Below are 55,702 nucleotides of genomic sequence, written 5' to 3' on the forward strand. Positions count from 1 at the left end.
CGGGGGGGGGGGGGGGGGGGGGGGGGGCGCCCCCCCCCCCCCCCCCCCGAACGGGGCTTCGACTCAGTGCACCGTGAGCGGGAAGTACGCGCCCAGCCAGCGGTCGAGTTCGGCGAACACCTGGGTGCGGGCGGTCTCGCCGGACAGCACCAGGTCGTGCATCCCGCCCTCGATCCGGACGATCGTCACATGGCGGCCCAGGTGCGGCCCGGCGGCCGAGATGTCGTCGGCGCGCAGCACGGCGTCCGCGTGGTGCAGCGCGGTGTGCCAGCGGGTGGTGGCGATCGAGGCGGTGGAGGCCATCAGCAGCACCGGCACGTCGATGCCCAGCCCGCGCCGGACCTCGCGGTGGCCGCGCTGGATCGCGGCCAGCCAGCCGGCGAACAGCGGCACGCCCTCGGCCGGCTTGAGCTTCAGGTCGAAGTCCCACTCGCCGCGGAAGTCCCGGTGCAGGCTGTGCACGTAGTGCGGGTTGAGCGCGGACGGCAGGACCCGGGTCGGCGCGAAGCGGGCGATCGCCTCCAGGGCCGGGGCGCCGAGGGTGCGCACGGCGGGGGAGGCCGGCATGGTCAGGAACGGGCTGTTGAGGAACAGCCCGTCGACCAGCCCCCGCCCGGCCCGGCGGCCCGCCCACAGGGCGGCGATCAGCCCGCCGGTGGAGTGCCCGTTGACCAGCAGCCGGCGGTGGCCGTCCTGCTCGCGGATGATCCGCACCGCCTGGTCCAGCTCCTCGTCGTAGGCGGCGAGGTCGCGGACGAAGTTCGGCGAGTGGTGCGCGCGCAGCGAGCGGCCGTACTTGCGCAGGTCGATCGCGTAGAAGGAGAAGCCGGCGGCCACGTAGTGGTCGGCAAGGTGGGTCTGGAACCAGTAGTCGTTGTAGCCGTGGATGTAGAGGACGGCCTGGTCCGAACCGGGAACCAGCCGGCGGACCAGTGTCGCCGTGACCTCGCCCTCCTCGTCCGGACGCAGCGGCAGCTCGGCCGCCTCGTAGGGGGTACCCAGGATGTCTTCGCGGAACTCCATGGCCACTCGCACCCAATCTCTGGTCGGACTCCGGTCAGGCTCCGGTCGTCATACGGTCGGAACACGGTCGGAATCGCGGGACGCCGGGACCTCGGCGCCCGGACGCCCCGACGATACCGGCCGGTAGCCTCGGGCGTGACGGCGACTCGGGCCCGGCGCCTATGCTGCGGACATGCCCGAGATGCCCGACCCGACCGCCCCGCCCCAGGACTCCCCGGCCGACGAACGCCTGCCCGTGCTGCGGCAGACCGACCTCGGGCGGGCGAAGCTGCTCCCCGACGTCGACCACGACGGCGGCTGGCTGCTGACCCTGGACGACACCCCGCAGTCCTACGTCGACCTCGGCGACCCGACCCACCTGGAGTTCGAGTACACCCGGCGCCTCGGCCACCTCGTCGACGCGCTCGGCGGCCCCGAGGACGAGCAGGGCCGGCAGGAGGGCGAGCAGGGCGGGCCCGGGCGCCCGGTGGACGCCCTCCACCTCGGCGGCGGCGCGCTGACCCTGCCCCGCTACCTCGCCGCCACCCGCCCCGGCTCGCGCCAGCGCGTGGTCGAGGTGGACGGCCCGCTGCTCGACCTGGTCGAACAGCACCTCCCGTGGCAGGGACCCGGCGTCGACATCACCGCCGAGGTCGGCGACGCCCGCGAGGCCCTCGCCACCCTGGCGCGGACCGCGCCCGGCAGCCTGGACCTCGTCGTCGCGGACGTGTTCCACGGCTCGCGCACCCCCGGCCACCTCACCTCGGTGGAGTTCCTGCGCCTGGCCGCCGCCGTGCTGCGCCCCGGCGGCCTCTACGCGGCCAACCTCGCCGACGGCGCCCCGCTCGCCTTCGCCCGCGCCCAGACGGCGACGCTGCGCGCGGTGTTCCCGCAGACCTGCCTGATCGCCGAACCGCCCGTACTGCGCGGGCGCCGGTACGGCAACATCCTGCTGGTCGGCTCCGCCGGACCGCTGCCGGTCGCGGACCTCGTCCGGCGGCTGGCCGGGGACATCTTCCCGGCCCGGCTGACCGACGGCGCGGACCTCGCGGCCTTCGCCGGCCGCACGGTCCCGGTCACCGACGCCACCGCCACCGACTCCCCGCCGCCGCCGGACGGTGCGTTCAGCGTCGGCTGACCGGCTCGCGGGAGCGCGGCCCGGCGCGCCGGGTGGCCGCACCCCGGGTTCACGCCCCCGGCGGTGTCAGAATCGGCGGGTCGTAGCGGCCCGGTCGTAGTGGACCTGGTCGAAGGCGACCCGGTCGTAGCGGCCGGTCGACGGCGACCCGGTCGAAGATGACCCGATCAAAGGTGACCCGGTCGTAGGGGACACCCACCACCCGAGGGAGCGAGCGAGAGATGAGCGGCGCGGAGCGTCCGGAACTGGCGGCGGTGCCCGAGACGGCACTGTGGACCCTCTGGCAGCGGGCCGTCGAGGCCCGCCGGCCGGACGCGCTGCTGCACGACCCCGAGGCCGTTGAACTCGTCGACCGGATCGACTTCCCGTTCGCGGAGCGCTTCGGCACCAGCGGGCTGCAGTCCCGCCTCCAGGCGCTGCGGGTGGGCTGCTTCGACCGCGAGGTGGCCGACTTCCTGGCCCGCGAGCCGCGCGGCACGGTCGTCTGCCTGGGGGAGGGCCTGGAGACCCAGTACTGGCGGGTCGACAACGGCCGGGCGCAGTGGCTCTCCGTCGACCTCCCGGAGGCGGTGGAACTGCGCGAACGGCTCCTGCCGCCCGGCCCACGACAGCGTTACCTGGCCGCCGACGCCACCGACCTCACCTGGGCCGGGGCGGTGGACCGCGACCGCGCCGTCCTGATCACCGCCCAGGGCTTGCTGATGTACCTGCCCCCGGCCCGCGTCCGCGAACTCATCGCCGCCTGCGCCGAGCGCTTTCCCGGCGGCTCCCTGGTGCTGGACGCCGTCCCGCGCTGGTTCGCCCGGCTCACCCGGACCGGAAAGATGCGCACCCCCGGCTACCAGGCACCGCCGATGCCGTGGGCGATGGACGCCCGCGAGCGCGACAAGCTCCGCACCGCGAGCCCGGCGATCACCACTGTCCGCGACGTCCGCCCCACCGCCGACCACGGCCCCCTGGCCACCCTGCTGCCGCTGACCCTCGCCGTCCCCCCGCTGTCCACCCACCGCCCCACCGTCACCGTCCTGGACTTCGCCGCCCGGACCTGACGGATCGGAGGGCCGGGACCGGAGGCCGACCCGCGGCCACCCCCGGCGCCGGCGGCCCGGCGCGCGGCCCAAGGCGTGGAACCGCCGGGCGTGCCCGCACGTCGTACGCAGGGGTGATCGGCCGAGGGGACGGGCCGCCCGGCACGTTAGGCTGCCCTCTCGGGGAGCGGCCTGGTGCCGCCATTCGGACGACTGTCGAGACCGGCGCGCGAGCCGCGGGGACCTGATCGGGACCTGGGCGGGCCTGCCGCGGGTCTCGTCCTGCCACGGAGGTACTGGCCTTGCTGCACATCGACGCCTGGATCGAAGGCGTACCACCGGGCGCGGTGTACGCCCTCGTTGCGCTGATCATCGGACTGGAGTCGCTGGGCATCCCGCTCCCCGGGGAGATCGCCCTGGTCTCCGCCGCCCTGCTGTCCGCGCGCGGCGTGGTCAGCCCGGTCTGGGTGGCGGGCTGCGCGATCGCCGGTGCGATCATCGGTGACTCGATCGGCTACTCGATCGGCCGCAAGGGCGGCAAGCCGCTGTTCGAGAAGCTCGGCCGCAAGTTCCCCAAGCACTTCGGACCCAGCCACCTGGCCAGCGCCGAGCGCTCCTTCCAGAAGTGGGGCATGTGGGCGGTCTTCTTCGGCCGCTTCATCGCCCTGCTGCGCATCTTCGCCGGCCCGCTGGCAGGGGCCCTGAAGATGCCGTACTGGAAGTTCCTGATCGCCAACGTCCTCGGCGGCGTGGTCTGGGCCGGCGGCACGACGTGGCTGGTCTACCAGGTCGGCAAGGTCGCCGAGCAGTGGTTGTCGAAGTTCTCCTGGATCGGCCTGCTCCTCGCCGTCGCCATCGGCGCCTTCTCCGCCTGGTTCATGAAGCGCCGCGCCGCCAAGGCCGCGCACGCCCTCGAGGCCGAGGACGCGGCGAAGGCCGTGGACGCCGCCCCGGCGGTCACCGCGCCCGCCACGGACTGACGGCCCGGGTCCGCCCGGAGCGCCCGCTCCGGGCGGCGGCGTCCGCGCCGGACGACCGCAGTACCGCACGACTGCACCCACCGCAGTACCGCACGACTGCACCCACCGCAGTACCGCACCACCGCAGTACCGCACCACCGCAGTACCGCATCACCGCAGTACCGCATCACCGAACAGCACGCGAGGAAAGAAGTAGGCGCACCATGCGGATCGGACTCCTGGGCACCGGCACCTGGGCGGAGCGGGTGCACGCGCCCGGCCTCGCGGAGCACCCCGGCGTCGAGTTCGCGGGCGTCTGGGGCCGTCGCCCCGAGGCGGCTGCCACGCTCGGCGAGAAGTACGGCGTCCCCGGCCACGCCGACCTCGACCGGCTGCTCGCCGAGGTCGACGCCGTCTCGATCGCCCTGCCGCCGACCGTGCAGCCGGACCTCGCGGTGCGTGCCGCCGAGGCCGGCTGCCACCTGCTGCTCGACAAGCCCGTCGCGCTCACCGTCCCCGACGCCCGCCGGGTGGTCGAGGCGGCCGAGGCGCACCGGGTGGCCTCGGTGGTGTTCTTCACCGTCCGCTTCGGCGGCGAGCAGCTGCCGTGGATCGAGGAGCAGGCCGCCGTCGGCGGCTGGTTCACCGGCCGCTCGGACTGGCTCGGCTCGGTCTTCGCCCCCGACTCCACCAGCGCGTACGCGGCCTCGCCGTGGCGCCGGGACAAGGGCGCGCTCTGGGACGTCGGCCCGCACGCGCTCTCCGTGCTGCTGCCCGTGCTCGGCGACGCGACCGCCGTCACCGCCGTGCCCGGCCCGCTGGACACCGTGCACGTGGTGCTGCGCCACGTCGGCGGCGCCTCCAGCACCCTCGCGCTGAGCCTGACCGCGCCGGTCGCCGGCGGCGGCACCGTGATGGAACTGCGCGGCGAGGCCGGCACCGTCCGGCTGCCGGAGCGCGGGGAGGGCCCGCACGCGGCGTTCCACCGCGCGCTGGACGCCCTCACGACCGCCGCCCGCACCGGCGGGGCCCACCCCTGCTCGGCCGCGTTCGGCCTGCGTACCGTGGAGATCCTCGCCGCCGCGGAGCGTTCGCTCGCGGCAGGCGCCACGGTCCAGGTCTGAGGCAGCGGCCGAGGCGCCGCCGAGCGCCTCAGCCGCCCGGCAACTGGTCCGCGAACGCGCGCACCCGCTCCGCCGTGATGCCCTCGCGCTGCTCCACCGCCAACGGGTGGTCGGTCGGCTCCAGCTCGATCAGCGGACGCAGGCCGACGGCCCGGGTGCGCACATGCGTCTTGAGCAGCAGCGTGGACTCCGGGTAGACCGGCAGCTCGGTGACCAGCCGGCCGAAGTACGGGGGCTCCTGCTCCCGCGCCGGGTCCTCCCACAGGTCGTGGGCCCGGGCGAAGTTCGGTCCGCTCAGCGACACCCGGACGCCCCAGGAGAAGGTCTCGCCGGTGTCCCGTACCGGGATCCCGACCAGACCGTGGACGTAGAACTCCCGGCCCTTGATCACGCACCGGTCGGGGGTGAGCTCACTGTCCCTGCGCCGGGCGTAGCGGGGCTTCCAGCCCGTCGGGGCCGGGGAGCCGTAGGAGAGCGGCGGGCCGTCGTGCCGTTCGGCGCAGCAGGCGCAGGTGTGACCGTGGGCGGCGGCGTCAGGGGCGGCGTCAGGGGCGGCGTCAGGGGCGGCGGGGGTGTGCGCGGGGGACCTGGCGCAGAGCATAAAGGACCTGTTCGGAGCGGTTGTCGCCGCCCTGTGCGAGGGTTGGGGGGTGACGACGCTGGAGGATCTCGTCCGGCTGCGCCGGGCCCGTGACGCGATGGACCGCGACTACGCGCTGCCGTTGGACGTGCCGGCGCTGGCACGGGTGGCGCTGATGTCGCCGGGCCACTTCTCGCGCAGCTTCCGGGCGGCCTTCGGCGAGACGCCGTACAGCTACCTCATGACCCGGCGGATCGAGCGCGCCAAGGCCCTGCTGCGGCGCGGGGACCTCTCGGTGACGGAGGTGTGCTTCGCGGTGGGCTGCACCTCGCTGGGGTCGTTCAGTTCGCGCTTCACCGAGCTGGTCGGGGAGAGCCCCAGCGCCTACCGGGCCCGGGGCCACGAGGACGGCGCCGCGATCCCGGCCTGCTACGCGAAGCTGTACACCAGACCGGTCAGGAACGGAGAAGCGCATCGTCCGCCCCACCCGTAGCGTGAGGCGCATGGATATCAAGCTCTCGCAGTGTTTCATCGCCGTCGACGACCACGACAAGGCGCTCTCCTTCTACCGCGACGTGCTCGGCCTGGAGGTGCGCAACGATGTCGGGTTCGAGAACATGCGCTGGGTGACGGTCGGCGCACCCTCGCAGCCCGAGGTGGACATCGTGCTCGAACCGCCGCTGGCCGACCCGAACGCCTCCGCCGCCGATCGGCAGGCCATGGCGGAGCTGCTGGCCAAGGGGCTGCTGCGGGCGGTCATCTTCGCCACCGAGGACTGCGACGCGACCTTCGAGCGGATCCGCGCGGCGGGCGGCGAGGTGCTCCAGGAGCCGATCGACCAGCCGTACGGGGTGCGGGACTGCGCCTTCCGCGACCCGGCCGGCAACATGCTGCGGTTCACCCAGCGGAAGTCGAAGTAGGGCGTGTCCCTCTTCGTCCGTCGGGCGGCGCGCGCGTGGGTCAGTCCGCGTGGCCGCCCGGCGGTCGGCGGTCGGCGGGCCGGGCCGGAGGGATGACCGGGGCCCGGAAGTCGCGCGGGCCGCTCCACAGCGCCGGGACGGCGTCGCTGCGGCGGGCCAGCTCGTAGGCCAGCGGCTCGTAGTTCACCCGCCACCCCTGGAAGTGCGGCCAGGCCTCGTGGGCGGGCCGTTCGTGCGGGAACCCGGCGGCGGCGATCAGGGCGACGGCCGCGTCGAACTCGGTGTAGGTGAGGCGGATCGAGGTGTCCGGAGCCGGGTCGGCGTCGAAGTCGACCCGCATTGAGCGCCCGATGTCGCGCAGCGCGGTGAACCCGGCCCGGAGCACCAGCCGGGCCTCCGGCGGCGCGGTGCGCGGACAGATCGCCAGGTGGACGGCGGCGGCGTCCATGACGGCGATCAGTCCGACCACCCAGCTGCGGTTGGGCTGCGGGGAGCGGAAGGAGATCAGCACCGGGTAGTTGGAGTGGCTCTCGCCGAGGTCGGCGGCGAGGCGCTCCCAGTCCCGGTAGAGCTGGGGCAGGGCGGTCTCGGTGTCCACCAGGGACTGCCGGGCGAGCAGTTCGGGCCCCCAGGCGGGCTCGCCGGCCCGGGACTGGAGCAGGGTCACCTCCAGTTCGCGCCGGCCGTAGGCGGCGTAGAGGGTGGGCAGGTAGGCGATCTGCAGGGCGATCACCAGGGGGCCGCTGGCGGCGGCGATGAAGTCGATCACGGAGAGGTGGAGCCGGTCGCCGCTGGCGAAGCCGAGGGTGAAGAGGCTGGAACCGGCCTCGCGGAAGGACACCGACCAGTCCAGCTCCGAAGTGCCGTGCAGTATCAGCGTGTAGGAGACCAGCATCCCGCCGAGCCAGACGGCGAGCATGCCGGTCAGCATCAGCGGAGCCAGCCAGGTCTGGGCCCGGTCCTGCGCGCGGTAGGTGCCGAACGGCGCGGCGGCGAGCCGCAGCACGCTGCGCAGGGCCCGCCAGAGGCCGTGCACCAGGGAGCTGTACAGGCCGCGCGGGACGACGAGCGTGCGCAGGATGCTGCCGATGGTGAGCAGCAGGAGCAGGACGCCGACGACGGTGTGGATCAACCTCATGGCGATCATTGTGACGTCCCGCCGGGATTGACACGGCACCGCCGTCGGCTGAATGCTGAGCAAGCGCTTAGTCAGGGCTTGGCCGGGCTTGGCCGGGCTTGGTCAGGGCCTGTTCGGCGCCTGTTCGGCGCCTGGTCGGTGTCCGGTCGTCGACGAGGCGGTCGGCGGACGAAGGGAGAGTGCCCGTGCCGGAGAGCAGGCCGGAGCCCGGTTCGGAGCCCGGTTCGGAGGCCCCGCAGGGGCTGGACCTGGGGCGACTGCGCGACCACCTGGAGCGCGCGCTGCCCGGCGCGGTGGCCGGTCCGCTGCGGGCGAGGCTGATCGAGGGTGGCCGGTCGAACCTCAGCTACCGGCTCACCGACGGCGTCAACGACTGGGTGCTGCGGCGGCCACCGCTGGGGCACGTGCTCGCCACCGCGCACGACATGAGCCGCGAGTACCGGGTGATGACGGCGCTGCGCGGCACCGGGGTGCCGGTGCCGGAGACGGTCCACCTGGATCCGGGCGCGGAGGTGCTCGGCGCGCCCTGGTACCTGATGGCCTTCGTGCCCGGTGTCGTGCACCGGGACGCCGAGGCGTTCGCCGCGCTCGGCGAGGCGCGGGTGCGCGCGGTCGGCGAGACACTGGTGGACACCCTCGCGGCCCTGCACCGGATCGACCCGGCGGCGGTCGGGCTCGCCGGGTTCGGTCGCCCCGACGGCTATCTGGAGCGTCAACTTCGGCGCTGGTCGACGCAGTTGGAGGCATCACGGAGCCGTGACCTGCCCGGCGTCGACCGGCTGCACGAGCTGCTCACCGCGCGGCGGCCGACGTCCCCGGCCCCGGCGCTGGTGCACGGGGACTACCGGCTCGACAACGTACTGCTCCAGGAGCGCGACGGGCGGGACGTCATCGGCGCCGTCCTGGACTGGGAGATGTCCACCCTCGGCGACCCGCTCACCGACGTCGGACTGCTGGTGATGTACACCGACTTGGCCGGTGTCGGCGGTGGGCTCGTCCCGTCCGCCGCGACCGCGCCCGGCTTCCCGCGCAGCGCCGAACTGGTCGACCGCTACGCGCGGTCCACCGGGCGGGACGCCGCCGCCCTGGACTGGTACGTGGCGTTCGCCGCCTACAAGCTCGCCGTGGTCGCGGAGGGCATCCACTACCGGTTCCGCCAGGGCCGCACCCTCGGTGCCGGTTTCGAGCGGGCGGGCACGGCGGCGCCCGTCCTGATCGAGCACGGCCTGACCACGTTGAAGGGACACTGACCGATGGACTTCTCCTACGACCGCCGCACCCTCGAACTCCGCGAACGGTTGGAGGAGTTCATGGACCGGCACGTGTACCCGGCCGAACCGGTGCTGGCCGCCCAGCTCGCCGACCCGGCCCGGCCGCGCTGGGAGATCCCGTCGGTGGTCGCCGACCTGCGGGTGGAGGCGCGCAAGCAGGGCCTGTGGAACCTCTTCCTGCCCGGCGAGCACGGCGCCGGACTCACCAACCTCCAGTACGCGCCGCTCGCCGAGATCACCGGCCGCAGCCCGCACCTCGCCCCGCCCGCCCTCAACTGCGCCGCCCCCGACACCGGGAACATGGAGCTGCTGGCCGAGTTCGGCACCGCCGAGCAGCGCGAACGCTGGCTGGAACCGCTGCTGGACGCCCGGATCCGCTCCGCCTTCGCGATGACCGAACCCGAGGTCGCCTCCTCCGACGCCGCCAACATCGCCACCCGGATCGTGCGCGACGGCGACGAGTACGTGGTCGACGGCCGCAAGTGGTACATCAGCGGCGCGATGAACCCGGACTGCCGCCTCCTCATCGTGATGGGCAAGACCGACCCCGCCGCCGAGCCGCACCGGCAACAGAGCATGGTCCTGGTGCCGCGCGATACCCCCGGCGTCACCGTGCGGCGCGGCATGACCGTCTTCGGTTACGACGACGCCGACCACGGCGGACACGCCGAGGTCACCTTCGAGGACGTCCGGGTCCCGGCCGGCAACCTGATCGGCGAGGAGGGCGGCGGCTTCGCCATCGCCCAGGCCAGGCTCGGCCCCGGCCGGATCCACCACTGCATGCGTGCCATCGGCATCGCGGAGCGGGCCCTCGAGCTGACCTGCCGACGCGTCCTGGACCGCACCGCCTTCGGCGGACCGCTCGCCGACCAGGGCGTCATCCAGGACTGGATCGCCGAATCCCGGGTCCGCATCGAGCAGTTGAGGCTGCTGGTACTGAAGACCGCCTGGCTGATGGACACCGTCGGCAACCGTGGCGCGCACACCGAGATCCAGGCCATCAAGATCGCCACGCCGCGCACCGTCGAATGGATCCTGGACAAGGCCGTCCAGGCCCACGGCGCGGCCGGCGTCAGCCAGGACACCCCGCTCGCGGCACTGTGGGCCTTCAACCGGACGATCAGGATCGCCGACGGCCCGGACGAGGTGCACAAGCGCTCGCTCGCCCGGCGCGAGCTGCGCCGCCACCGCTGACGGGGCCGCCCTCACTGACGGCCCGGCGCTCGCTGACGGCCCGACACCTGCTGACGGCCCGCCACCGTCCCTCCGCTACGCCCGCGCGGGTCAGTCCCGGGTCAGCCGCAGGTCGTCCCCCGGGTAGTACCCGGGTATGACCCGGCGGGTTGGCTCCGAGGTATGACGTCCACGCACCGCCCCGGCCCGTACTGTCGCCGTACGGGCCGGCCGACGGGCGGCGGGCCGCACGGCACGGGGAGTCGGGAAGCATGCGCGAGCGGGCACAGGGACGGATCGCACGGGTCCACGGACGGGGTCTGCGGACGGGCGTCGCCGTCGCTCTGGCGGCCACCGCCGTCCTGGGCGGCGTCGGGGCGGCGGCGGCCCCCGCCGGGGCCGCCCCGGCGGTCGCCGAACGCCTGGCCCGGGCCGGACTGCCGCAGCCCACCGGCCCGTACGCGGTCGGCACCACCGCGCTGCGCCTGGTCGACCACGGCCGGAAGGACCCCTGGCAGCCGGGGCGGGACCGCGAGCTGATGATCAGCCTCTGGTACCCGGCCACCCGGCCCGTCCAGGCCGACGCGCGGGCCCGCTACATGGAGCCGCGCGCCGCCGGGCACTTCGGCGGCCCGGACGGCGCCGGCGTCTTCAACTACCGGACGGATCCGGGCCGCACCGACTGGTCCGGAGTCCGTACCCACGCCGGGCAGGACGCCCCGGCGCTGCCCGCCGCCCGCCCGCGCCCGGTGGTGCTCTACTCGGCCGGGCTCGGCGACCCGCGCACCTGGGGCACCGCGCTGGTCGAGGACCTCGTCTCGCGCGGCTACGTCGTGGTGACCGTCGACCACCCCTCCGACGCCTCCGAGGTGGCCTTCCCGGACGGCCGGCTGACCACCTCCGTCCTTCCCGCCCTGGCCGGCCAACCCGGCCTGGACATCGGGGCGTTGCTCCGCAAGGCACTGGCGACCAGGGTCGCCGACACCCGCTTCGTCCTGGACGAGCTGACCGCCCTGCGCACCGACCACCGGCTCCCGCCCGCGCTGGCGGGATCGCTGGACCTCGACCGGATCGGCATGGTCGGCCACTCCGCCGGCGGCTTCACGGCCGCCCAGACCATGCACGACGACCCCCGGATCAAGGCGGGCGTCAACCTGGACGGCCAACTGCACTTCCCCGGCCCGGACGGCACCGGGGTGCACCTGAGCAGCGTCGCCGAGGACGGACTGGACCGCCCGTTCCTGCTGATGGGCACCGAGAGCGAGGACTCCGGCGGCTACCCGGGCCAGCCCGGCTGGGCCGCGTTCTGGCAGCACACCCGGGGCTGGAAGGCCGATGTCACCCTGCTCGGCTCCCGGCACGGCTCCTACACCGACGCGCAGTCGCTGCTGCCGCAACTCGCCCGGCAGGGGGCCGTGCCGGAGGATGTCGTCCGCGCGGACATCGGCGACGTCCGGCCGGAGCGGGCGGTGCTCGCCACCCGGGCCTACGTCGGCTCGTTCCTCGACCGCTGGCTGCGCGGCCACGACGACCGCCTGCTGGACGGGCCCTCGGCGCTCTTCCCGGAGATGCGCTTCGAGCACTGACGCGACGTCAGATCGCCTTCCTCCGCAGGGGTCAGCGGATCTCCGAGCCCGGATTCGCGTCGTCCCAGCTCTGCCGCGAGTCGACGATCGCGTCGTGGTGGTCGTAGGACCAGTCCGCCATCGCGCGCACCAGATGGGTCAGGCTGTGTCCGAGCGGCGTCAGCTCGTAGTCCACCTGGGGCGGGATCGTCGGGTGGACGGTGCGCGAGACCAGGCCGTCGCGCTCCAGCCGGCGGACCGTCAGGGTCAGCATGCGCTGCGAGATGCCGGGCACGGCGCGCTGGAGCTCACGGAACCGCCGGACCCCCTGGGCGAGTTCGACCACCACCAGGACGGTCCAGCGGTCGCCGAGGCGGTTCAGCAGATCGCGGATGCCGCAGTCCTCGCCGTCCTCGCACCAGAGCACCGGCCGCGCTCCGGCGGCCGGGGTGGTTACCTCGGTGTGCCCCACTGACATCGAAGTGCCTCCTTACGTCGAACGCCCAGGTTATCGAGGATGGAGTCCGGGCCGCCGAGCAGGGCGGCCGGACGGAGCGGGGCGGACGGACCGCCCCGGTGGTACGGGATTTCCGGAGGAACACATGCTTCTCGTGACGGGTGTCAACGGCGGACTCGGCTCGCTGGTGCTGGAGCGCCTCGCCGGACGGCCCGGCGGGCCGGAGGGCGTGGTGGCGGGCAGCCGGACCCCGGAGCGCGCGGCGACGGCGGGCGTGCCGGTGCGGAAGGTCGACTTCGACCGGCCGGAGACGCTGGCCGGGGCCTTCACCGGAGTGCGCACCCTGCTGCTCGTCTCGGCCGGCTACGGCGAGGACGACGTGGTGATCGCGCGCCACCGGGCGGCGATCGAGGCGGCGGAGCGCGCCGGGGTGGAGCACGTCGTCTACACCAGCCTCTCCGGCGACGGCGACCACCTCGCCTACGCGCTCGCCCACCGCTGGACCGAACGGCGGCTGCGCGAGTCCGCCACCCTGCGCTGGACGATCCTGCGCAACGGCCTCTACGCGGAGCTGCTGGCCTTCCTGGCCCGGCCCGACGCGGACGGCGTGATCACCGCCCCGCTCGCCGACGGACGGCTGGCGGCGGTCGCCCGGGAGGACCTCGCCGAGATCGCGGCGAAGGTCGCGTCGGCGCCGGCCGAGCACGCGGGCCGGGTCTACGAGCTGGTCGGCGAGGAGGCGGTGGGCGCCGCCGAGGTCGCCGCGGCGCTCACCCGGAGCACCGGCAGGCCGGTCGAGTACCGCCCGGGCACCCTCGCCCAGGCACGGGCCGCGATCGCCGCCTCGGGCGCGGAGTCCTTCCAGGTGCCGATGGTGGCGGGCACCCTCTCCTCGATCGCGCACGGCTTCCTCGCCGGCCCGGGCAAGCCCGGTGACCTCGCCGCCCTGCTCGGCCGGGCTCCGCGCCCGGCCCTCGAGGTGATCGCCGCGGGCACCGACGCGGCGTGGTGAGGGCGCCGGCCGTCAGTCGCGGCCCTGCTCGTTCAGGGCAGCACCACCAGCCGCCCGGTGGTGGTCCCGTCGGCGACCCGCTGGACGGCGTCCGGCACGGCCCCGAACGGCAGCCGGCCGGTCACCAGCGGCCGGACCGTCCCCTTGGCGGCGAGCGCGCAGAGCTCCCGGTGGACGGCGCGCACGGCCCCGGGGTCGCGGCTCTGGTAGAGGCCCCAGTGCAGTCCGAGGATGGCGTAGTTCTTCACCAGGGCGTGGTTGAGCGCGGGCGCCGGGATCTCGCCGCCGGCGAAGCCGACCACCACGATCCGGCCCTCGAAGGCGACGCAGCGGGTGGAGCCGGTGAAGGCCGCGCCGCCGACCGGGTCGAAGACCACGTCGGCGCCCCGGCCGTCGGTGGCGGCCCGGACGGCGGTGACGAAGTCCTCGGCGGTGCGGTCGACGACCAGGTCGGCGCCCAGCGCGCGGGCGGTGGCCGCCTTGGCGGCGCCGCCGACCACGGCGATCACCCGGGCGCCGGCGGCCCGGCCGAGCTGGACGGCGGCGCTGCCGACCCCGCCGGCCGCCGCGTGCACCAGCAGCGTCTCCCCGGGGCGCAGCGCGGCGCGCCGGTGCAGGGCGAACCAGGCGGTCTGGTGGCCGATGTGCAGGGCGGCCGCCTCCGCGTCGTCCAGGGAGTCCGGGGCATGGAAGGCGGCCGCCGCGTCCAGCAGCGCGTACTCGGCGAACGCGCCGTGCGGGAGGACGGGGGTGCCGATCACCCGGTCACCGGGCCGCCACTCCTCGTCCGGGAGGTCCTGCGGCTCCGTCGGGGCGGGTCCCCGCTCGACCACCTCGCCGCACAGCTCGACCCCGGGGGTGAACGGCAGCGGCGGTCGCAGCTGGTACTGGCCCCGGACCAGCAGGGCGTCCGGGAAGTTGACGGCCGCCGCCCGGACCCGGACCAGCAGCTGTCCCGGCCCCGGCACGGGCCGCGGCGCGTCCCCGACCTGGCGCAGCACCGCGCACGGCTCGCCCGTCTCCGGCACCTGCCAGGCCCTCACAGCGCCCCCTCCTGCTCCAGCTGCCGCTGGAGGCGGTTCATCCCGGCCAGCCAGCGGTCCGGTTCCCCGGCGCGGGCGGTGTAGTAGTCGGCGACCTCGGCGTGCGGCAGGACCAGGAAGCGGTCCGCCGCCAGGGCGTCCAGCAGGGCCGTGGCGACCTCCGCCGGTTCCAGCGCGGTGGGTGCGAGCAGTGCCTCGCCGACCGCGCCGGTGCTCGCCAGCATGGCGGTGCGCACGCCCTGCGGGCAGAGCGCGTGCACTCGGAGCCCGCGGTGCCGGTAGGTGGCGGCGAGCCACTCGGCGAAGGCGAGGGCGCCGTGCTTGGTGACCGCGTAGGGGGCCGAGCCGAGCATGGTGAGCAGTCCGGCCGCCGAGACGGTGGCGACGAACCGGCCGCTGCCGCGCTCCAGCCAGCGGGGGAGGAGCAGCTCGGCGGCCCGGACGTGGGCGAGGACGTTGACCTCCCAGGCGGCGGTCCAGGCTTCGGGTGCGGCGTCCGCGCCGCCGACCGGTGCGACGCCCGCGTTGGCACACCAGATGTCGAGTTCGGCGCCGTGCCGCGCGAGGGCGGCCCGGGCGGCGTCGACCAGGGCGGCCAGTCCCTCGGCGGAGGCGGCGTCGCCGGGGACGGCGGAGCCGCCGCAGTCGGCGGCGACCGCTCGGGCCGCGGCGCCGTCCAGGTCGTTCACCACCACCCGGGCGCCGGCGGCCGCGAAAGCGCGGGCCACGGCGGCGCCGATGCCCCGGCCGGCGCCGGTGACGACGACGCCCTGGCCGGCGAACGGCGGTGCGGTGCGGTAGTCGGCGGGACTGGCGTCGGGGGTGTCGGCGGGGGTGCTCACAGCCCGCCGCCGAGGGTCACGCCGCCGTCCACCACCACGGTCTGGCCGGTGATCCAGGCCGCGTCGGGGGAGAGCAGGAAGGCGACCGCGCCCGCGACGTCCTCGGGCATCCCGAGCCGGCCGAGCGGGTAGGCGGCGGCGACCTGCTCCTCGCGGCCCTCGTACAGGGCCTCGGCGAACCTGGTCTTGACGACGGCGGGGGCGACCGCGTTGACCCGGATGCCCTCGCGGCCCAGCTCGGCGGCGAGTTCGGCGGTGAGCCGGATCAGCGCGGCCTTGGACACCCCGTACATGCCGATGCCGAGCGAGGAGCGGAGGCCGGCCACCGAGGCGACGTTGACCACCGAGCCGCCGTGCTCGCCCATCCAGGCGGCGTGCGCCCGGCGGGTCCAGGCGAGCGGGGCGAGCACGTTGACGGCGAGGATCTTGGCGGCGGCGGCCTCGTCGACGGTGAGCACCGGGCCGTACACCGGGTTGATGCCGGTGTTGTTGACCAGGTGGTCGAGCCGTCCGAAGGCTTCCAGCGTGCGGGCGACGGCCTGCTCCTGGTGGGCCGGGTCGTCGGCGCGGCCGGCGACGCCGATGGCGACCTCGGGTCCGCCGAGGTCCTGGACCGCCTCGGCGAGCGGCTCCGGAGTGCGCGCGGTCAGGCACACCCTGGCCCCCCGGGCGACCAGCTCGCGAGCGATGCCGAGGCCGATGCCCCGGCTCGATCCGGTGACGACGGCCACCCGGCCCTTGAAGGAGTGCACCACGGGGATCCTTTCGGCGTGGACGGCGACCGGCCGACCGACCCGGCGGCCGGTCGGGGCGTCTGCTGACTAAGCGCTTGCTCAGCATGGTGTCGGTGCGACACCCTGTCAACAGCCCCTGGGGCCGCGTCCGGGTGGGCGTCCGGGTACGTCTCCCTGTCCTGCTGCGGCCCCGCCCCGGGCGAATGCCCGTACGACCGCCCGACGACCGATCTGCGAGGATGGCGCCATGACCAGCATGCCCATCGCCGAGCTGTGGCCCACCCTGCCCGGCGGCGCCGACACCCGCCCGGAGGCGGCGTACCGGCTGCTCCGGGCTGCCGTCGAGTCCTTCGCCGAGCGCGGCTTCCACGCCACCACGACCCGGGACATCGCCACCGGCGCCGGGATGAGCCCGGCCGCGCTCTACATCCACTACCCCTCCAAGGCGGCCCTGCTGGCCGAGATCAGCCGGGCCGGCCACGCCGCGGCGCTCGCCCTGGTCCGGGCGGCTGCGGCCGGCGAGGGCGACCCGGTGGCCCGGATGCGGCGCCTGGTCGAGGACTTCACCGCCTGGCACGCCCGGGCGCGGACGGTCGGCCGGGTGGTCAACTACGAGCTGCACGCGCTCCCGGCGGACGACTACGCGGCGGTGGCGGCGCTGCGGCTGGACATCGAGCGCGAGGTCACCGCGCTGATCGGGGCGGGACTCGCGGACGGGCTGTTCGAGGTCGCCGAGGTGCGCACCGCCGCCCGTGCGGTCACCTCGCTCGGGATCGACGTGTCCCGCTGGTACACCGACCGCAGCAGTGAGACGCCCGAGGAACTCGGCCGCCGCTACGGCGAGTTGGTGCTCCGGATGCTGGGCGCCGGGCGCTGACGGCCCGGTGCCGGACGGTGGACCCGTGCCGGACGGTGGACCCGGCGCCGGTCAGTCGCCCTTGACGGCGGTGTGCACCATCCACGCGACGTGGCGGCGCAGTTCGTACATCTCCACCGTGGACCGCAGCCCCAGCCAGTGCTCGGTCGCGCCGAGGCGCCGCAGCACGGCGTAGGGGACCCGGAAGTACCCGTACAGCGCCTCTGTGGTGGGCAGGTAGTAGGAGGTCGCGTCGAGTTCCTCCTCCAGCCGGAACCCCGCCCCGGTGACCAGCCCGCCGAGGGTGCGGGTGGTGTAGCGGCGGGCGCCGGGCAGCACCATCGCGTCCAGGTACGGATCCAGCAGCGCCTGCTGGGTGTCCGGCATCTCGGCGCGCGGAACGGCGGCCGGCCCGAGCAGGACCAGCCGCCCGCCCGGCCGCAGCAGCCGGTGGAACTCCGCGAGGGCGCGCGCCGGGTCGTGGGCGTGGCAGAGCGTCTCCATCGAGTAGACGCCGTCGAAGGAGCCGGCGGGCAGGTCCAGCTCGTGGAAGTCGCCCCAGGCGAAGGCGGTGCGGTCCTCCAGCGCGGCCCGGGCGCTCAACCGGCGGGCCTCGCGGACGTGGAAGTCCATCAGGTCGACGCCGGTGACCCGCAGGCCGAAGCGGGCGGCCATCTGGCGGGCGACGACGCCCGAGCCGCACCCGGCGTCCAGCACCCGGGAGCCCGGCGGGAGGGCGAGCTTGCGCCCGAGTACCCCCTCCAGTTGCCGCTGCGCCCGCCAGCAGCGCCATTTGGACTGTCCGGGTTCGGTCCAGCCCCAGTGCCGGGCCCCTCGGCAGACGAGGGTGTAGAAGAGCCGGTGGCCGGGGGTGCCGTAGACCCGGCGCAGGCCGTCCAGGTCGAGCCCGCCGCCGGCCTGCCCGCCGACCTCACCGATCATCGCAGCCGCCCGTCCTTCCGCTGGTCCGCGCCCTCGCCGTCCCGGCCACGCTACCGAGCGGGTGGCGCGGGCGCCGGTCCGGTGCGGCCGGACGGGCGGCGGGATCGGCCTGGACGGGCTGGCCGCGCCCCCGGCTGCTGCTCACCGCGCCGGCCGTGTTCGCCGCCGCCAACGCGCTCGGCGCGCTCGCCCCCCCAACGGGACCCTGCTCGCGACCCGGCCCCTGGCCGCCGCGCTCTACACCCCGACCGCCACCGCGGTGGCCACCACCCCGGTCGCCACCGAGCGGCGCGGCCGGGTACTGGCCACCGTGCTCGGCGGCATGACGGTCGCCACCGCGGTCGGGGTCCCGCTCGGCACCTGGATCGGGCGCGCCGACTGGCGCCTCACGATGTGGCTGGTCACGGCCCTCGGCGCGGCCGGCGGGTGCTGCTGCGCGACCGGCGGGTGCTCGGCGCCGCCTCGACCACGCTGCTCTTCTTCCTCGCCTTCCGGACCGTCTACATCTACCTGGCCACCACGATCGCCCCGGCCAGCGGCCAGCGGCCAGCGGCCAGCGGCCACCGGCCACCGGCGGCCGGGCGGACCGGCTGAGCCTGGTGCTGCTGGCCCCGGGCATCGCCTCGGCCGCGGGCAGCCGGCTGGGCGGGCGCCGGGTCGACCGGGTCGGCGTCCGGCGGGTGCTGCTCGCGGGCAGCACGGTGGCGGCGTTCGCGTTCGCGTTCGCCGCGCTGCCGTGGGCGGGGCGCCCGCTGCTCGGCGCGCCGGCCTACGCCGTCGTCCACCCGGAGCGCCGCCCGTCCGGCCGCGCCGCCGGCCCGCTCGCGGCGCCCGCCCGTCGTCGGCTCGCGTCACTCCGCTCGCGTCACTCCGCCCGGATCGCCCGGAACAGTAACCCGGCCGTCTCCGACCAGCGTTCGACGACGTCCTCCCGTTCGCGCAGGACGTCCGAGATGTGCTGGGTGCCGAAGAACGCGGCGACCAGTGACCGGGCCGCGGCCCCGGGTCGGACCCCCGCCCGCAGCTCGCCCAGCGCCTCGGCGCGGGCCAGCAGCCCGGCCAGCAGCTCGGTCCACGCCACGTAGGGGGTCGGCAACTCGGCGTCGATCTGCGGGCGTTCGACCTGCAGCCGGATGCCCGCCCGGACGACGACGTCGTCCCGGAAGGCGAGCGCCGCGCCCGCCAGCAGGCGTTCGGCGGTCTCCAGCGGCCCGTGCCCCTCCGCCGTGACCACGGCCAGCAGCAACGGCCAGCGGGCGTAGTGCTGTTCGACCACGGCGACGGCCAGCGCCTCCTTGGTCGGGTAGTGGAAGTAGACCGCGCCCTTGGTCATCCCCACCCGGTCGGCGACCTCCTGCACCGAGGTGTGGCGGAAGCCCCGGGCCGTGAACAGTTCGGCGGCCGCGGTGAGGACCAGCAGTCTGGTGCGGGTGGCCCGGTCCTGCTTGGGGTCGGGGCCCCGCCGGGTGGCGATCGGCCGGACCCGGAACGGGCCAGGCGGTTCGGCCCCGGCTCCGGTCCCGGGTCCGGCCGCGCGGTCGATGTGGGGATCGCGCACGGTCGGCTCCTCGGTGGTGGGGGTGGAGTTCGGTGTGGTGGCTCCGGCGTGGGCTGTCAACTCGTGCTCGACGACGGCGTTTTGGACAGGGCGGCGGGAAGCCCGCCTCGACGCCAATCCTTCCGAAAGGTAGGTTCCTGAGCCGTGACACTCGTGGGGGCACCGCAATGTAGCGGTACCGCACGGGAGTTCGCGACCTCGGGGGAGGAGGCACCGGTGAGTGTTCCCGGTCGGACGTGAGCAGAACCGGGCGGTGACCGTGCCGCCCCGAGAACATTCCTGCGCCACGGAATGTTCTCCGAACCCCGAGGAGGACCGCGTGATGAAGCAGCAGCGGGCTCGGCGTACGCGGGAGAAGGTGCTGGACGCCGCGGCCGAGGAGTTCTCCGCCCAGGGCTACAGCCGGGCCACCCTCAACGCGGTCGCGCAGCGCACCGGCATGACCAAGGGCGCGCTGTACGGGCACTTCGACTCCAAGCGCGCCCTCGCGGGTGCCCTGATGTCGCAGTCCCGGCAGGTCTGGGAGGAGATGCGGCTGACCCGTGACGTCCCCGGCGTCGGGGCCGCCGCCGTGCTGGAGGCCCTCGTCCTGGACCTCGCACAGCGGCTGAAGGAGGACGTCCGCCTGCGCGCGGCCCTCCGCCTGGCCACCGACATCCCGGACCCGGCCGCCCCGGCGCCCGACATCTTCTCGGACGTGCAACGCGGCCTGGTCACCCTCATCCGCCGCGCCCAGGGCGAGGGCAGCATGGCACCCCGCCCGCCCGAACTGGTGGCCCAACTGCTCCTCGCCGTCCTCCACGGCGCCCCGCACGTCACCTTCGGCCCCCCGGACACGACCCCCGACGACCCGGCCGCCTACACCGCCGCCTGGCGCATCCTCCTCGACTCCCTCACCGCCGCGCCCTGAGCCCCCCACCCCGCCACCCGGTTCGGGCCGGGTGGCGGGGTGGGGGCTGCGGGCGGCGGGGCTCAGCCGTTGGCGAGGGCCTGGACGCGGTCGAAGGCGCCGTTGAAGAGGTTCTGGTCGCCGGGGAAGGTGCCGGAGTCGGCGTGCTGCCAGATCGTCTGGTAGCTCCAGCCGGCCGGGAGGGTGCCGACGGTGGAGGCGTAGCGGGCGACCCAGAGGGGGTTGGTGGTGCCGAAGGAGGCGTTGTTGCCGGTGCAGGTGGTCCACCAGTTGGTGGTGGTGTAGATGGTGGGGTAGCGACCGGTGCGGGTGTGGACGGTGTTGCTGAAGGCGCGGATCCAGCTCACCATGGCGCTCTGGCTGAGGCCGTAGCAGGTGGCGCCGTAGGGGTTGTACTCGATGTCGAGGGCCGGCGGGAGGGTCTTGCCGTCGCGGGACCAGCCGCCGCCGTGGTCGACGAACCAGTTGGCCTGGGCGGTCCCGGAGGAGCGGTCCGGCAGGGCGAAGTGGTAGGCGCCGCGGATCAGGCCGGCGTTGTAGGACCCGTTGTACTGCTGGGCGAAGTACGGGTTGGTGTAGGTGGTGCCCTCGGTGGCCTTGACGTAGGCGAAGCGGGCGCCGTTGGCGCGTACCGAGGACCAGTTGACGTTGCCCTGGTAGCTGGCGACGTCGAGCCCGGGCGTCTGGGTGACGGCGAGGGCGGCGAGGGGGGCGGCGCCGTCGCGGCCCTCGTGGGCGGCCACGGTGGAGCCGGCGAAGTCGAGGTCGGGGTGGAGCGGGGGCAGGTGGCCGCCGGCGGCGTGCGCGGGTGCGGCGATGCCGACGGCCAGGGCGACGGCGGTGGCGACGGCGGCGAACGTGGCGAGCCGGCGCTGCCGGGGCTTCCGGAGGCCGGTGGCGTGGGAGGGGCCGGTGGTGCGGGCGAGGCTGGCGGAGCGGGAAGCGCTGGGCATGACACTCCTCTGGTCCGGTGCTGACGTCCCGTGGGATGGCTGCGGACTGCCGGGACGGCCGGTGACGGTGTCCGGCGGCAGCAGGCTAGCCATGTACGTGCCAGCCCGCCAGGTATCGGTGGCCACATTCTGACCGGGGGTCACAAAGGAATGGTTCCGATCACCGGGACGCCTTCGTACCCGTAGGACCGGCGCTCACCTGGGGCGGCGGTCCCGGATCGGGACGGCCGGCGACGGGGGAACGCGCGCCTCCGCGCTCCCGCGCCGCCCGGCCTTTTCGCGCCGGTCGGCCATTGGTCGTCCACTCTTCGTGCGACCCGCACGACCCGCACGACCCCAACCGGCAGGACCGCTGCCGCCCGCATGCCGAACGCCCGGCCGGGAAGCCCCGGCCGGGCGTTCCGCCGGGCTCCTCGTGGCCTCGGAGCGGCGGTGCTTCCGGCAGTTCTCTTCGATCTTCCTGGTGCCGCCGGGAGTTGCGCGGCGACCGCGCCGTCCGGTGAAGGTGACGGCGGCGCGGTCGCCGGTCCCGTGCGGCACCGGCACCCGGGACGCGTCACCGGGGCCTCGGCCGGAATGCCGTGGGATCAGCCGATCAGGTGGGAGACGCCGCCGTCACCGGAGGACTGGGTGTTGTGGCCGACGTTGCAGATCTGCTTCGGGGTCTTGTTCAGCACGGGCACCTCGATCGGGACAGCCACGCCGATGACGGCGCCGACCGCGATGTTGTGGACCTCCGGGAGGCAGATGTTCGGGTTGTCGAGGGTGTGGAAGTTGGCGCTGTGGTCACCGTGGGTGCCGGTCTGGTTGGTTCCGCCGTTGCCCTGGACGGAGGTGGCGGCGCCGTCCGAGTCGGCGATGGCGAAGGCCGACCCGGCGGACATCGCGATGGCGGCGGCGGCCAGGCCGGCGGCGGCGGCGAAGGAGTTCTTGAACATTTTCGCGTTCCTCTCAAGATGAATTCGAAGCACTGGTCGACCCGGTGGTGGTCGAACGCGCGCCGGCTGAAGGTGGTGCAGGCCCTGAACCGGTTGCGATCACTGCTGCCCAGACCAAAGAACGGCGGTCCGGAAAGTTACGACCTCCGGCCGAACCGGCCGCCATCGACACCCGCACGGCTGAGCCGCCCCCGTCCTGCCGCTCGCCGGCCGACGCGAAAAGGCCGGCCGCAGCCACCAACGAGTCGCTGTGACCGGCCTTTTCGCAAGGGGCCGCTCCAGTGGCTCAGACCGAGCACGAAGTAGCGGGTGAAGGTCGGCAACAGGCAGAGCCCCGGGGCGACGGGTGACCAGCGGGGAGTCCTCTGCCGCCAGAACTGCCGGCCGGCCAGGCCGGCCAGGCCAGCCAGGGCGGGCAGTACGAGGGGAAGGACTGCCAGTGGCACCAGCGCGAGTGCCGAGCCGGTCGCAGATCACCCGGCAGGGGAACGGGGTGGTGAACTCCGCGATCAGGTCGGCCGGTTGGCCGGCGGACCGTCATCGCCAACCGGCCGGGCAGTGCGGCCGGGCCGCCGGGTCCCACCTCGACCCGGTCGCGCCCTGCTCGCCGCCGCAGCTGCCCGGCCGCTCCCTCGCCGGTCAGCCGACGGTGGTCCACCCCTCGCGCAGTCGGCCGAAGACCTCGTGGAACTCGGGGAAGGTCTTCCGCACGCAGCCGGGGTCGTCGAACGTGATGCCGGGCGTGCGCAGGCCGGTGACGGAGAAGGACATCACCATCCGGTGGTCGCCGTGGGAGGCGAGGGCGGTGCCGCGCGGGGTGCCCGGGCGGATCTCGATCCAGTCGTGCCCGGTGGCGACGTCGACGCCGAGCCGGCGGAGGTTCTCCGCGCAGGCGTCCAGGCGGTCGCACTCCTTGACCCTGGTGTTCGCGACGTTCTCGATCCGCACCGGCGCGTCCGCGAACGGGGCGACGGCGGCGAGCGTCGGCATGGTGTCGGAGATGTCGCGCATGTCGACGGTGAGACCGGAGAGCCGGCCGCCGGCGGGGCCCTCGACGGTGGTCCGGTCGCTGCCGACCTCCACCCGCGCGCCCATCCGGGCCAGGACGTCGACGAACCGCAGATCGCCCTGGAGCGCGTCCTTGCCGAGCCCCGGGACGGTCAGCCGGCGTCCGGTGAGCGCGGCGGCGGCGAAGAAGTAGCTCGCCGTCGAGGCGTCCGGCTCGACCGGGTAGGCGGCGGCCCGGTAGCCGCCCGGCGCGACCTCGAAGACCCGGCCGGTGCGGGTCACGGTGGCGCCGAAAGACCGCATCATGGCGACGGTGATCTCCACGTACGGCGCGGAGACCAGGTCGGTGACGGTGATCCGCAGGCCCTGCTCGGTGAGCGGGCCGAGCAGCAGCAACGCGGTGAGGTACTGCGAGGAGAGCCCCGCGTCGAGGGTGATCGCGCCGCCGCGGACGCCGTCGGCGGAGATCCGCAGCGGGTGGTGGCCCTCGGCCTCCTCGTGCCGGAGGTCGACCCCGAGGGTCCGCAGCGCCTCGGTGAGCGGCCCGAGCGGGCGCCGGCGCATCTGGGCGGAGGCGTCGAAGCGGAAGTCGCCGCGGCCGGCGGCGGCGAGCACGGGCAGGAAGCGGGCGGTGGTGGCGCCGTCGCGGCAGTAGACCTCGGCGTCGTGGGCGGGGCCCTGCGGGCGGCCCTCGATCGTCCACCGGTCCGGCGCGGCGGTGAGCGTGTAACCGAGCGCCCGCAGCCCCTCGGTGAAGCCCTCGGTGTCGTCGGAGCGCAGCGGCCGGAGCAGGGTGGTGGTGCCCTCGGCGGCGGCGGCCAGGAACAGTGCTCGTGCGGTGACCGACTTGGAGCCGGGGATCTCGACGGTCGTCATGGGGCCTCCGGGATAGGTGGTCCGGGCGTGCCGGGCAGGGTTCGTGGTCCTCCTGCCATCCTGCCGGAGGCGGTGCCGCCCGGGGGAGGGTGTCCGGGTGATGGACGCGGGGGCCGGCGGGCGGGGCGGGCGGTGCCGGGCTGGGTGGGTCGTACGCGCAGGGCGGTGCCGGCCGGGGTGGGTCGTACGCGCAGGGCGGTGCCGGGCTGGGTGGGTCGTACGCGCAGGTCGGGGCCGGGGGCCGCTGTGGCACGATGCGAGGGACCGGCCCAACGGCCGCCGCCCCCGCCCGGGCCAGCACGGTCCGGGCCCGCCAGAGATGAGGAACCCGTGCCCGAGAGCACCACCGGCGCGGCCCCCGAGGCCGCCGGCACCGACCGTCCGGACTTCCGCGCCGCGACCTCCGCCGATGTGCCCGCCCTGCTGGACCTGGTCGAGTCCGCCTACCGGGGCGACACCAGCCGGGCCGGCTGGACCACCGAGGCCGACCTGCTGGCCGGGCAGCGCACCGACACCGAGGGTGTCACCGCGGCCGTCACCCACGCCGACGGCGTGGTGCTGCTCGCGGAGGTGGACGGCGAGCTGCTCGCCTGCTGCCAGCTGGAACGCCGGGGCTCGCGCGCCTACTTCGGGATGTTCTCGGTGCGTCCCGGCCGTCAGGGCGGCGGCCTCGGGCGGGCCGTGCTCGCGCGGGCCGAGCGGTACGCGGCCGAGGAGTGGGGGGTGGCCGAGATGGAGATGACGGTGATCGAGCAGCGCTCGGAGCTGATCGCCTGGTACGAGCGCCGGGGCTTCCACCGTACCGGGGACTACTCGCCGTTCCCGTACGGCGACGAGCGCTTCGGCATCCCGCTCCGCTCCGACCTCCGGTTCGAGAAGCTGACCAAGGAGATTACCGTCCGGTAGTGGTGACGTGGCGTCAGGTGGTGTACGAATCTGACGTGCTGTCAACTCCCTGACCTGGGGCGATGCCCGGCCGTCCTGCCCGATGATCTATTGGTCCAGACCAATGTGAGAGGCTGATCGGCGAAAGGCCACGTTCCGTCCCAGCTCAGGGGGCCATTCCGCATGCCCGTACACCACGGCAACGCCGTGTCCGCGCCCGACCGGGAGCCGCACCGCCCCGGGCGCCGAATACCCGACGGCGAGCCCGACAGCCGTCACGGCAGCCGCCTCGCCGACCGTCCCGGGGGGCCTCCCGGCACGCGTCCCGACGCCCGCGCCGACGCTCGCTCCGACGGCGACCTGTCGCGCCTGCCGAGCCCGCCCGACGACGAGGAACTCTACTGGTACTTCGGCCCGCAGCGCCGCTGGGTGCTGCTCTGCGCCACCCTCTCCTACGCCGGTGCCACCGCGACGCTCGGCCTGTTCGCGCTCAGCCGCCCACTGCTCTGGCCGTTCCTCGCCCTCACCGTGCTCAACGCCGCGACCTGGCTGCTCTCCGTCGTCGACGGACAGCGCTCCCGCCGCTTCACCCGCGACTCGCACGACCTGCTGGTCCGGGCCTGGCGCCCCGTCCGGCACCCGGGCGTCGACCTCCTGCTGCCCACCGCCGGTGAACCCCTCACCGTCCTGGACAACGCCTACCGGCACACCGCCGCCGTCCGCTGGCCCGGCGAGCTGACCGTCCTGGTCCTCGACGACGCCGCCCGGCCCGAGGTGCGCGAACTCGCCGAGTCCTACGGCTTCGAGTACCGCAGCCGCCCCGACCGGGGCCGCTTCAAGAAGGCCGGCAACCTCAACCACGGCCTGGTCGAGGGCACCGGCGACATCATCGCCGTCCTCGACGCGGACTTCTGCCCGCGCCCGGACTTCCTGCACCACCTGGTGCCGTACCTCGACGATCCGGACATCGGCATCGTGCAGAGCCCGCAGTGCTTCGACACCGACCCCGGGATGTCCTGGCTCGAACGCGCGGCCGGCGCCACCCAGGAGATCTTCTACCGCTGGATCCAGCCCTCCCGGGACGCCCAGGACGGCACCGTCTGCTGCGGCACCAACGCGCTCTACCGGCGCGCCGCACTCGAACGCGTCGGCGGCTTCGCCGAGATCGACCACAGCGAGGACCTCTACACCGGCCTCTCGCTCGCCCGGGCCGGGTGGACCACCCGGTACGTGCCCGCCCTGCTCGCCAAGGGCATGTCGCCCACCGGCCTGCCCGCCTTCATCAGCCAGCAGTACCGCTGGTGCCTCGGCTCGCTGGCCCTGGTCGGGGATGCCGACTTCCGGCGCGGCCCGCTTCCCCGCTCGGCCCGGCTCTGCTTCTGGAACGGCATCCTCGGCTACCTCACCAGTGCGGTGAACGTCTTCGCCGTGCCGCTGCCGGCCCTGATCATGCTGTTCTTCCGCCCCGACGAGATCGCCCCCTGGCAGGTCCTGCCGTTCCTGCCGCCGATCTGGGTCGCGCTCGTGCTGCTCCCCGCGATGTCCCGCACGCACTGGCGCTTCGAGGTCACCCGGGTCCAACTCCTGGGCGGGCTCTGCCATGTGGTGGCCATCGCGCACGCGCTGCGCCGCCGCAGCGCCGACTGGGTGCCCACCGGCGCCGTCTCCGGCGGCACCGCGCTGGCCCGCACCGTCGCCCGGATCGGCGTCGGCTGGCTCGGCCTCGTGGTCGTCGCGGGCGCGGCCGGACTCGTCCGTGCCGTCAACCTCTATGGCTGGCAGCCCTTCTGGGCACTCGCCGGACTGCTCGCGCTCACCACCTACACGGTCGTTCCGCTGATCGGCGCCCTGTGGCCGCTGCTCCGTGGTGGCAACGGCGCCACCATCGCGGACCTCGCCCGACCGGCCGACCGGCGATCCGACCGGGGGCCCGACCGTCCGTCCGGCCGTTCGTCCGACCGTCCGTCCGACCTGCGCTTCGGGTCCGCCGAAGCCGTCGCCGTCACCGCGGTGCTGCTGCTCTGCGGCCTGCTGGCGTCCGGCTGGGCCGATCCGCTGATGTTCTGACGCCGCGTCACTACTGCTTCTCACCTGGATCGTTCCGCTTCTCCCTTCTGCTTTTCCCTTCCTTGCGCGTCGCCCCACCGGCGCGGACTGCCGGCCGGCCGCCCCATCGGCCCGCCGGCCCCCGACCACCGCTGCCAGCCCCTGCAAGGAGCTTCGCCGTGCCCACGGCCGTACCACCAGGCGCCGAGCCGTCGCGCGCCCTCGTCCCGACCGACGTCCTCTCCTCCTCGCCCACCGCAGACCCCGCCACCGCCGAACCGCGGCCGCGCGCCGCCTTCCGCCCCGACATCGAGGGCCTGCGCGGCGTCGCCGTGCTCGCCGTGCTCGCCTTCCACGCGGCCGTCCCCGGCCTCACCGGCGGCTACGTCGGCGTCGACGTCTTCTTCGTCGTCTCCGGCTTCCTGATCACCGGACTCCTGCTCGCCCGCCCCCTCGGCCTGTGGGACTTCGCCGCCCGCCGCGCCCGCCGCATCCTGCCCGCCGCCGCCGTCGTCCTGGTCGCCACGGCGCTGGCCGGCGGCGCCCTGCTCGACCCGCTGCGCGGCACCGACCTCGCCCGGGACCTGATCGCCGCCGCCGGACAGTTCTCCAACTGGCGCTTCGTCGGCCAGCAGACCGACTACCTGGCCGCCGAACACGACCCCAGCCCGCTCCAGCACTTCTGGTCGCTCGGGGTGGAGAACCAGTTCTACCTGCTCTGGGGCGTCCTGCTGCTCGGTGTCGCCCGGCTGTCGGCCGGACACCGTCGGCGCACCGTCACCGCCGCCACCCTGACGACCCTCGCGGTCGGCGGCGTCTCGCTGCTGCTCTGCGTCCGCTGGACGGCCGGCTCCGCGCCGCTCGGCTACTTCTCCACCGCGAGCCGCCTCTGGGAGTTCGCCGTCGGCGGCTGCGTCGCCCTCGCCGCGCCGGCGCTGACCACCCGGCTCGCCCGCGGCGGGACCGGCGCCCGCCTCGGCGGCGGGCTGCTGCGCGTCCTCGGCTGGGCCGGCGCCGCCGCGCTCCTCACCGCCGTCCTCCGGTACGACCGCGACACGCCCTTCCCCGGTGCGGCCGCCCTGCTGCCCGTACTCGGCACCGCCGCCGTCCTGCTGGCCGGCCCGGCGCATCGCGCGCTCGCCGCCGGTGACGCCGGCCGACTGCTCGCCACCCGCCCGCTGCGGGCCGCCGGGCGCCTCTCCTACGCCTGGTACCTATGGCACTGGCCGGTGCTGACCATCGCCCAGGCCCGCTGGGGCGTGCTGCCCTGGACCACGCTGGTCGCCCTGACGGCGGCCGCCGCCGTCCCGGCCTGGCTCACCCTGCGGCTGGTCGAACAGCCGCTGCGGTACGGCAGCAGCCCGGCCCCGCGCCGGGGCCTCGCCGTCGGCGCCAGCGCCCTGGTCATCCCGCTGATCGCCGGTCTCACCCTGGGCGGCGGCACGGTCCGCGCGCTCGGCGACCCCGACCGCGCGGCCGTCGCCCCGGCCGGGGCGGTGGACGGCCCCGGCCTCCTCGCGCCCGGCACCCGGGTGCTCACGCTCACCCCCTCGCTCGCCCGGGCCCGCGAGGACTTCCCGCCCGGCAAGGGCTGCGAGATACCGCTCGGTGCCGAGACCAGCCCGCGCTGCGTGTTCGGCACCGAGTCCAGCCCCGACCGGATCGTGCTCATCGGCGACTCGCACGCCGGTCAGTGGATCTCCGCCGCCCTGGCGATGGCCGAGCAGCGGCAGTGGGCGCTGGAGGTGCTGGTCAAGCCGGGCTGCCCGCTGGCCACCCTGACGGTGCGCAACAACGTGCTCGGCCGCACCTTCGAGGAGTGCGACCGCTGGCGGGAGAACACCTTCACCCGGCTCACCTCCGGCCCCAAGCCCCGGCTGGTGCTGATGGCGGGCCTCAACCGATACGGCGGCCAGGACGAGCGCACCGAGGGCTGGACCCGCACCCTCGACCGCCTCACCGCCCTCGGAGCGCCACTCGCCTACCTGGGCGACACCCCGATGCCCGGCAAGGACATCCCGACCTGCCTGGCCGGCTCCGACGGCCGGTCGGACGCCTGCTTCTTCCCGCGCGGGACGGCCTTCGAGCGCGACCCGCTGCTCGACGGCGGCCTCGCCGAGCGCTACCGGGTCCGGGCCCTGGACCTCGGCCCGGTGCTCTGCCCCGGCACCGGCCCGGACTGCCCGGCCGTCCTGGAGGGCGTGATCCTCTACCGCGACACCGGCCACATCACCGACACCCTGGCGCGGGTCCTCGCCCCGCGCCTCGACCACGCCCTGCTAGGGGTTGTCTGACAATTCCCGCCGCGCGCGCGACGCCGGGCATCCTCCCCCAGCCTTCGGCCGGGAGGTGCCCCCACCTGGACGCACCGCCGAATCGTCCAAGTACATCCAGTACGAGGACGCTCCGGCGGCACGTCCAGCCGGGCGCGCAGTGGGGGCACCTCCCGGCCGACGACTGGGGGAGCCGCGCGCTGATGCGACGCGAATTGTCAGACAACCCCTAGTGTCTTGAGTCTTGAGTTTCATTCATAAATATAGACTGGGTCCATGGCGCGGACGGGTCGGCCGAAGGCCGAGTTGGTGTTGTCGGACGATGAGCGGGCTGCCCTGGAGGGGTGGGTGCGTCGCCGGTCGACGCCACAGGCCTGGGCTCTGCGGTGTCGGATCATCCTGGAGTGCGCAGGCGGCGCCTCGAACAAGGACGTCGCGGAGCGCGTGCGATCGACCCCGCACGCGGTCGGTCGGTGGCGCGCCCGGTTCGTCGAGCACCGGATCGCCGGCCTGGGCGACATGCCCAGGCCGGGCGGTCCCCGCACGGTGACCGACGAGCAGGTGGCCGAGCTGGTCACCAGGACCCTGGAGCGCACGCCGAAGGACGCAACGCACTGGTCGACCAGGTCGATGGCCAGGGAGACCGGCCTGTCGCAGTCCACCGTGTCACGGGTGTGGCGCGCGTTCGGACTGCAACCGCACCGCGCCGAGACGTTCAAGCTGTCGACCGACCCGTACTTCGTGGACAAGGTCCACGACGTGGTCGGCCTGTACCTCGACCCGCCCGAGCGGGCCCTGGTGTTCTGCGTGGACGAGAAGTCCCGGATCCAGGCACTCGACCGCTCCCAGCCGGTGCTGCCGATGATGCCGGGCGTGCCGCAGCGGATGACGGCCGACTACGTCCGCCACGGCACCACGACCCTGTTCGCCGCACTCGAGGTCGCCACCGGCAAGGTCATCGGCTCGCTGCACCGCCGCCACCGTGCCGAGGAGTTCAAGAAGTTCCTGCTCCGGCTCGACAAGGAGGTTCCCGAGGGCCTGGACGTGCATCTGGTGCTGGACAACTACGCCACCCACAAGACACCGGCGGTCAAGACCTGGCTGGTGTCCCACCCCCGCTTCCACCTGCACTTCACCCCGACCGGCTCCTCCTGGCTGAACCTGGTCGAGCGCTGGTTCGCCGAGCTGACGAACAAGCAGATACGGCGAGGCGTCCACAAGTCCGTCCAGGCTCTCGAAGCCGACATCCGAGACTGGATTGCGACCTGGAACACCGAACCGAAGCCCTACGTGTGGACCAAGACCGCAGACGAGATCCTCCAACGCCTCGCCGGATATTTGAAGCGAATTCCCGACTCAGGACACTAGTGCCCTGAGTCGGAGATTCGCCGGCAGTAGGCGGCCGCTCTGTCGAGGATTTCGTCGGCGGTCCTGGTCCAGACGAACGGCCTGGGGTTGTCGTTCCAGTCGGCGAGCCAGGTGCGGACGTCGCGTTCGAGGGCTTGGACGGAGCGAGTGAGCCGATGACCTTGCCGGTCGCCGTGTCGAGGGCGGCGAAGAGTGCGGTGGTGCCCGAGCGGACGTAGCCGTGGCTGCGGCGTTCGGGCACCCCGGGCATCATCGGCAGCACCGGCTGGGACCGGTCCAAGGCCTGGAGCTGCGACTTCTCGTCCACACACGCCAACAGGTGGCACCTCGCCCGCCTCGTCGCCTGGCACCGGCCGGCGGATCCGGGCGCGCGGTGGACGGTGACGGTCCGGGCCTCCGCGGACGAGTCCGCGCCCGCGCGGCACATCCTCTTCGATCCGGCCTCCGTCGAGCCCGTGCGGAACCAGCCGCCCCCGTCGTAGCGGGGCGGTGACCTCTTGATCACCACGTCGTTGCTCGGGAGCCGGGTGTCACGGGCGGCCTGATCGGCGGCGACGGCCCTGCGCCGGATCGGGTGCAGGCCATGGCAAGCATGGGCACGGCGAAATGGGGCGAGTGGGAGGTGCGGCCGGTGGCAGCGGACCCGATTCGCCCCGGGGATCTCGGCGCGCGCGTCCTGGCGGGCGGACAGCTCGATGGTTCGCGTTCAGTTGAGTGGGTCGTCGGCGTCCGTCGCCTGAAATACGAGACAGCTCCACCGGACGCTGTCGCGGCCGTGAAGATCGGGACGCTCGCTGCGGTGGACCGTCTGCAGGCCATACGCAGTACCCAGCTCGGATGTTTCGGCAAGGGACACGTCGAACATGTGGCGGCCATCGGGCACAGGACCGTGGCGCAGATTGACGAAGAACCGGCCGCCAGGCACCAGCAACGCGGCGATCCTGGCCATCGCGCCCTGACGTTCCTCGGCGTCCAGATGCATCCACACCGCAGTGGCGAAGACCGCGTCGAACCGACCTGTGTGCTGCCTCAGCGTCAAGTCCGGAAGAACATCGTCGACCCAGTCAATCCTGCTGTCCGCATGGATGCGTTGTCCGTGCTCCCGTAGCTCCGCAGTCGGCTCGACAGCCACGACTCTGTGTCCACGGGCTGCCAACGCGGCGGCATCGCGCCCGGTCCCTGCGCCCACATCGAGGATGCGCCCGGGCTCGGCGGGAACCAGCGGCAGTACGTCGCAGTGGACTTCGTCGAAGGTGACTTCCTCGTACTGGACAGCCAGGACGTCCGCCATCTCGGCGTACCCACTGGTTCCACTGGCCGGGCTGTGGCCGTTCCAGGCGGAGGCCGATCGATCACTCATGGCCGAAGGCTACCGGGCCGGTGGTTCTCAAGATCACCCTGCCGAGCAGCGAAGGCAGCTGGAGCGGCCCGTCAGGCGTGACAGTCCTAACATGACCAATTCAAGTTCAGCGGCAAGTAGCTGAGCGGCATCGGCCTGAAGTCTCCAGGCCCGGCCACCCGGCTCTCCCCGCTCCCGGACGACCACATCAACTTCCTCGGTCGCCGCTCCGCCGGTCGTGTTCGTGTGGTTGCGGAGCAACCGCTTCACGGCGCCGGGTCCGGGCGTCGAAGGCCAGGGAAGGCGGCGGGGGTTGCCCAGCCGCGTAGTACGGCATCAATCGTTGACCGGAACGCGGTCTCGGCTGCGGTGCCGTCGAGGCCGCCGGCCAGTTCGAGGGTCACGAGCCCGTGCAGGGCGACCCACAGCGAGACGGCGATCAGTGTGGTGTCGCCCGCGAGAATCCGGTCCGCCACGGCACGGTCGATCGCCGCGACAAGCGGTCGCACCGGGTCTCGGTCGCCGACCCGAGTCGACGGTACGAAGGACTGTGCGCCACCGAACAACACCGCATACAGGTGGCGATGTTCGCGCCCCCACCGGCGGTACGCCACGGCCAACGCGTACAGATCCTCCAGGGCGGCCTCCGAGCCGGGAGCGGCCGCCAGGTCCTGGAACAGGCCGGCGACCGCCTGCTCGCGCACCTCGCGGACCAGTCCGTCCTTGCCCTGGAACAAGGTGTACACCGCCGCCGTCGACGTTCCGGCGGCGGTGGCCAGCGCGCGGACTGTGACCGACTCCAGCGGGCGGGTGGCGAACATCTCGGTCGCGCAGGCGACAAGCCGTTCTCTGACGGCGGCGTCATTCGTTCTCGGCCTTCCCATGGGAAGCAGTCTACCCATGCTGATAACATCGTTTCAAAACAACGTTCTAAAACACTGGAGAGCTGATCGTGTCACCGTCCGTCATACGCCCCTTGCGCCTTGTCGGCCGCCTGCTGGCGGCCACCGCCGCAGTGGTGGGGCTCGTCGCCTTCTTCCTGACGCTGGTCGTCGCCACCGACGGCGCGGGCTCGGGATTCGTCGCATGGTCCGCGACTGTCGGCATCGCGGCTTTGGCAGCGCTGTGGCGGGGCCGCCGCCGCTCTTGGCGGGGACGGCTGGTGCCCTTCCTGCTGGTGCTCGTCGCAGCGGCCCTGACGCTGTCGGTGTGCGTCCCCACCGTCCCCACGACGCGCCACTACCCGCCCGCCCTGTCGTTCGTGACCGCCGAGCACTGGCGCCTGTCCACCGGCAGCCGGGTCGCGGTCTACCACTACCCGCCCACCGGCGACACCCCCCGGCAGGGCGTCCCGCTCGTCTACCTCAACGGCGGCCCGGTGCGCGGCATCTCCATGCTCGACCACCGCTTCCTGCAGCGGCTCGCGGGACAGGGCTACGACGTGTACGCCTACGAACAGGCCGGCGGTGGGCGCAGTGACCTGCTGCCCATGGGCCAGTACTCGATCACCCGGTCCGTCCACGACCTCGGCGCCTTCGTCGGCAGACTCGGCAAGGGCCGCGCCGACGTACTGGGATTCTCCTCAGGCGCGGTCGTGCTCACCCGCGCGCTGGCCGACCCGGTCATCGCCGACCAGCTGCGCCGAGCGGTCATCGCCGAGCCGGGCCCGATGGACGGCCCCACCGCCCGGACGACCGAGCAGAAGGGTCGGCCATCGGCCCGCGACATCGCGCCGGCCGTGACCGGACCGCGCTCCACACACGTCCCGCGGTACGCGGTCGCGTTCGGCCTCATGCGGCTCGGACTGCTCAGCCCGGACAACGGGCTGGTAGGGCAGGCGGAGGGCGACAATGCCTTCACCGCTGCCGATCTCGGCAGCGACACCGCGTCCGCCTACTGCGCGGGGGACGCGCACCGCATCCCGGTCGAGGACACTGCGGAGAACTTCTCCTTCAGCGCCGCCGCCAGCCTCCGCATCCAGCAAACGATCAAAGACTCCTCCTCGATCGCCCCGCAGCTCAGGAACTCCCGGACACCCGCGATGCTGATGATCGCCGAGTGCTCCTCCCAGGTCCGGCAGTGGCAGACAACTATCCTCGCGGACAACCCCGCCATCCAGCGCACCCAGTACATGCCCGGCGTCGGCCACCACATGTGGAACGGCCTGGGTGACAACGACCAACGAGCAGCCGCCGCCATCACCGCGTTCCTCCAGGACGAGCCCGCACCGCTGCCCGACTACCCGACCCGAGCCGACATCCCGGCCTTCCTCCGGGGCCACAAGTAGGCGAGCAGGCCCACCGCATCGCATCCAAGGTGCGTGGAGGAGTTGGTAGTTCCCGCAGCGACGTTACGCGTCTCTCACAAACGACCCTCTCGGAACGGGTGATCACGCCCTCGGCCGGACCGAGGAGGACTGAGCACCAAGCTCCACCTGGCCTGCGACGGACACGGCCGCCCGCTCGGCTTCGCCCTCACGGGCGGCAACACCAACGACTGCACCCGCCTCGAAGCCGTGCTGGAGGACACATCCGGGGCCCGAGAGTCCTGCCAGGCCGCCGTCACCATCGCCTCGATCCTGCTCTGGATCTGACCTTCGAAGACGGACCCTGGGCCCCGGCACCGTCTCCTGACAGCCGGGCCGACACCGTCTCCCGACGCCCGGCCTGCCTCTGGCGGCCTTCGTCCTCGCGTGGCCCGGGCGGCCGGGTGCGCGCCTCGGCGGTCGAACCGGCCTCGCCGCCGACGGGAGCGTCCACCCTCGGGCGGCCCGGTCCGGGCTCAGCCGTAGATGCCCCGGCAGAGGCGGGCCTGCTCGGAGCCGGCGGGCCAGCGGCCGAAGTGCTCGGCCTGGTCGCAGATCGTGCCGCCGCCCGCCCCGGGTGCCGCCGCGGTGGGCGGCACCGCGGTGGTGGGGGAGTGCGTGGTGGCGGGGGCGGCGGCACCCGCCGCGGGTGCGGGGGTGGGCGCCGGCGCGGGCGGGCTGCCGGGGGCGCGGGTCGCCCGGGTGGGCGCCGGGCGTGGCGAACGGCTCGGCTTCGGCCGGGGGCTTCCCGCGAGGTCGCCGCCGTCGGTGCCGGGCGTGGGCCCGGCCGGGGGACCGCCCGCGACCACCGGGCCCGTGTCCGGCCCACCGGGTGCCGGTGCGGGCGGCGGGCCCTCGTTGCTCGTCGGCGACGGCAGCGGGGAGGGCGCCGGGACCGGCAGCAGGCCGGTGGTCGGCGACACGGCCGGGGGCGGCGCGAGCGGCGGTGTCGTCGAGGGGCCGGGGAAGGCAACGATCCCGGACGACTCCTCGCCCGACCCGGGCCCGCACATCGCCAGCACCGCCGCCATCCCGGCGACGATCCCCGCGGCGCTCGCCGCCCACGCTCGGCGGCGCCGGCGCCGGTCCGCCGCGGCGGCCTCCGCCATCGCCTCCCAGGGCGGGGTCGGGACGGGCACCGGGGGCGGGACCGGCACCGGCGGAGGCTGCCAGGCCGGGGTCGGCCACTGCCACTGCGCGGCGCCCGTGCCTGCAGTCGCCCCCGCCGGGGCCGCGCCTGCCGCCGGGTCCGCCGCCGCGACGGGGCCGGTCCTCGGTCCGCCGTTGGCCGGGGTACTGCCGTCTGCCGCCTGCCCGCTCATGTCCTCGTCCTCCTGCCGTCGTCCACCGCCGCCCGTCCGCGCGCGGCCTGCCGGACGGGCCGGGCCTGCCGGATCGGCCGGGGTGTGCCGGTCGGGCCGGTGGGGCAGGTCGGGCCGCTCCGCGCGGCGGCCGTCGCGGGCCCCGCTCGCTGTGCTCAACGAGCCCGCCGACGGCGGGACATGACCCGGACGAGGGTTCCGGTGGGCGCCCCGGCCGGATCCGGGCCGCCGTCGTACGCTGCCTGCCGCAGCCCGGGTGCGCCGTCGGGAGGCCCGCCACATGCTGGGGGCATGGAAACGAAGAGCACGTCAGGTCCGGCGAAGCCCCTGGTCGAGGTCGCCGAGTTCCGTACCGACAGCCGGTACCGGCTGGTCCGGTTCGAGGGCCACGGCTGGGAGCCGCTCGCCCCGGAGGAGTTCGAACCGCGGCTCCACCAAGTCTTCCCCGACCTCGACCCGCGCGATCCGGACCGCGTCCACTGGGCCGACCGGCCCTGGGAATGGCCGGCCTGGCACCCGGGTGAAGCCTGACCGCAGGTGTGAAGGGCAGCGGGTGTGATGTTGACGCGGTCCCTTGACGCGGCCCTTTGACGCGCCGGCCCGGGCGCCTGCTGGGCGGTCGCGGCCACTGGCCGAGCGGTGGCGGTCACCCGCCGAACCGTCGCGGTCACCCGCCGAGCAGGGCCTTGAGGGTCCGCGCGGTGGCACGGGGGAAGGCGGTGTTCCCGTTGTGCCCGCCGGGGAAGGCGACCGGTTCGGTGCCGAGCAGTCCGGCGAGGGCCAGCGCGCAGCGGTAGGTGTGCACGTCCGGGCGGGTGGTGCGGCCGGTGGCGGGGAGGACGCGGGTGCCGGAGCGTGCCGCGGCGGCGGCCACCTCGGCCGGGCCGAGCCCGTCGGTGGTGACGGCGGTGAACTCGGTGCCGATGAAGAAGTCGAAGTTGGCCACCCGGCGGGGCGTCATCGGCTGCGGGGTGAGGCCCTCCTCGGTGCTGTCGTGCCGGGGGTCGATGCCCAGGTGGCGGGCGATCGCGGGGAAGGCCGCCGCCGCGCCCCCGGTGGCGTGCGCCTCCTGGATGGTCCGGAGCTCCGCGACATGCTCGCGGCGGTCCGCCGGGGGCAGCAGGTTCGGCATCACGGGCTCGTGCGCGATCAGGGTGCCGAGAACGCCCGGGTGACGGACCAGCATCTGGAGGCCGATCGCGGCGCCCATGCTGAATCCGGCCATCAGGGCCGGTTCGGGGGCCGCCCCGCCGGTTGTGTCCGGGCCCGTGATCCGGGCGGCCTCGGCGAGCAGCAGGGCGACGTCGTCGGCGTGGTCGGCCATGGTGACCTGCCGGGCGGGGTCGTCGAGCGTGCTGCGGGAGAGGCCGCGGCGGTCGTAGGTGACGACGGTGAAGGCGTCCGTGAGGTGCGGGACGAGGTCGACGGTGCGGTCGGCGTCGCCCTCGCCGCTCTGGGCCAGCAGCAGGACGGGGCCGCTGCCCGCGAGCCGGTAGTGGAGGGTCGCGCCGGGGGCGGCGAGGGTGCCCTCGGTGGCGGAGGTGGTGGCGGCGGACGCGGTGGTGGCGGAAGCGGTGGTGGCGGCCATGGCGGTGGGTGTCCCTTCGGTGGTGGTGCCGGTGTCAGCTCGGCCCGACCGACAGTAGAGCATCGAGAAAGATGCATCAATAGAGATGTATCTAAATTGATGCATCTTCTTCAATGTATCGACGTCGATGTAGGTCGATGTAGCCTGGCGGCCATGAACGGAGTCGAGCTGTTCCTCCTGGGCCGCACGCTGATGAAGGTCGGCGAGCAGGCCATGCCCGAACCGGCCACCGGCTCGCGCGGCTCGGTCCGCTCGGTCCTGGTCACCCTGGGCGAGATCGTCGCCAGCCCGGGGACGACCGTCGGCGAGATCGCCACCCGCACCGGCCTGCCGCAGAGTCAGGTCTCCACCGCCGTCGCGCGGCTGGTGGAGGCCGGCTCCGTCGAGACCGCGCCGGACCCCGCCGACCGCCGCCGACGGCTCGTCCGGCCCGCCGCCGAACCCTCGGCCCGGGTCGCCGAGGTCCGGACCGCCACCGTCGACGACGCCCTCGCGGCCGCCCTCGCCGGACCCGACGGCGCCGCCCCGGACCCGGCCGCCCTGCGGGCCGTCACCGAGGCCCTGGCCACCCTCGCCCGGCACCTCGCGCCCGGCCGTCCGGTCCCGCCGACGGGGTGACACCGGGCCGCCCCGGCCCGGCCGTCGGACCGGCCGTTCGTACGGCGTGGCTTCCGCTCCGGGCCGTGATCCCCTAGCGTGCCGCGCATGATCAGCCGTCACTCCTCCGGCCCGTCCGCGCCGCGACCCGGACGAAGCGCCCGCACCGTCCGTTCCGGTGGCACAGCCCGCACAGCCCGCACAGCCCGCACCGCCCGTACCGCCCCGCTCGCCGCGCTGCTCGCCGCCGCGCTGGGCCTCGGCACCGTCGCGCTGACGGCCCCGCACGCCGCCTCCGCCGCGGCCGGTCCCGCCCCGGCCGCCGTTCCCGGAGCCGCCCCCGCCGCCGCGCCCGGCGAGGTCGTGGTCGACGAGCACTTCGACGGCCCCGCCCTGCCCACCGGCTGGACGGCCGTCGAGGGGGCGTGGCGGATCGCGAACGGCCGTCTGGTCGGCACCTCCGCCGACTGGAACCAGCAGACCCGGATCACCTTCGGCCGCCACCTCACCGACTTCCGTCTCGAAGTGACCGCCCGCTTCGAGAGCGTCGTCGACGCCGCCCGCTGGACCGCCCTCGGCCTGGACGTCCCGGCGAACGGCGCCACCCCGTGGTCGATCGCCACCGTGCGCTCCGGCACCACTGCCGCCAACGGCCTGGAGTTCGCCCGGCGCACCCCCGCCGACGCCTGGAACGTCACCGACACCGCCGTCGCGCCCGCCGCGGCGGCCACCGGCCGGGACGTCAGGCTCACCGTCGAGGTGCACGGCGGCGCGGCCCGCTGGATCTTCGACGGCCGCGAGGTCATGCGGACCACCCAGGTCGCCCGGAGCGCGGACGGCGGCCAGGCCCTGCTGGTCAACGGCGCCCAGGTCTCCTTCGACGACCTCAAGGTCACCGCGCTCGCCCCCGGCGCCTTCCTCCGGCAGCCCGGCGCGCCGCTCACCGTCCTCGCCCACCGCGGTGCCTCCTCCGCCGCCCCCGAGAACACCCTGCTGTCCGACGAGGTCGCCCGGCGCGCGGGCGCGGACTGGATCGAGAACGACGTCCAGCCCAGCAAGGACGGCGTCCCCCATGTCCTGCACGACGACACCGTGGACCGCACCACCAACGGCACCGGCCGCGTCCGCGACCTGACGGCCGCCCAGCTGGGCGCGCTGGACGCCGGCTCCTGGTTCGGCCCGGCCACGGCGGGCGCCCGCGTGCCGACCCTGGCCGCCCAGCTCGACGACCTGCGCGCCCGCGGGGGCAGCCTGCTGCTGGAGATCAAGGGCCCGCACACCCGGGACGAGGTGGCCCGGATCGTCAAGGACGTCCGCGACCACGGCATGGCCGGCCGGGTCTTCGTCCAGAGCTTCGAGACCGACGCCCTCCGGTACACCCGCGAGCTGGCGCCCGAACTGCCCCTCGGCCTGCTGCGCGGCTCGCTGGACGCCGACCCGGTGGCCGTCGCGGGCGACCTCGGCCTGTCCGCCTACAACCCCGCCGACGCCGCCCTCGCCGCCCGCCCCGACGTGGTGGCCGCCCTGCACGCGGCGGGCGTCGCGGTCAACGTCTGGACGGTCGACGCGCCCGCCCGCTGGAAGGCCCTGGACGCGGCGGGAGTGGACGGCATCATCACCAACCGCCCGGCCGAACTGGCCGGCTGGCTGGCCGCCCGCCCGTAGCCGGTCTGCCGTGGGGTCAGCCCAACTCCCACCCGGGACCGTCGGTGTCCGCCACCGAGGCCCACTGCCGTCCCGCACCGACCCTGAGCCGGTAGCGTTCGCGCGGTGGGCACCCGGTGGCCCTGTGGGCGATGATCGCGTTCTCCACCGTGTCCAGAATCCTCCGGGGACCGGCCTGTCGGGCAATGCCGTGCCGCAACTCCGCCCAGGCCCCGTCCGGCTGCCAGAGGTGCACGGTGGTGACGTCCCCCGGTGTCGTCGTACGTGAGACGAATCATCGCCCGGGGCACGGCCAGCGTCAGCAGGAAGCGGATTCCGCCGTCCAGGAAGTCCGAAGGCTCCACGGAGCACGGACGGGAGCTGGAGCTGTCCGGCAGCGGTGGCGGAACAGGTACCGTCCCGTTGTCCCCGATTCCGCGCACGGGCATGAAGAAGGCCGCATCCGGCAGGAACGCCCCGGTCGCCGTGCCGTCCTTCCGGACCACGAGGCGGGCGACACCGCCGCCGACCGGGCAGACGATGATGCCCCCGGGAGTCATCTGCTCCAGCCAGGCGGGCGGGACGCCGGTGAAGCCGCAGGTGGCGATCAACCGGTCGTACGGGCCCCCGTCGGGGTGACCGCCGCGCCCGTCCCCGGCAAGCACCGTGGGACGGTAGCCGGCCCGGTCGAGCCGCTGTTCGGCGGAGCGGGCGAGGTCCGGGTCGACCTCGATCGTGGTCACGTTCTCGTCGCCCACTCGGTGGCTCAGCAGGGCGGCGTTGTACCCGGTGCCGGTGGCGACTTCGAGCACCTTGTCGCCGTCGGCCACGTCCAGGGCTTCGAGCATCAACGCCATCAGGGTCGGCAGCGTCGACGAACTGGTCGGGACAGGTTCAACGGGGAACTCCTTCGAGCAGTAGGTTCGCAAGAGCCGTGGCGATCGGGTCGCGGAGGCCCGGGAGAAAGCCGAACTGACCGTTGGGGTCGAGGTCCACGAAGGACCACACCCCGTCGTGGTCAACGAGGAAGTCCAGTGCCGCGTACCGGAAGCGCCAGGGCCCGAGGGAGGGCGGCCCCCGCCGTCGGCCGAGGTCGGCCGACGGTGGAACTCACGTTCGCCGCAGGTGTCACGGCAGTCCTCCTCCGACTCGCCGTCAACAGCGGTGACCAATCGGGGGATCGACTTCAATCACCGGCCCCTGGCGGCTATTCTCGCCCTGCGGTGGATCACACCGGAGTCGCCGGGGGCGTGGATCGCGCGGGGTGGGGGAGAAGTGGCGGACGAGGTGGAGTCCTTGGATTCCCTGGAGTTCTGGGTGACCGAGGACGAGGAGGAGGACAGCGGCACGATGGGCGTCTTCCGGCGCGACCGCGAGGCCGTGCTGCGCCGGGTGCCGCTCGGGGCGCTGCGCTCGAACCTCACGGAGACGGTGGACGCGCTCCAGACGCTGTTCGAGCAGATCGCCGACCGCGGCGGCCCGTTGCCGCTCAAGGAGGTCCAGCTGAGCTTCCAGGTCTCGGCCTCCGGCGGGGTCCAGCTGGTCGGCAGCTCCCAGGTCCAGGGCACCCGTGGGATCACCTTCGTCTTCGGCAACTAGCGGTACCGGATGGGCGGGTTCGCCGCACTTCTGATCGGTGCCAGCGACTACGGACAGGTGGGGTTCACCCCACTGCCCTTCGTCCCCCGGGACCTCGAACGTCTTGACGCGGCCCTGCGGGCGCGCGACTTCCGGGTCGAGCGGCCCGGGGCGGGCGAACCGATCAGCTGGAACTTCGTGAACGGCGAGGTCTCCCGGTTCCTGGAGGAGGCCCGCCGGGGCGAGACGCTGCTGATCTGCCTGAGCGGACACGGCCTGCACGCCCAGGGTGTGGACTACCTGATACCGGAGGACCTGCACCGCTACCGGAAGCCGCTCTGGTCGGGCTGCGTCGCCATCGACTGGCGCAGCGAGGTCGAGAACACCCGCGCCGCCCAGGTGCTGTTCCTCGTCGACGCCTGCCGGGAGGGCGTCGGGGGCGACACCATGGGCGGCGGCACGGTCGGCTGGGCGACCGGGCGGGCGATGACCGTCAAGGCCCGGCGGATCGCCCACCTGTACGCCTGCTCGCCCGGCGGGTACGCGCACTTCGTCGCCGCGGGGAGCGACTCCTTCAGCCTGTTCTCGCGCGCGGTCCAGGAGGTGCTGCTCGCGCACGACGGTCCACTGACCCTGGAGCAGTTGGGCGACGCCGTCCAGCGCCGGATCGAGGCACTCCACACCGGGCACCGCAAGCCGGGCGCCGCGCAGCAGGTCCGTGTCCTCACCGATGCCGACCAGGAGGAGTTCGTCGTCGCGGGCCCGCTGCTGGCGCCCGCTCCCGTACCGGGCGACGACGGATCGCGGACGCCGGAGCAGTCGTCGGACGCCGCCGACCTCCAGCAACTCCTGGGCCGCGCCGTCCTCCAGTGGCAGGCTTACGGGCGGACCGAGCCTCTGGCGGAGTACGCCGTGCTCGGGCCGACGGCGGAACTGCTCGACCTCGCCGACCGGTTGGATCCCCTGGCGGTCACCGCGATGTGGGACGCGGCGGCCCGCCGCCGCCCCGTCGTCCCGCTGCTGGCGCTGGTCGCGGCGCTCTGCGCGGGCGGTCGGGACGTGACCGCGCACCGGCTCCTGGAGTCTGCGGCCGTCCGCCCGGCGCCCGAACTGCCGCCTGTGCTCACCGGGCTGGCCGGACTCACCGGGCTGGCCGCACTCGCCGCACCGGACGGTCACGCCGGACTGCCGGAGGAGACGGTCGACGCGCTGCGGTCGACGCTGCTCCGCGCGCTGGCGGCGCTGCCCGCGGACGCCTGGGCGGTGTGCGTCGTGGAGCTGCACCGGGCCGGACTCGCCGCCGCGGCGGCCCGGGTGTCCGACGAGCCGCGGCCGGTGGAGGACCTGCCGCCGCTGCTGGCGGCGCTGGACGCCGAGGAACTGCCGACGGAGGTCCGGCGGTTGGTGCGGGCGGCGGTGGCCCGGCTCGGGTCCCGGTCGGTGGACGGCCTCCTCGTGGCGCTCTCCCGGGCGGGGGCGGTCGAGGCCAGGACGACGGCGCTGGCGGCGGTGGCGGAGTGGTCGGTGGAGGCGGTCGCCGACTGGCTGCGGGTCACCCGGGGGCGGGGCGGCCTGGAGCGGGACGCGACGGCCGTCGTCCGGACCCTGGTGGCCCAGCACCGTGACGTGAGGAGCCTGCCGCGGCTGCTCCGCGAGGCCGGTATGTCGCGGTACCTCGACGTCTTCCACGAGGAGTGCGCCCGGCAGGAGCCCCGGGACCTGCACCGGTTGCTGCGCGGCCTGTCGGACGGCGACGTCCACGCGAGCGTCCGCCCTGACGAGGACGCCCTCACCGTCGTACGACTCGCGGCCGGCCTCATGGTGCCGAAGGAGGCGGGGGAACTGGCCGTCCTGCTCTGCGGCCACGGACCGGACAACCTGCTCGAACTCTTCCTGACGGAGCTGTGCGCGGCGCCGCCGGAGCGGGTGGCGCACATCCTGGTCCGGGTCCGGGAACTCCCGACCGTGGGGCGGCCGGACCGCGACCCGGTCGCGGCCGCCGTGTCGGTGCTGGGCCCGCGGTACCCGGCGGAGGAGGTGGGGCCGCTGCTCGGGGCGCTGGAGCAGCGGCGCCTGCCTGCCGTCGCGACCCGGCTCCGGGACACCGTGGTCCGTGACCGGTCGACGGCGGAGCTGCTGACCGTACTGGCGCGGGCGTCGTTGCCGGAGCGCGATCTGCTCCTGGGCCGGATCCTCGCGCTGCGCCGGGAGCCGGGCCGGCTCGCCGAACTGCTCGACGCCTGCGGCGAGGAGCGGTTCGCATCGCTGGGGGAGCCGCTGGCGCGGGCCGTCGTCGCCGGGTGCGGCGACGCCGAGCTGGCCGGTCTGGGGGCCGAACTGCGGGCCCGGAACGGGCAGGCCGGGGAACGGCTGCTGCGCGACCGGCTCGGGTCCGCCCTGAGCGGGCCTGCTCCGGCCGATCACGAGGGGTCCGGGGCGGCGGATCCGGCAGCCGTCCCGCCCGTCGCCGAACTGGTCGCCGCCCTCGACGGCTCGGGGCCGGGCGTCCGGGCGGCGGTCGATCCCGTCGAGCTGCTCGGCACCGTTCTCGCCGCCGGGCCGGTGGAGCGGACCGGTGCCGTGATCGAGGCCCTGCGCCACCGGCACTCCGGGGCCCGGCCGCCCGGTGCGCGGCTGGTCGAGGCCCTCCGGGTGCACGCCGCCGCGCTGTTCGCCGCGGCCCGGGCGAGCGGCTCCGAACCGGGAACGTCCTACCTGCTGGACGCGTTCCTGGGCGAACCACCCCTCCGGGGCGCGGAGTTGCGCGCGCTTCTGGCGGAGCTGGCGCGGACCGGCGGCGGGCGGGAGGCCGGTCTGCTGCTGGACCGGCTGGGCCGCTCCCAGCCGCCCCCGGTCGTCGCCGGTCTGCTGGAAGCGCTCCGGGACGACGACGCGTTCGAGGTGCTGTGCCGGGCGGCGGCCGGGCGGCCCGTCCGGGAGGTCGCCGAGGTGCTGGGCAATTTCCCGCTGGAGCGGCCGAGGAAGGGGCAGGCGATCCAGCGGTTCGTGGAGCACATGGCGCGGGCGACAGCGCCGGACCGGTTCGCGGAACTGCTGGTGGAGCTGCTGGCCGGACGGCAGGGAGTACTCGCCGGTGCCGTGCTGCGGGCCGCTCGCTGGACCGGGTCGGCCGAGGAGATCGGCCGGCTGTTGACGGCGATGGACGCGCGGGGCGAGGAGGTACGCGGCCGCGCGATGGACGCGCTGGCCCTGGAGCTGTCGGCGTTGGCCCTGGAGCTGTCGGCCCCGCTGGCCCTGGGCGTCCTCGACCAGCTGCACCGCAACGGCGCCGAGCAGTTCGGGCTGCCCGTGCTCCGCGCGCACGCGCGGACGGTCGACAGCTCCGCCCTCTGGGTCATGCTGAACGAGCGCCGCTGGTTCCGGTACGCGGCCGCCCTGGTCGACGAGGCACCGACGGACGCACCGGTCGTGGCCTGGTACCGGCAGCTGCGCCGGACGGTCCACGGACTCGACCGTGCGGGCGTGCTGATGGCCGCCGGGGCGGACGGCCCGGTCGGGGAACTCGTCGAACGCGCCGTTCGGGGCGAACCGGCCAGGGCGGCCCTGACGGCGGCGGTCCTGTTCCGGGAGCCCGCGGACGTGGTCGGCCTGCTGGCCGCGCTGGCGGACCTGCCGCTGCCGCCACCACCGGCGGGGCCCGGCGCGGGGCCGCACTCCGGTCCGGCGCCCCGGACCGGGCCGGCGGAGCGGCGGGCCGAGCTGTGGCGGATCCTCGCGGCCGTCCGGCCCGCGGCGGAACTCGCCCTGATCCTCCGGATGCTGCGGGCGGACGGGCGGCTGCCGGAGGCGCAGCGGATCGTCGACCACCTGCTCGCCGACGAACCCGCCGACCGGGCCGCCGAGCTGCTGGAGGCCTCGCCGCCGGTCGACGGACCGACGGACCGGGACTCCGCCGGCGGGTCGAAGGAGGTGGCGGAGCTGCTGGCCGGTCGGGTGCTGGAGGGCGGTTCGGTGGCCAAGGTGATCGGGAGCCTGCTGCGGATCGGCCGGCCGGGGAGCGCTTGGACACTCGCCGACGCGCTCTCCTCCCCGGGCAGGACCGGCGCGGAGGTCGCCCGGGCGGTGGCGAGCCTGGTCGATGCCGGGCTGCCCCCGGAGTTCAGCCATGCGATGGCGGTGAACGTCTGCCGCTACCGGCCTCCGGAGCACGTCGCCGACTTCCTCCAGTACCTGGACCTGAGCGGCCACGCAACGGCGCTCCGGGAGGCGATCGCGACGGTCGCCTCCCGGGCTCCGGACGAGGGGGCCGCACTCGCGCGGTTGCTGGAGCAGCGGGGCCACCGGGAGCTGTCGGCCCGGCTGTCGGGGCCGGCGGAGCCGCCCGCCCGGCCGCCGTGGTGGCGGGACCGGCGCGGGCCCTGATCCCGACGCCGTCCGGCAGTAGGGCCGCAAGGGCAGCAGAGCCGCAGGGGCAGCGGGGTGTGCCGGGCCGGCCCCCACGACCGGTCCGGCACACCCCCGCTGCACACCCCCCGCCGTTCCCCGCCGCAGCGCCTCACCGAAGTACCTCGCGCCGACCGGGTCAGCCGTTCTCGGACGCCGTGTCGGCGTCGGCCTCGGCGGCGGCGCTCTCGGCGGCGTCCAGCATCTGCTGGAGGTCCCCGGGCTGTGCGCCGTCGGCCGCGCCGGGTGCGGCCTGCCCGGATGCGGCCTGCCCGGGTGCGGCGGGCCCGTGGTCGGCGCCGGGGCCGCAGCCGGTGAGCAGCGCCGCCCCGGCCATGAGGACGGCCGCGAGCACCGCTCCGGCGGGGCGGCGGGTCACTTGCCGGTGCCCCGGCCGTGGGCGGCGCACCAGGTCGCCACGGACTTGAGGTCGTTCTGCCGCGACTTCAGGGTGCCGACCAGGGCCTTGCGAGCGGTCAGCCGGCCGTTGAGGTAGGTCTCGACCTCGGTGTGGCCGGCGGCCTTGGCGTTCGCGGCGCGCTGCTCCAGCCGGGCGACCGAGCCCGCCACGGTGGCGTCTCCGTTGAGCCGGTTCAGCGCGTTGGTGAGATGGCCCTCGGTGCTGGGCAGACGCTTGCAGATGTTCTTGGCCCCGTCACCGGTGGGCGTCGGCAGGGCGGTCGGCGAGCCGGCCGTGGCCGGGCCGGGGCTCGGGGCGGCCGGAGTCGCCTGGGCGGCGGGCGCGGCGGCCAGCAGTGCGCCGGCCAGGGCGAGGGCACCGAGCGCGACGGCCCGGCGACCGGAGGGAAGGCGGTTGACGGCGGGCATGTGACGTCCTCTCTTCGACCCGGACCCGGGCCCCAACGGCCCGGTGCGGTCAGGTCGGACGGTAGGACGCCTTCTTGTGGAATCCCTGTGGAACGGGCGGCCCGCGTCGGAAGTGGCTCAGCGCCCCGGACCGGTGAGCCAGTCCCGGCGGGCCGGGAGTTCGAGGGTCGGCGCGTCCGGGAGGGGGAGCGGAAGGGTCACCTCGGCCCGGCAGCCGGTGCCGTCGGGCGGCGCGGTGAGGGCGACGGTGCCCCGGTGCAGCGCGGCCTGTTGGGCGACCAGGGTCAGTCCGAGGCCCGAACCGGGGCTGCCCCGGCGGCGGTGGAAGCGCTGGAACACCGCCTCCCGGTCCTCCGGCGGGACCCCGGGGCCGCCGTCGTCCACGGTGAGCCGGGCCCGCGCGCCCTCGGCGGCCAGCCGCACGGTGACCCGGGCCGGGACGCCGTCGGAGCGGCCGTGCACGGCGGCGTTGCCGAGGAGGTTGGCGAGCATGATCCGCAGTCCGGACTCCCAGCCGAACACCCGAAGTTCGGCCGGGCCGTGCACGGCGAACACGGTGCCGGGGTGGCGGCGGCGGGCCTCCTCGGCCGCCGCGTCGACGAGTTCGGCGAGGTCGACCGGCTGGAACGCGTCCAACTGGACCAGGTCGCCCCGGGCCAGGGTGCTGAGCGCGGTGAGCAGGTCGAGCAGCCGCGCGTGGTCCTGTCGCAGCTCCGCCACGACCTCGTCCCGGTCGGCGGCGGGCAGGTCCGGGTGGGCGGCCAGGACGTCGAGGTTGGTGCGCAGGCTCATCAGCGGGGTACGCAGCTCGTGCGAGGCGTCGGCGGAGAACGCCCGGGCGGTGTCCAGCGCCTGGGCGGTCCGCCGGGCCTGCTCGTCGTAGCGGGTGAGGAGCAGCACGAGGGCCGAGGACAGCTCGTCGACCTCGGCGGTACCGGTCCGCTCGGCCACGAACCCGTGAATGCCGGGAGCGCCGTGACCGTCGGGAGAGCCGGGGGAGCCGGGAGAGCCGGGCCCGGCGGGTGCCGCCGCCGGGTCCAGCCCGGCGGCGCGGCGGCTGAGTCGGCGCAGCGGGGCGGTGGCCCGCTCGGCGAGCGCGAAGCCGAGCAGCGCGGAGACCGGGGCCGACACCAGGGCGACGAGCAGGACGCGCCGTCGCACCGCGGCCGTCTGCCGGTCCGCCGGCCCGGCCGGGGCGATCACCTGCAGCAGGCCGGAGCCGCCGCCCCGGCCGTTCCCGTTCCCGTTCCCGCTCCCGCCGACGGCCCTGGTGAGGACCCGCCAGGAGCTGCCGTGGTCCCGGACCGTGACCGGCCCGCCGCCCGGCTCGGTGGGGAGGGCACCCGTGCCGTCCGGCCCGTCCGGCTGCGGCCCGACGGACAGCAGGACGCCGCCGTCCGTGCCGGTCACCCGCACCCCCAGGTCCAGGGCGGCGTCCACCACCTTGCGCTGCTGGTTCTGCTCCACCTTGGGCCGGCCCTTGCTGTCGGCGGCCACCAGCGCCCGGACGCTCGGCAGCAGCGCGGCCGCCCGGTCGCCGAGCCGGGCGTCCTGCTGCTGCCGCAGGTCCCGGCCGACCAGCGGCAGCAGCAGCAGGCCCGCGAGCACCACCAGCAGCGGCACCACGGCCGCCGCCCAGAGCGCGATCCGGGTGGAGAGCCTCATCGCGGGGCCTGCCGCGGCCCGTCGGGCGTGCGCAGCACGAAGCCGACGCCCCGGACGGTGTGGATCAGCCGGGGCCGCCCGCCGGCCTCGGTCTTGCGCCGCAGGTAGCTGACGAAGGTGTCGACGGCGTCGCTGCGCACCTCGACGTCGTAGCCCCAGACGCGTTCCAGCAGCAGTTCGCGCGAGAGCACCAGGCCGGCGTTCCGGGCCAGGTGCGTGAGCAGTTCGAACTCCCGCCGGGTGAGGGTGAGTTCCTCGCCGTCCAGGTGGGCCTGGCGGGTGGCGGGGTCGAGGCTGAGGGGCCCGGCGAGGACCCGGTCGTCCGGCTGCGGCGGCCGTCGGCGGAGCAGGGCGCGCAGCCGCAGGACGAGTTCCTCCAGGGCGAACGGCTTGACCAGGTAGTCGTCGGCGCCCGCCTGGAGCCCGGCGACCCGGTCGGCGGCCTCGTCGAGGGCGGACAGCATCAGCACCGGGAGGTCGTCGCCCCGGTCGCGCAGGCGGCGGCAGACCTCGACGCCGCCGAGGCCGGGCATCGACACGTCGAGTACCAGCACGTCCGGCAGCTCGGTGGCCATCCGGGCCAGTGCCGCCGCGCCGTCCTCGGCGAGGGCCACCGAGAAGCCGCTCAGCCGTAGACCGCGCTCCAGCCCGCGGCGGATCGCGGCATCGTCGTCGACCACCAGGACCCGCCCGCCGGCCCCCGCCGCGTCCCCGGTCCCACTCATCCGCACCTCATCCGCATCGGCGCCTCCTCCGTCCGGCCGCCGACCCTCTCACACCCGGGTGCCGGCCTGCCGCCAGGGGTGTCCGGCCCCGACCGCCAGGACCGCCCCGGCCGCGCTGAAGCCGCCAGGACCGCCCCGACCGCCCCGGGGCCCGCTCCGGCCGGGGGAGCCGGCTCCGGCCGGGCCGGGCGGATCTGGAAGAGTGCGGGGCATGAGACTCCGCTGCGCCGTACTCGACGACTTCCAGGGCGTCGCCACCACGATCGCCGACTGGTCCCCGGTGGCCGACCGGGTCGAGGTCGTGGCGTTCCGCGAGCATCCGGCCTCGGTGGCGGAACTCGTCGCGGCGGTCGCCGAGTTCGACATCGTGGTGACGCTGCGGGAGCGGATCGCCTTTCCGGCGGAGGTGTTCGAGCGGCTGCCCCGGCTGCGGCTGCTGGTCGCCTCGGGGATGCGGAACTCGGTGATCGACCACGCGGCGGCCCGCGCCCACGGGGTCACCGTGTGCGGGACGGCCAGTTCGTCGACGCCACCGGTGGAGCTGACCTGGGCGCTGCTGCTGGGTCTGGCCCGCGGGCTGGTCGAGGAGAGCACGGCGCTGCGGAGCGGCGGACCCTGGCAGAGCACGGTGGGCGCGGACCTGGCAGGGCGTCGGCTCGGACTGCTGGGGCTGGGGAAGATCGGCGCCCGGGTCGCCCGGGTGGGGCTCGCCTTCGACATGGACGTGGTGGCGTGGAGCCGCAACCTCACCGCGGAGCGGGCGGCCGAGGTGGGCGTGCGCCGGGCGGGGGCGAAGGAGGAGCTGCTGCGGGAGAGCGACTTCGTCTCCGTGCACCTCGCGCTCGGGGCGCGCACCCGGGGGCTGGTCGGCGCGCCCGAACTGGCGCTGATGCGGCCGGACGCGTACCTGGTCAACACCTCCCGGGCGGCGATCGTCGACCAGGAGGCGCTGCTGGCGGCGCTGGCGGCGGGGCGGATCGCGGGGGCGGCGGTGGACGTGTTCGACCAGGAGCCGCTGCCGCCGGGCCACCCGATGCGGACGGCGCCCAGGCTGCTGGCCACCCCGCACCTGGGGTACGTGTCGCGGGACAACTACCGGCGGTACTACGGCGAGGCGGTGGAGGACATCGCGGCCTTCCTGGCCGGGGCGCCGGTCCGGGTCCTGGGCGACTGACGACCCAGGGGCCGACGGGTGGGCGGCGAGCGGCCCGCCACCCCCGTCGCGGGGGGTGACGGGCCGCGGTGCGGGCGCCGCGGTCAGGAGACCGAGACGGCGCTCCAGGCGGCCGCGACGGCCTTGTACTCGGTGCTGGTGGCGCCGTAGAGGTCCTTGGCGGCGCTCAGCGACGCGGCCCGCGCGCCCTTGTAGTCCGTGGTGGAGGTCATGTAGACGGTCAGCGCGCGGTACCAGATCTTGGCGACGGCCTGGTTGCCGATGCCGGTGACCGTCGAACCGTTGCAGGTCGGGCTGTTGTAGCTGACGCCGTTGATGGTCTTGGCGCCGCTTCCCTCGCTCGCGAGGAAGAACCAGTGGTTGCCGACGCCCGAGGAGTTGTGCACGTCGAGCTGGCCCACCTTGCGGCTCCAGCAGTCGGCGGACCGGCCGTCCAGCGAGGGCTTGTCGAAGCGGCGCAGCCACGGCGGGGTGGACTGGTCGCTGAACAGGTAGTCGCCCTTGTCCACCGCGTTGTTGGCGTAGAACTCGACCATGGTGCCGAAGATGTCCGAGGTGGCCTCGTTGAGGCCGCCGGACTCGCCGCTGTAGCGGAGGTTCGCGGTGGCGCTGGTGACGCCGTGGGTCATCTCGTGGCCCATGGTGTCGAGGTCGACCTGCTCCGGGTCGGTGACGCCGTCGCCGTCGCCGGTCATCATGCAGAAGCAGCTGTCGGACCACTGGGCGTTGTCCCAGTTGGTGCCGACGTGGACGAAGACGGTGGCGCCCTTGCCGTCGTTCTTGATGCCGCTGCGGTTGAAGGTGTTCTTGTAGTAGTCGTACGTCCAGGCGGTGTTGGCGTGGGCGTCGACGGCCGCGGTGGCGCGGTCGGTGGAGAACTTCTTCCCGTCGCCCCAGACGTTGTCGGTGTCGGTGAAGAGGGTGCCGGAGCTCGCGTTGAGCGAGCTGGCGGCGACGTTGTGGGCGTCCTTGGTGATGTGGCCGCGGGTCGGGTCCTTGAGCGAGAAGCCGCCGGTCACCGCAGTGGTGTCGATGGTGATGTCACCGGTGTACTCGGAGTGGCCGGTGCCGGTGGCCTGGTGCTCGGCGTCGTAGGCCTCGATCTGCTCACCGGTGTTGGCGTCGGTGACGACGATCCGGCCGGCCGGCTGGCCGTGGTCGCCGGTGCCCTCGACGGTGGTGCGCCAGGCGAGGCGCGGGGTGCCGTCGGCGGCCCAGACGACGAGCTCGGGGCTGCTGGTGGCGTTGCCGACGCCGGGGGCGGCGTCGAGCGCGCGGCCGGCGGTGAGCTGGGCGGGGACCTTGGGGACGATCGTGCGCACGGCGGCGTCGTGGGCGGCCGCGCGGGAGGAGTCCTTGAGCCGGCCGCGGGAGTCCTGGTGGACCACCAGGTCGCCGCCGACCACGGGCAGGCCGAGGTAGGTGCGGTCGAAGCGGACGTGCTGGCTGCCGTCGGCGTCCAGTACGACGTCCTTGACCAGGAGGTCCTGGCCGTCGGCGAAGCCGAAGACCGACGCGTTGCGGGCGACGTTGGCGCGGGCCTGGGCGATCGCCGCGTCCCGGCCGACGGGGGCGGCCGACGCGGTCCCGGCGGTGACGGTGGCGGCGACGAGGGCGGCGGTGGCCGCTATGGCTCCGGCCGCGAGGTAGCGGCGAGAAGAGGAGGTGGGGCTCACTCTGACTCCAGTCGGGGGATGCTGCGTGATGCAGGGATGAGAGCTGCGACGAGATTGACGGTGGGCAGTCATCCAGGGCTAGAGAGAACGTCAGAACTTTGCCAATTCGTGTCCTGTACTGATCAAATGTGATCACTTTCGACTTATCTGTTCACGCTTGGGCCGGGCCGGTCGGTACCGGTGCCGTACGCTCGCGGGATGGACGGATGGGTGGGGGCCTGGACCGGCGGACATCGTGCGGTGCACGTCGGCAACGTGGCCGACTTCAACGAGCAGTTCCTCCTCGAACCGTCCACCCGCAGGCGGTTCACCCTCGGGAGGCTTCCGGCCGGCGGCTCCGTCACCGGGCCCTCCGTCACCGGGCCGTCTGTCACCGGGCCGTCCACCGCCGACCCCGCCGCCGCGCCCTCCCCTGCCGGGCCCTCCGCCGAGCGGCGCGCCGACCGCCTCCGCCGGGCGCACCACTACGCCGGACTGGCCGTCGGCTACAGCCCCGAGCCCGCCGCACTGGTGCTGCCCGCCGAGGTCGACCGGGCCTGGATCGACTGGCTCGCCCGCGAACTGGACTGGGGGCCGGTAGAGCTGTTCGACGGCATCGCCCCCGGCCGCACGGTCGCCGAGGCTCTCGCCGCCCGCCCCGCGCTCGCCGAACGGCTCGCCACCGGCCCGGGCCCCCTGCTGTTCTGGGGCCGCACCCCCGACCAGGGCGAGGGCCCGGAACTCGCGGCCGTCCGCCGCTACGAGGCCAAGGACGCCGCGCACGGCCTCTTAACGGCGCTCGCCCAGGACCACCCCGGCGTGCGGGTGCCCCGTCAGGAGCCCGCCGACGGCCCCCGGGCGGCCGCCCGGCGACTGGCCGCCCACGCCGCCCGGGGCCGCACCACCGTGGTCAAGTCCCGATACGGAGTGGGCGGTTACGGCACCGTCGTGATCACCCCGGCGGAGCTGTCGGCGGCCGGCGGCGCCCGGGCGCTGCTGCGCCGGCTGGTGCGCGAGGACGCCCTGCCGCCCGGCGGCCCGCTGCTGCTGGAGGAGTACGTGGACGGCGGTCCGGCCGGCACCGGCCGGCTGCGCGACCTCACCTTCGACGCGGTGATCGGCGCCGACGGCCGGGTCCACCCGGTGGGCGTCGGCGAGATGGCGGTCGACGGGACCCGCTACCAGGGGGTGACGGTCGGTCCGGGCGTGGTGCCGCCCGGCGCCGCCGCGACCGCCGAACGCTTCGGCCTCGCGGTGGGGGAGCGGCTGGCCGAGGCCGGCCACCGGGGCTGGTACGACGTGGACTTCGTCACCGACCGCGAACGCCGGCTCGCCCCGACCGAGACCAATCTGCGGCTCACCGGACCCGCGATCGCCTTCGTCCTGCGCCACCGGCTGGACGAGGTGCGCGGCCCCGGCCACCTGGTCCGCACCCTGGACGCGATGCCGCTCGGCGCCCGGCTCTCCCAGGAGGCGCTGCACGGCCACCTGGACCGGCTGCGCCCGGCCTGCGCGCGGCTCGGCGCGACCCTGCTGCCGCTGATCGTGACGGCCGGCCACGAGCCGGACCCGGCCGTCGGCCTGGCGCTCGCCGCGCGGAGCGTCGAGGCGCTGGACGCCGCGCAGGCCCTGCTCGGGGCGGCCCACCACGCGCTGGGCCGGATGTTCGAGGCCCTGCGCTGAGCGCCCCCCACCGGCCTTCCGGCCGCTCAGGGCCGCTCAGGGCCGCTTGTGCGGCCTCGGCCGCCAGGTCAGGAACCGGACCACGATCGCGGCCGAGACCATCAGTGCGACGTTGAACACGAAGACCAGCCACGCCTGGGCGTGCCAGTCCGACGGGCGGGTGGTCCGGTACAGGTTGTCCTGCGGCCACCAGGAGGCCAGTAGCCAGAACACCGCCAGGTGCGCGGCGACCGACAGGCCGACGGGCCGTCGCTGCCGGGCCGTCACCGCCGCCCCGCAGAGCAGCCAGGCCACGCCCAGCCCGAACGAGGCCCACTCGAAGAGGTAGAGCACGCGGAAGAGGCCGCCGTAGGGAGCCGGCACCGCCGAGACGTCCGTCGAGCCCGGCCAGAGCCTCTCGGTGAGCAGCCAGGCGACGATCGCGACCGGCAGGCCGACGAGCAGGACGCCGCACCCGAGGGGGGAATCCGCCTCGCCGCCGCCCCCGGACCGTCCGCCCCCGCCGCCCTTGCCCCGGCGGCCCGTGCCCCGGTAGCCCTTGCCGCCGCCGCCCGACCGGTGCGGTGCGGTGCGGTCGTCCGGCGCGGGCAGCGGCAGCACGTCCCGGTCGAGCTTTCCGGCCCGGGTGCGCGGCAGTTCGGCCACCGGGACCACGGCGGCGGGCGCCTCCCCGGCCGGCAGCGCGGCCGTGAGCGCGGCCGTCAGCGACCAGCCGTCGGTGTCCGGCGCCCCGAGCGCGGTGACGGCGTATCCGACCAGCTCGCGCCGCCCGGGCGCGACCTCCACCTGGGCGACGGCCGCCTCCCGGACCCCGGGGAGGGCCCGCAGCCGGGCCTCGGCGCGGGCGGCCTGGGACACCGTCCCGGCCACGGCGGCGGACACCCGCGCACCGGCCGGTCCGACCACACCCGCCGCCCGGCCGACGAACTCCAGCGTGCCGCCCTCCGCGATCCGGCCCAGGTCGCCGGTGAGCAGGACCCGGCCGTCCGGGTCGTGGCGGCTCCGCAGGAACCGGCGGGCCGTCTCCTCGGGACGGCCGGGGTAGCCGAGGCCGAGGCCCGGCCCGGCGAGGGCGATCTCGCCGACCGCGCCGTCCGGCAGCGGGCTGCCGGACGGGTCGAGCACGTACACCCGGGCGCCGGGGAACGGCAGTCCGACCACCGACCGCGCCGCGCTGTCCGGCACCTCGTCGAGGCCCCCGACCTCGAACCAGGTGCTGTCCACGGACGCCTCGGCCAGCCCGTAGACGTTGATCACCCGGGTGGACCGGCCGACCAGCCGCTGCAGCGCCAGGTGCTCGTCCAGCCACCACTTCTCGGCGCCGACGGTCAGCACCCGCACCCCGGTGAGTGGGCTGTCCCCGGCGAGCGGGCTGCCTCCGGCGGTCGGCCGGCCCCCGGCGGCCCGCGCCAGGAGGGCGGTCAGCCGGCGCGCGCTGCGGACGTTCAGCTCCAGCAGGGTGATCCGCTCGGCGGCGATCAGCGGCGGGAGGTCGGCGATGTCGGCGGCGCGGTCCAGGGTGAGGTTGCGCGGGGCGACCACCAGCGTCGCGCCGGAGCAGAGCGCGCGCACCCAGTCGGCGGTGAACACGTCGAACTCCAGGCTCGCCGTGCTGAGGATCCGGTCGGCGGGTGTGATGCCGTACACGGTGCGCCAGCCGTGGTGGACGGCGAGCAGGTTGCGGTGCGAGAGGCCCGCGCAGCTCGGCGCGCCGGTGGTGCCGGAGGTGGTGAGGACGACCGCCGGGCCGTCCGGGTCGAGTTCGACCGGGGGCGGGCCGGCGGGCCGCGCCGCCACGACGGCCGCGGCCGAGTCGACGCAGACGAGCTCCCGGGCCCCGGCGTCGGTCAGCCGGATCCGGTGCGCCTCCTCGGTGACGACCAGGGCCGGCGCGGCCTCGGCGAGGACGTGCCGCAGCAGCGGGTCGGGGGCGCCGGGCTCCAGCGGGAGGTACGCGGCGCCGGTCTTGAGCACGGCGAGCAGGGCGACGTACACCTCGACGCCGCGGCCGAGCGCCACCGCCGCCAGCAGGCCGGGCCGGAGCCCGCGCTCGACCAGGTGCCGGGCCAGCCGGTCGGCCCTGGCGTCGAGTTCGCCGTAGCGGAGCTCCGCGCCGGCCCAACGCAGGGCGACCGCCCCGGGCGCGGCGCGGGCGTGCTCCTCGAAGCGTCCGGGCAGCGTCCCGGCGCGTCCGGTGCCGAGTTCCGGCGGTGTGTCCGTTCCTGTCATGACCCGTCCCCTCCACCCGCACGTGGTCCGCACCGCTTCCGCGGTGCACCGGTTCCACGACCCGCCGGTCCGATCCGGTTCCACGGTTCGCGCACCGATCCTGGCGTCAACTGCCGCGGGGGAAAAGGGGGATACGCACGCCGTCCGCGCCGGGCGGCCGTCCACGGCTCGGACGCCGGACCCGCCCCCGGACCGACGGTTGTACTCTGCACGCGGACGGTCGGCGGCGGCCCGTCCGGTGCGGCGCCGCGCCCGCGACCCCGCACCGGAGGACCACAGGAGGCCCGCCCGCATGAGCACGTCCGCCCCGCGCCCGCCCGCCACCGCCGATCCGGCAGCCGCCCCGGCCACCGGCGCCCCCGCCGCC

The 55,702-nt window shown here is 74.9% G+C and carries 48 protein-coding genes and 4 pseudogenes (1 of these 52 cut by a window edge); 28 read left to right on the forward strand and 24 right to left on the reverse strand.

Annotated elements, in window-relative coordinates; translation table 11 throughout:
- Positions 1–63: 63 nt before the first annotated feature.
- A complete protein-coding gene (locus SM793_RS24795) occupies positions 64–1,023 on the reverse strand; it encodes an alpha/beta hydrolase (RefSeq protein WP_320440500.1) in 960 nt (319 codons plus the stop codon).
- Between the two features lie 181 nt (positions 1,024–1,204).
- Between SM793_RS24795 and SM793_RS24800 the strand changes: the two genes are divergently transcribed.
- The 4 genes from SM793_RS24800 (at position 1,205) to SM793_RS24815 (ending at position 5,251) form a co-directional block, all read left to right on the forward strand.
- Positions 1,205–2,140, forward strand: a complete 936-nt coding sequence (locus tag SM793_RS24800) for a fused MFS/spermidine synthase (protein WP_320440551.1) — start codon at positions 1,205–1,207, stop codon at positions 2,138–2,140.
- Between the two features lie 221 nt (positions 2,141–2,361).
- Positions 2,362–3,189: a class I SAM-dependent methyltransferase gene (locus SM793_RS24805; RefSeq protein ID WP_320440501.1), complete on the forward strand. Its 828-nt coding sequence runs from the start codon at positions 2,362–2,364 to the stop codon at positions 3,187–3,189.
- 284 nt (positions 3,190–3,473) lie between these two features.
- Complete coding sequence (locus tag SM793_RS24810; protein ID WP_320440552.1) at positions 3,474–4,148, forward strand: DedA family protein; 675 nt, start codon at positions 3,474–3,476, stop codon at positions 4,146–4,148.
- Positions 4,149–4,351: 203 nt separating this feature from the next.
- Positions 4,352–5,251 carry a Gfo/Idh/MocA family oxidoreductase gene (locus SM793_RS24815; protein WP_320440502.1) on the forward strand — a complete coding sequence of 300 codons (900 nt, stop codon included), beginning with the start codon at positions 4,352–4,354 and terminating at the stop codon, positions 5,249–5,251.
- A 28-nt stretch (positions 5,252–5,279) separates the two neighbouring features.
- Here the strand turns inward: SM793_RS24815 and SM793_RS24820 are convergent, their stop codons facing one another.
- Positions 5,280–5,852, reverse strand: coding sequence for a DUF2199 domain-containing protein (locus tag SM793_RS24820; protein ID WP_320440503.1), 573 nt, complete (start codon positions 5,850–5,852; stop codon positions 5,280–5,282).
- Positions 5,853–5,901: 49 nt separating this feature from the next.
- On the opposite strand from SM793_RS24820, the gene SM793_RS24825 reads away from it, so the two are divergent.
- Positions 5,902–6,324, forward strand: a complete 423-nt coding sequence (locus tag SM793_RS24825; protein ID WP_320440504.1) for a helix-turn-helix transcriptional regulator — start codon at positions 5,902–5,904, stop codon at positions 6,322–6,324.
- 10 nt (positions 6,325–6,334) lie between these two features.
- Entirely contained in the window at positions 6,335–6,751 is a 417-nt protein-coding gene (locus tag SM793_RS24830; RefSeq protein ID WP_320440505.1) for a VOC family protein, read from the forward strand.
- Between the two features lie 40 nt (positions 6,752–6,791).
- Here the strand turns inward: SM793_RS24830 and SM793_RS24835 are convergent, their stop codons facing one another.
- Positions 6,792–7,889, reverse strand: a complete 1,098-nt coding sequence (locus tag SM793_RS24835) for a hypothetical protein (RefSeq protein ID WP_320440506.1) — start codon at positions 7,887–7,889, stop codon at positions 6,792–6,794.
- 185 nt (positions 7,890–8,074) lie between these two features.
- Between SM793_RS24835 and SM793_RS24840 the strand changes: the two genes are divergently transcribed.
- The 3 genes from SM793_RS24840 (at position 8,075) to SM793_RS24850 (ending at position 11,919) form a co-directional block, all read left to right on the forward strand.
- Positions 8,075–9,139, forward strand: a complete 1,065-nt coding sequence (locus tag SM793_RS24840; RefSeq protein WP_320440507.1) for a phosphotransferase family protein — start codon at positions 8,075–8,077, stop codon at positions 9,137–9,139.
- Between the two features lie 3 nt (positions 9,140–9,142).
- On the forward strand, positions 9,143–10,354 hold the full coding sequence (locus SM793_RS24845) for an acyl-CoA dehydrogenase family protein (RefSeq protein WP_320440508.1): 1,212 nt from the start codon (positions 9,143–9,145) through the stop codon (positions 10,352–10,354).
- Positions 10,355–10,605: 251 nt separating this feature from the next.
- Entirely contained in the window at positions 10,606–11,919 is a 1,314-nt protein-coding gene (locus tag SM793_RS24850; RefSeq protein ID WP_320440509.1) for an esterase, read from the forward strand.
- Between the two features lie 31 nt (positions 11,920–11,950).
- Here SM793_RS24850 and SM793_RS24855 read toward each other — a convergent pair whose 3' ends face one another.
- Positions 11,951–12,376 carry a helix-turn-helix domain-containing protein gene (locus tag SM793_RS24855; protein ID WP_320440510.1) on the reverse strand — a complete coding sequence of 142 codons (426 nt, stop codon included), beginning with the start codon at positions 12,374–12,376 and terminating at the stop codon, positions 11,951–11,953.
- 124 nt (positions 12,377–12,500) lie between these two features.
- Here SM793_RS24855 and SM793_RS24860 point away from each other — a divergent pair, with 124 nt between their 5' ends.
- On the forward strand, positions 12,501–13,367 hold the full coding sequence (locus tag SM793_RS24860; protein WP_320440511.1) for an NAD(P)H-binding protein: 867 nt from the start codon (positions 12,501–12,503) through the stop codon (positions 13,365–13,367).
- 32 nt (positions 13,368–13,399) lie between these two features.
- On the opposite strand, the gene SM793_RS24865 is transcribed toward SM793_RS24860, so the two are convergent.
- From SM793_RS24865 to SM793_RS24875, 3 genes are read right to left on the reverse strand one after another with little or no spacing between them, the layout of a single operon-like run.
- Positions 13,400–14,410: an NADPH:quinone oxidoreductase family protein gene (locus tag SM793_RS24865; RefSeq protein WP_320440512.1), complete on the reverse strand. Its 1,011-nt coding sequence runs from the start codon at positions 14,408–14,410 to the stop codon at positions 13,400–13,402.
- Positions 14,407–15,252: an SDR family oxidoreductase gene (locus SM793_RS24870; RefSeq protein WP_320440513.1), complete on the reverse strand. Its 846-nt coding sequence runs from the start codon at positions 15,250–15,252 to the stop codon at positions 14,407–14,409. Before SM793_RS24870 ends, SM793_RS24865 begins: the two co-directional genes overlap by 4 nt.
- Positions 15,249–16,007: an SDR family oxidoreductase gene (locus tag SM793_RS24875; RefSeq protein WP_320440514.1), complete on the reverse strand. Its 759-nt coding sequence runs from the start codon at positions 16,005–16,007 to the stop codon at positions 15,249–15,251. Before SM793_RS24875 ends, SM793_RS24870 begins: the two co-directional genes overlap by 4 nt.
- 226 nt (positions 16,008–16,233) lie before the next feature.
- On the opposite strand from SM793_RS24875, the gene SM793_RS24880 reads away from it, so the two are divergent.
- On the forward strand, positions 16,234–16,863 hold the full coding sequence (locus SM793_RS24880; RefSeq protein WP_320440515.1) for a TetR/AcrR family transcriptional regulator: 630 nt from the start codon (positions 16,234–16,236) through the stop codon (positions 16,861–16,863).
- A 51-nt stretch (positions 16,864–16,914) separates the two neighbouring features.
- On the opposite strand, the gene SM793_RS24885 is transcribed toward SM793_RS24880, so the two are convergent.
- Positions 16,915–17,784: a class I SAM-dependent methyltransferase gene (locus SM793_RS24885; protein ID WP_320440516.1), complete on the reverse strand. Its 870-nt coding sequence runs from the start codon at positions 17,782–17,784 to the stop codon at positions 16,915–16,917.
- A gap of 259 nt (positions 17,785–18,043) precedes the next feature.
- On the opposite strand from SM793_RS24885, the pseudogene SM793_RS36490 reads away from it, so the two are divergent.
- Positions 18,044–18,157: pseudogene (locus SM793_RS36490) on the forward strand (hypothetical protein); the annotation flags it as partial.
- A 20-nt stretch (positions 18,158–18,177) separates the two neighbouring features.
- Positions 18,178–18,378: a hypothetical protein gene (locus SM793_RS24895; RefSeq protein WP_320440518.1), complete on the forward strand. Its 201-nt coding sequence runs from the start codon at positions 18,178–18,180 to the stop codon at positions 18,376–18,378.
- A gap of 271 nt (positions 18,379–18,649) precedes the next feature.
- Here SM793_RS24895 and SM793_RS24900 read toward each other — a convergent pair whose 3' ends face one another.
- Entirely contained in the window at positions 18,650–19,342 is a 693-nt protein-coding gene (locus SM793_RS24900; protein ID WP_320440519.1) for a ScbR family autoregulator-binding transcription factor, read from the reverse strand.
- 322 nt (positions 19,343–19,664) lie between these two features.
- Here SM793_RS24900 and SM793_RS24905 point away from each other — a divergent pair, with 322 nt between their 5' ends.
- A complete protein-coding gene (locus SM793_RS24905) occupies positions 19,665–20,252 on the forward strand; it encodes a helix-turn-helix domain-containing protein (protein ID WP_320440520.1) in 588 nt (195 codons plus the stop codon).
- A gap of 62 nt (positions 20,253–20,314) precedes the next feature.
- Here the strand turns inward: SM793_RS24905 and SM793_RS24910 are convergent, their stop codons facing one another.
- From SM793_RS24910 to aroA, 3 genes are all read right to left on the reverse strand, one after another.
- On the reverse strand, positions 20,315–21,205 hold the full coding sequence (locus tag SM793_RS24910) for a lysozyme (protein ID WP_320440521.1): 891 nt from the start codon (positions 21,203–21,205) through the stop codon (positions 20,315–20,317).
- A gap of 587 nt (positions 21,206–21,792) precedes the next feature.
- Positions 21,793–22,143 (reverse strand): rodlet layer protein, encoded by a 351-nt coding sequence (locus SM793_RS24915; RefSeq protein WP_320440522.1) that lies wholly within the window; start codon positions 22,141–22,143, stop codon positions 21,793–21,795.
- 639 nt (positions 22,144–22,782) lie between these two features.
- Positions 22,783–24,027: a 3-phosphoshikimate 1-carboxyvinyltransferase gene (gene aroA, locus SM793_RS24920; protein WP_320440523.1), complete on the reverse strand. Its 1,245-nt coding sequence runs from the start codon at positions 24,025–24,027 to the stop codon at positions 22,783–22,785.
- Positions 24,028–24,357: 330 nt separating this feature from the next.
- On the opposite strand from aroA, the gene SM793_RS24925 reads away from it, so the two are divergent.
- The 4 genes from SM793_RS24925 (at position 24,358) to SM793_RS24940 (ending at position 30,599) form a co-directional block, all read left to right on the forward strand.
- Positions 24,358–24,933, forward strand: a complete 576-nt coding sequence (locus SM793_RS24925) for a GNAT family N-acetyltransferase (protein ID WP_320440524.1) — start codon at positions 24,358–24,360, stop codon at positions 24,931–24,933.
- Between the two features lie 162 nt (positions 24,934–25,095).
- On the forward strand, positions 25,096–26,979 hold the full coding sequence (locus SM793_RS24930; protein ID WP_320440525.1) for a cellulose synthase catalytic subunit: 1,884 nt from the start codon (positions 25,096–25,098) through the stop codon (positions 26,977–26,979).
- Positions 26,980–27,137: 158 nt separating this feature from the next.
- Positions 27,138–29,252, forward strand: a complete 2,115-nt coding sequence (locus tag SM793_RS24935) for an acyltransferase family protein (protein ID WP_320440526.1) — start codon at positions 27,138–27,140, stop codon at positions 29,250–29,252.
- A gap of 255 nt (positions 29,253–29,507) precedes the next feature.
- Entirely contained in the window at positions 29,508–30,599 is a 1,092-nt protein-coding gene (locus tag SM793_RS24940) for an IS630 family transposase (RefSeq protein WP_320440527.1), read from the forward strand.
- On the opposite strand, the pseudogene SM793_RS24945 reads toward SM793_RS24940, so the two are convergent.
- From SM793_RS24945 to SM793_RS24955, 3 genes and pseudogenes are all read right to left on the reverse strand, one after another.
- Positions 30,596–30,918 (reverse strand): annotated as a pseudogene (locus tag SM793_RS24945) (IS630 family transposase); the annotation flags it as partial. The gene SM793_RS24940 and the pseudogene SM793_RS24945 overlap by 4 nt on opposite strands.
- A gap of 387 nt (positions 30,919–31,305) precedes the next feature.
- Entirely contained in the window at positions 31,306–31,959 is a 654-nt protein-coding gene (locus SM793_RS24950; protein WP_320440528.1) for a class I SAM-dependent methyltransferase, read from the reverse strand.
- Positions 31,960–32,204: 245 nt separating this feature from the next.
- A complete protein-coding gene (locus SM793_RS24955; protein WP_320440529.1) occupies positions 32,205–32,822 on the reverse strand; it encodes a TetR-like C-terminal domain-containing protein in 618 nt (205 codons plus the stop codon).
- Between the two features lie 92 nt (positions 32,823–32,914).
- Between SM793_RS24955 and SM793_RS24960 the strand changes: the two genes are divergently transcribed.
- Positions 32,915–34,225, forward strand: a complete 1,311-nt coding sequence (locus tag SM793_RS24960; RefSeq protein ID WP_320440530.1) for an alpha/beta hydrolase — start codon at positions 32,915–32,917, stop codon at positions 34,223–34,225.
- Between the two features lie 120 nt (positions 34,226–34,345).
- Positions 34,346–34,459: pseudogene (locus SM793_RS24965) on the forward strand (transposase); the annotation flags it as partial.
- A gap of 260 nt (positions 34,460–34,719) precedes the next feature.
- Here the strand turns inward: SM793_RS24965 and SM793_RS24970 are convergent.
- On the reverse strand, positions 34,720–35,565 hold the full coding sequence (locus SM793_RS24970; RefSeq protein ID WP_320440531.1) for a hypothetical protein: 846 nt from the start codon (positions 35,563–35,565) through the stop codon (positions 34,720–34,722).
- A gap of 291 nt (positions 35,566–35,856) precedes the next feature.
- Between SM793_RS24970 and SM793_RS24975 the strand changes: the two genes are divergently transcribed.
- On the forward strand, positions 35,857–36,096 hold the full coding sequence (locus SM793_RS24975; RefSeq protein WP_320440532.1) for a hypothetical protein: 240 nt from the start codon (positions 35,857–35,859) through the stop codon (positions 36,094–36,096).
- A gap of 136 nt (positions 36,097–36,232) precedes the next feature.
- Here the strand turns inward: SM793_RS24975 and SM793_RS24980 are convergent, their stop codons facing one another.
- Positions 36,233–37,153, reverse strand: coding sequence for an alpha/beta hydrolase (locus SM793_RS24980; RefSeq protein WP_320440533.1), 921 nt, complete (start codon positions 37,151–37,153; stop codon positions 36,233–36,235).
- 153 nt (positions 37,154–37,306) lie between these two features.
- Here SM793_RS24980 and SM793_RS24985 point away from each other — a divergent pair, with 153 nt between their 5' ends.
- Together SM793_RS24985 and SM793_RS24990 are read left to right on the forward strand one after the other, a co-directional pair.
- Positions 37,307–37,771: a helix-turn-helix domain-containing protein gene (locus tag SM793_RS24985; protein ID WP_320440534.1), complete on the forward strand. Its 465-nt coding sequence runs from the start codon at positions 37,307–37,309 to the stop codon at positions 37,769–37,771.
- Between the two features lie 87 nt (positions 37,772–37,858).
- Positions 37,859–39,415, forward strand: coding sequence for a glycerophosphodiester phosphodiesterase (locus SM793_RS24990; protein WP_320440535.1), 1,557 nt, complete (start codon positions 37,859–37,861; stop codon positions 39,413–39,415).
- Positions 39,416–39,924: 509 nt separating this feature from the next.
- Here the strand turns inward: SM793_RS24990 and SM793_RS36495 are convergent.
- Positions 39,925–40,584: pseudogene (locus SM793_RS36495) on the reverse strand (methyltransferase domain-containing protein); the annotation flags it as partial.
- Between the two features lie 85 nt (positions 40,585–40,669).
- Here SM793_RS36495 and SM793_RS24995 point away from each other — a divergent pair.
- Positions 40,670–40,993, forward strand: a complete 324-nt coding sequence (locus SM793_RS24995; protein WP_320440536.1) for a hypothetical protein — start codon at positions 40,670–40,672, stop codon at positions 40,991–40,993.
- 9 nt (positions 40,994–41,002) lie between these two features.
- The gene (locus SM793_RS25000) at positions 41,003–45,355 is read left to right on the forward strand and encodes a caspase family protein (RefSeq protein ID WP_320440537.1); all 4,353 of its coding nucleotides are present in this window, start codon (positions 41,003–41,005) and stop codon (positions 45,353–45,355) included.
- 160 nt (positions 45,356–45,515) lie between these two features.
- Here the strand turns inward: SM793_RS25000 and SM793_RS25005 are convergent, their stop codons facing one another.
- The 4 genes from SM793_RS25005 to SM793_RS25020 all read right to left on the reverse strand — a co-directional run bounded on the left by SM793_RS25005 (position 45,516) and on the right by SM793_RS25020 (position 48,594).
- Positions 45,516–45,755: a hypothetical protein gene (locus SM793_RS25005; protein ID WP_320440538.1), complete on the reverse strand. Its 240-nt coding sequence runs from the start codon at positions 45,753–45,755 to the stop codon at positions 45,516–45,518.
- Positions 45,752–46,204, reverse strand: coding sequence for a hypothetical protein (locus tag SM793_RS25010; protein ID WP_320440539.1), 453 nt, complete (start codon positions 46,202–46,204; stop codon positions 45,752–45,754). Before SM793_RS25010 ends, SM793_RS25005 begins: the two co-directional genes overlap by 4 nt.
- A gap of 117 nt (positions 46,205–46,321) precedes the next feature.
- Positions 46,322–47,869 (reverse strand): HAMP domain-containing sensor histidine kinase, encoded by a 1,548-nt coding sequence (locus SM793_RS25015; protein ID WP_320440540.1) that lies wholly within the window; start codon positions 47,867–47,869, stop codon positions 46,322–46,324.
- On the reverse strand, positions 47,866–48,594 hold the full coding sequence (locus tag SM793_RS25020; protein WP_320440541.1) for a response regulator transcription factor: 729 nt from the start codon (positions 48,592–48,594) through the stop codon (positions 47,866–47,868). Before SM793_RS25020 ends, SM793_RS25015 begins: the two co-directional genes overlap by 4 nt.
- 211 nt (positions 48,595–48,805) lie before the next feature.
- Between SM793_RS25020 and SM793_RS25025 the strand changes: the two genes are divergently transcribed.
- Positions 48,806–49,768 (forward strand): D-2-hydroxyacid dehydrogenase family protein, encoded by a 963-nt coding sequence (locus tag SM793_RS25025; RefSeq protein WP_320440542.1) that lies wholly within the window; start codon positions 48,806–48,808, stop codon positions 49,766–49,768.
- An 83-nt stretch (positions 49,769–49,851) separates the two neighbouring features.
- Here SM793_RS25025 and SM793_RS25030 read toward each other — a convergent pair whose 3' ends face one another.
- Positions 49,852–51,444, reverse strand: a complete 1,593-nt coding sequence (locus SM793_RS25030) for a M4 family metallopeptidase (protein WP_320440543.1) — start codon at positions 51,442–51,444, stop codon at positions 49,852–49,854.
- 198 nt (positions 51,445–51,642) lie between these two features.
- On the opposite strand from SM793_RS25030, the gene SM793_RS25035 reads away from it, so the two are divergent.
- Positions 51,643–53,106, forward strand: a complete 1,464-nt coding sequence (locus SM793_RS25035) for a hypothetical protein (RefSeq protein WP_320440544.1) — start codon at positions 51,643–51,645, stop codon at positions 53,104–53,106.
- Positions 53,107–53,142: 36 nt separating this feature from the next.
- On the opposite strand, the gene SM793_RS25040 is transcribed toward SM793_RS25035, so the two are convergent.
- Positions 53,143–55,335, reverse strand: coding sequence for an AMP-binding protein (locus tag SM793_RS25040; protein WP_320440545.1), 2,193 nt, complete (start codon positions 55,333–55,335; stop codon positions 53,143–53,145).
- Between the two features lie 292 nt (positions 55,336–55,627).
- Here SM793_RS25040 and SM793_RS25045 point away from each other — a divergent pair, with 292 nt between their 5' ends.
- Positions 55,628–55,702: the 5' portion of an ABC transporter ATP-binding protein gene (locus SM793_RS25045; protein ID WP_320440546.1), read on the forward strand. 798 nt of this gene lie beyond the right edge of the window; only the first 75 of its 873 coding nucleotides appear in the window; the start codon lies at positions 55,628–55,630; its stop codon lies beyond the right edge, outside the window.

The organism is Kitasatospora purpeofusca, from assembly GCF_034043715.1.
Lineage (GTDB): Bacteria > Actinomycetota > Actinomycetes > Streptomycetales > Streptomycetaceae > Kitasatospora > Kitasatospora purpeofusca_A.

Excerpts from the sequence above, each read along its gene's own strand:
- SM793_RS24795 (WP_320440500.1), bottom strand. The coding sequence starts at position 1,023 with ATGGAGTTCCGCGAAGACATCCTGGGTACCCCCTACGAGGCGGCCGAG.
- SM793_RS24800 (WP_320440551.1), top strand. The coding sequence starts at position 1,205 with ATGCCCGACCCGACCGCCCCGCCCCAGGACTCCCCGGCCGACGAACGC.
- SM793_RS24805 (WP_320440501.1), top strand. The coding sequence starts at position 2,362 with ATGAGCGGCGCGGAGCGTCCGGAACTGGCGGCGGTGCCCGAGACGGCA.
- SM793_RS24815 (WP_320440502.1), top strand. The coding sequence starts at position 4,352 with ATGCGGATCGGACTCCTGGGCACCGGCACCTGGGCGGAGCGGGTGCAC.
- SM793_RS24820 (WP_320440503.1), bottom strand. The coding sequence starts at position 5,852 with ATGCTCTGCGCCAGGTCCCCCGCGCACACCCCCGCCGCCCCTGACGCC.
- SM793_RS24830 (WP_320440505.1), top strand. The coding sequence starts at position 6,335 with ATGGATATCAAGCTCTCGCAGTGTTTCATCGCCGTCGACGACCACGAC.
- SM793_RS24835 (WP_320440506.1), bottom strand. The coding sequence starts at position 7,889 with ATGAGGTTGATCCACACCGTCGTCGGCGTCCTGCTCCTGCTGCTCACC.
- SM793_RS24845 (WP_320440508.1), top strand. The coding sequence starts at position 9,143 with ATGGACTTCTCCTACGACCGCCGCACCCTCGAACTCCGCGAACGGTTG.
- SM793_RS24850 (WP_320440509.1), top strand. The coding sequence starts at position 10,606 with ATGCGCGAGCGGGCACAGGGACGGATCGCACGGGTCCACGGACGGGGT.
- SM793_RS24855 (WP_320440510.1), bottom strand. The coding sequence starts at position 12,376 with ATGTCAGTGGGGCACACCGAGGTAACCACCCCGGCCGCCGGAGCGCGG.
- SM793_RS24860 (WP_320440511.1), top strand. The coding sequence starts at position 12,501 with ATGCTTCTCGTGACGGGTGTCAACGGCGGACTCGGCTCGCTGGTGCTG.
- SM793_RS24880 (WP_320440515.1), top strand. The coding sequence starts at position 16,234 with ATGACCAGCATGCCCATCGCCGAGCTGTGGCCCACCCTGCCCGGCGGC.
- SM793_RS24885 (WP_320440516.1), bottom strand. The coding sequence starts at position 17,784 with ATGATCGGTGAGGTCGGCGGGCAGGCCGGCGGCGGGCTCGACCTGGAC.
- SM793_RS24905 (WP_320440520.1), top strand. The coding sequence starts at position 19,665 with ATGAAGCAGCAGCGGGCTCGGCGTACGCGGGAGAAGGTGCTGGACGCC.
- SM793_RS24910 (WP_320440521.1), bottom strand. The coding sequence starts at position 21,205 with ATGCCCAGCGCTTCCCGCTCCGCCAGCCTCGCCCGCACCACCGGCCCC.
- SM793_RS24915 (WP_320440522.1), bottom strand. The coding sequence starts at position 22,143 with ATGTTCAAGAACTCCTTCGCCGCCGCCGCCGGCCTGGCCGCCGCCGCC.
- aroA (WP_320440523.1), bottom strand. The coding sequence starts at position 24,027 with ATGACGACCGTCGAGATCCCCGGCTCCAAGTCGGTCACCGCACGAGCA.
- SM793_RS24930 (WP_320440525.1), top strand. The coding sequence starts at position 25,096 with ATGCCCGTACACCACGGCAACGCCGTGTCCGCGCCCGACCGGGAGCCG.
- SM793_RS24940 (WP_320440527.1), top strand. The coding sequence starts at position 29,508 with ATGGCGCGGACGGGTCGGCCGAAGGCCGAGTTGGTGTTGTCGGACGAT.
- SM793_RS24950 (WP_320440528.1), bottom strand. The coding sequence starts at position 31,959 with ATGAGTGATCGATCGGCCTCCGCCTGGAACGGCCACAGCCCGGCCAGT.
- SM793_RS24955 (WP_320440529.1), bottom strand. The coding sequence starts at position 32,822 with ATGGGAAGGCCGAGAACGAATGACGCCGCCGTCAGAGAACGGCTTGTC.
- SM793_RS24970 (WP_320440531.1), bottom strand. The coding sequence starts at position 35,565 with ATGAGCGGGCAGGCGGCAGACGGCAGTACCCCGGCCAACGGCGGACCG.
- SM793_RS24975 (WP_320440532.1), top strand. The coding sequence starts at position 35,857 with ATGGAAACGAAGAGCACGTCAGGTCCGGCGAAGCCCCTGGTCGAGGTC.
- SM793_RS24980 (WP_320440533.1), bottom strand. The coding sequence starts at position 37,153 with ATGGCCGCCACCACCGCTTCCGCCACCACCGCGTCCGCCGCCACCACC.
- SM793_RS24985 (WP_320440534.1), top strand. The coding sequence starts at position 37,307 with ATGAACGGAGTCGAGCTGTTCCTCCTGGGCCGCACGCTGATGAAGGTC.
- SM793_RS24990 (WP_320440535.1), top strand. The coding sequence starts at position 37,859 with ATGATCAGCCGTCACTCCTCCGGCCCGTCCGCGCCGCGACCCGGACGA.
- SM793_RS25000 (WP_320440537.1), top strand. The coding sequence starts at position 41,003 with ATGGGCGGGTTCGCCGCACTTCTGATCGGTGCCAGCGACTACGGACAG.
- SM793_RS25010 (WP_320440539.1), bottom strand. The coding sequence starts at position 46,204 with ATGCCCGCCGTCAACCGCCTTCCCTCCGGTCGCCGGGCCGTCGCGCTC.
- SM793_RS25015 (WP_320440540.1), bottom strand. The coding sequence starts at position 47,869 with ATGAGGCTCTCCACCCGGATCGCGCTCTGGGCGGCGGCCGTGGTGCCG.
- SM793_RS25020 (WP_320440541.1), bottom strand. The coding sequence starts at position 48,594 with ATGAGTGGGACCGGGGACGCGGCGGGGGCCGGCGGGCGGGTCCTGGTG.
- SM793_RS25025 (WP_320440542.1), top strand. The coding sequence starts at position 48,806 with ATGAGACTCCGCTGCGCCGTACTCGACGACTTCCAGGGCGTCGCCACC.
- SM793_RS25035 (WP_320440544.1), top strand. The coding sequence starts at position 51,643 with ATGGACGGATGGGTGGGGGCCTGGACCGGCGGACATCGTGCGGTGCAC.
- SM793_RS25040 (WP_320440545.1), bottom strand. The coding sequence starts at position 55,335 with ATGACAGGAACGGACACACCGCCGGAACTCGGCACCGGACGCGCCGGG.